At 66.7% G+C, this 44,928-nt stretch carries 32 protein-coding genes; 17 read left to right on the forward strand and 15 right to left on the reverse strand.

Features of this window, described 5'->3' with window-relative positions; genetic code table 11:
- Positions 1–232 precede the first annotated feature (232 nt).
- From CKY51_RS21190 to CKY51_RS21220, 5 genes are all read right to left on the reverse strand, one after another.
- Positions 233–679, reverse strand: a complete 447-nt coding sequence (locus CKY51_RS21190) for a hypothetical protein (RefSeq protein WP_152249912.1) — start codon at positions 677–679, stop codon at positions 233–235.
- 1,369 nt (positions 680–2,048) lie between these two features.
- A complete protein-coding gene (locus CKY51_RS21205; RefSeq protein ID WP_152249914.1) occupies positions 2,049–2,432 on the reverse strand; it encodes a hypothetical protein in 384 nt (127 codons plus the stop codon).
- Between the two features lie 60 nt (positions 2,433–2,492).
- A complete protein-coding gene (locus CKY51_RS21210; protein ID WP_022971620.1) occupies positions 2,493–2,702 on the reverse strand; it encodes a hypothetical protein in 210 nt (69 codons plus the stop codon).
- A gap of 285 nt (positions 2,703–2,987) precedes the next feature.
- Positions 2,988–6,833, reverse strand: a complete 3,846-nt coding sequence (locus CKY51_RS21215) for a LamG-like jellyroll fold domain-containing protein (RefSeq protein ID WP_152249924.1) — start codon at positions 6,831–6,833, stop codon at positions 2,988–2,990.
- 512 nt (positions 6,834–7,345) lie between these two features.
- Positions 7,346–10,132, reverse strand: a complete 2,787-nt coding sequence (locus CKY51_RS21220; RefSeq protein ID WP_152249916.1) for a TonB-dependent receptor — start codon at positions 10,130–10,132, stop codon at positions 7,346–7,348.
- Between the two features lie 276 nt (positions 10,133–10,408).
- Between CKY51_RS21220 and CKY51_RS21225 the strand changes: the two genes are divergently transcribed.
- Positions 10,409–11,431 (forward strand): sugar kinase, encoded by a 1,023-nt coding sequence (locus CKY51_RS21225; protein WP_022971615.1) that lies wholly within the window; start codon positions 10,409–10,411, stop codon positions 11,429–11,431.
- Positions 11,432–11,783: 352 nt separating this feature from the next.
- On the opposite strand, the gene fabV is transcribed toward CKY51_RS21225, so the two are convergent.
- A complete protein-coding gene (fabV, locus tag CKY51_RS21230; protein ID WP_031339166.1) occupies positions 11,784–12,995 on the reverse strand; it encodes an enoyl-ACP reductase FabV in 1,212 nt (403 codons plus the stop codon).
- 328 nt (positions 12,996–13,323) lie between these two features.
- On the opposite strand from fabV, the gene CKY51_RS21235 reads away from it, so the two are divergent.
- Positions 13,324–16,674: an nSTAND1 domain-containing NTPase gene (locus tag CKY51_RS21235; RefSeq protein WP_152249918.1), complete on the forward strand. Its 3,351-nt coding sequence runs from the start codon at positions 13,324–13,326 to the stop codon at positions 16,672–16,674.
- Positions 16,671–17,081: a hypothetical protein gene (locus CKY51_RS21240; RefSeq protein ID WP_244952564.1), complete on the forward strand. Its 411-nt coding sequence runs from the start codon at positions 16,671–16,673 to the stop codon at positions 17,079–17,081. Before CKY51_RS21235 ends, CKY51_RS21240 begins: the two co-directional genes overlap by 4 nt.
- Before the next feature lie 213 nt (positions 17,082–17,294).
- Here the strand turns inward: CKY51_RS21240 and CKY51_RS22865 are convergent, their stop codons facing one another.
- The 3 genes from CKY51_RS22865 to CKY51_RS21250 form a co-directional block, all read right to left on the reverse strand.
- Positions 17,295–17,423: a hypothetical protein gene (locus CKY51_RS22865; RefSeq protein ID WP_022971611.1), complete on the reverse strand. Its 129-nt coding sequence runs from the start codon at positions 17,421–17,423 to the stop codon at positions 17,295–17,297.
- Between the two features lie 654 nt (positions 17,424–18,077).
- Positions 18,078–18,719, reverse strand: a complete 642-nt coding sequence (locus CKY51_RS21245) for a response regulator transcription factor (RefSeq protein WP_022971610.1) — start codon at positions 18,717–18,719, stop codon at positions 18,078–18,080.
- The gene (locus tag CKY51_RS21250; protein ID WP_031339162.1) at positions 18,716–19,906 is read right to left on the reverse strand and encodes a sensor histidine kinase; all 1,191 of its coding nucleotides are present in this window, start codon (positions 19,904–19,906) and stop codon (positions 18,716–18,718) included. Before CKY51_RS21250 ends, CKY51_RS21245 begins: the two co-directional genes overlap by 4 nt.
- 66 nt (positions 19,907–19,972) lie before the next feature.
- Here CKY51_RS21250 and CKY51_RS21255 point away from each other — a divergent pair, with 66 nt between their 5' ends.
- Complete coding sequence (locus tag CKY51_RS21255; protein WP_022971608.1) at positions 19,973–20,671, forward strand: CPBP family intramembrane glutamic endopeptidase; 699 nt, start codon at positions 19,973–19,975, stop codon at positions 20,669–20,671.
- Between the two features lie 18 nt (positions 20,672–20,689).
- Positions 20,690–21,265: a methyltransferase family protein gene (locus tag CKY51_RS21260; RefSeq protein WP_022971607.1), complete on the forward strand. Its 576-nt coding sequence runs from the start codon at positions 20,690–20,692 to the stop codon at positions 21,263–21,265.
- 56 nt (positions 21,266–21,321) lie between these two features.
- Here the strand turns inward: CKY51_RS21260 and CKY51_RS21265 are convergent, their stop codons facing one another.
- Positions 21,322–22,548 (reverse strand): serine hydrolase domain-containing protein, encoded by a 1,227-nt coding sequence (locus CKY51_RS21265; protein WP_238319457.1) that lies wholly within the window; start codon positions 22,546–22,548, stop codon positions 21,322–21,324.
- Between the two features lie 235 nt (positions 22,549–22,783).
- Between CKY51_RS21265 and lldD the strand changes: the two genes are divergently transcribed.
- Positions 22,784–23,944, forward strand: a complete 1,161-nt coding sequence (lldD, locus tag CKY51_RS21270) for an FMN-dependent L-lactate dehydrogenase LldD (protein WP_031339156.1) — start codon at positions 22,784–22,786, stop codon at positions 23,942–23,944.
- A gap of 162 nt (positions 23,945–24,106) precedes the next feature.
- Here lldD and ligD read toward each other — a convergent pair whose 3' ends face one another.
- Genes ligD through CKY51_RS21285 form a run of 3 tightly spaced genes read right to left on the reverse strand, consistent with a single transcriptional unit; the run spans position 24,107 to position 28,167 of the window.
- Positions 24,107–26,809, reverse strand: coding sequence for a DNA ligase D (ligD, locus tag CKY51_RS21275; RefSeq protein ID WP_031339155.1), 2,703 nt, complete (start codon positions 26,807–26,809; stop codon positions 24,107–24,109).
- A 9-nt stretch (positions 26,810–26,818) separates the two neighbouring features.
- Positions 26,819–27,769 (reverse strand): non-homologous end joining protein Ku, encoded by a 951-nt coding sequence (gene ku / locus CKY51_RS21280; RefSeq protein ID WP_022971604.1) that lies wholly within the window; start codon positions 27,767–27,769, stop codon positions 26,819–26,821.
- On the reverse strand, positions 27,769–28,167 hold the full coding sequence (locus CKY51_RS21285; protein WP_022971603.1) for a hypothetical protein: 399 nt from the start codon (positions 28,165–28,167) through the stop codon (positions 27,769–27,771). Before CKY51_RS21285 ends, ku begins: the two co-directional genes overlap by 1 nt.
- Before the next feature lie 148 nt (positions 28,168–28,315).
- Here CKY51_RS21285 and CKY51_RS22535 point away from each other — a divergent pair, with 148 nt between their 5' ends.
- Positions 28,316–28,492, forward strand: coding sequence for a hypothetical protein (locus tag CKY51_RS22535; RefSeq protein ID WP_170292360.1), 177 nt, complete (start codon positions 28,316–28,318; stop codon positions 28,490–28,492).
- Between the two features lie 232 nt (positions 28,493–28,724).
- Here the strand turns inward: CKY51_RS22535 and CKY51_RS21290 are convergent, their stop codons facing one another.
- Entirely contained in the window at positions 28,725–30,848 is a 2,124-nt protein-coding gene (locus tag CKY51_RS21290; RefSeq protein WP_022971602.1) for a TonB-dependent receptor family protein, read from the reverse strand.
- 158 nt (positions 30,849–31,006) lie between these two features.
- Here CKY51_RS21290 and CKY51_RS21295 point away from each other — a divergent pair, with 158 nt between their 5' ends.
- The 7 genes from CKY51_RS21295 (at position 31,007) to CKY51_RS21325 (ending at position 37,965) form a co-directional block, all read left to right on the forward strand.
- Entirely contained in the window at positions 31,007–32,209 is a 1,203-nt protein-coding gene (locus CKY51_RS21295; protein ID WP_022971601.1) for an amino acid aminotransferase, read from the forward strand.
- Between the two features lie 196 nt (positions 32,210–32,405).
- A complete protein-coding gene (locus CKY51_RS21300; protein ID WP_022971600.1) occupies positions 32,406–33,422 on the forward strand; it encodes a class 1 fructose-bisphosphatase in 1,017 nt (338 codons plus the stop codon).
- Positions 33,423–33,625: 203 nt separating this feature from the next.
- The gene (locus CKY51_RS21305; RefSeq protein WP_022971599.1) at positions 33,626–34,093 is read left to right on the forward strand and encodes a DUF4410 domain-containing protein; all 468 of its coding nucleotides are present in this window, start codon (positions 33,626–33,628) and stop codon (positions 34,091–34,093) included.
- 133 nt (positions 34,094–34,226) lie between these two features.
- The gene (locus CKY51_RS21310; RefSeq protein WP_022971598.1) at positions 34,227–34,631 is read left to right on the forward strand and encodes a hypothetical protein; all 405 of its coding nucleotides are present in this window, start codon (positions 34,227–34,229) and stop codon (positions 34,629–34,631) included.
- Between the two features lie 71 nt (positions 34,632–34,702).
- Positions 34,703–35,614, forward strand: a complete 912-nt coding sequence (locus tag CKY51_RS21315; RefSeq protein ID WP_022971597.1) for an RDD family protein — start codon at positions 34,703–34,705, stop codon at positions 35,612–35,614.
- Positions 35,615–35,617: 3 nt separating this feature from the next.
- Positions 35,618–37,228 (forward strand): hypothetical protein, encoded by a 1,611-nt coding sequence (locus CKY51_RS21320; protein WP_022971596.1) that lies wholly within the window; start codon positions 35,618–35,620, stop codon positions 37,226–37,228.
- A gap of 125 nt (positions 37,229–37,353) precedes the next feature.
- Positions 37,354–37,965, forward strand: a complete 612-nt coding sequence (locus tag CKY51_RS21325; RefSeq protein WP_022971595.1) for a flavodoxin family protein — start codon at positions 37,354–37,356, stop codon at positions 37,963–37,965.
- Positions 37,966–37,995: 30 nt separating this feature from the next.
- On the opposite strand, the gene CKY51_RS21330 is transcribed toward CKY51_RS21325, so the two are convergent.
- Positions 37,996–39,318, reverse strand: coding sequence for a right-handed parallel beta-helix repeat-containing protein (locus CKY51_RS21330; RefSeq protein ID WP_031339153.1), 1,323 nt, complete (start codon positions 39,316–39,318; stop codon positions 37,996–37,998).
- Between the two features lie 293 nt (positions 39,319–39,611).
- On the opposite strand from CKY51_RS21330, the gene CKY51_RS21335 reads away from it, so the two are divergent.
- The 3 genes from CKY51_RS21335 (at position 39,612) to CKY51_RS21345 (ending at position 44,896) form a co-directional block, all read left to right on the forward strand.
- Positions 39,612–41,240 (forward strand): TldD/PmbA family protein, encoded by a 1,629-nt coding sequence (locus tag CKY51_RS21335; protein ID WP_022971593.1) that lies wholly within the window; start codon positions 39,612–39,614, stop codon positions 41,238–41,240.
- Positions 41,241–41,912: 672 nt separating this feature from the next.
- Positions 41,913–43,547 (forward strand): TldD/PmbA family protein, encoded by a 1,635-nt coding sequence (locus CKY51_RS21340; RefSeq protein WP_170292361.1) that lies wholly within the window; start codon positions 41,913–41,915, stop codon positions 43,545–43,547.
- Between the two features lie 14 nt (positions 43,548–43,561).
- On the forward strand, positions 43,562–44,896 hold the full coding sequence (locus CKY51_RS21345) for a TldD/PmbA family protein (RefSeq protein WP_152249920.1): 1,335 nt from the start codon (positions 43,562–43,564) through the stop codon (positions 44,894–44,896).
- The last annotated feature ends 32 nt before the right edge of the window (positions 44,897–44,928 follow it).

Consider the following 44,928-nt stretch of genomic DNA (forward strand, 5'->3'; position numbering starts at 1 on the left):
TATGCCGTTGAGGCACCAATCTTCCCCTTTGCCGTCAGGAGTGAAAATGGCGTTCTCGAAGTTGTAAAAGTATTCACCGCCATAGGCTGAATCTTTGGCGGATCCTGAGGCGCAAGCTGTCAGTGATGTGCAAATCACCATTGTCAAAACTGCCATATTCTTCATTGCTGCGCCCTAACACCTAAATTGAGCCGACTTGCGAAGCGGAATCGGCTTGAACGAATTGTTAGACCTAAATCCGCACCACGCCCTTGACCGTCAGGAGGTCTGGGTCAAGGACGAAATACGACGTGGAACCCGCGTTTTCCACCTTGTTTCGATAACAGATGACAGAGATACCCCGAACTCGCAGCTGCCCAACCAAAAAAGACTCTTGAACCTCGCGACTCAATTGAGCGTGGTTGATTAGCGCCCTAGCGCCATCAAAAAAGCCTTGGTCCAAAATCCTGCCGCCCTTCTCAAAGTAATCGTTAAGTGCGCAGAAGAGCGCAGCCCCTGTGTTCGCCCCCCAGTCTTCGACTTCGATGAGCTGATCCGTTACCTTCAACGAGCACGTGTGAAGGTAGCCCCCAGTATCGCGAACGCGGCCGAGCGCAGCTTCGCGATCTCCCACATGGACGCAAGGCCGGAAAGAGGACATCTGCTCTTGCCCGGCGTGAAAAACGACGATATCTGTCATTGAGGTCTAACGCTTGAATTAAGCCGACCCGCGAAGCAACTTCGGCTTGAATGAGTTGTTAGGCAGTGAGTGGCCACAAGGTTGGATGGTGCAACCATACTCCCCAGCACTGCCGCCTGGGCTGAGTGTGCCACAGCCTGCGCGATGGAGCTTGCCCAGCGACGCGCCGATGCGTGCTGCCACCGAAGCCAAGTGCAACGAGTGTAGCGCGGCAAAGGCGGACAAAGGCGAAGCACCGAACTTACCGCGCCCAGCAACGGTGCTGACTGCTCTCCGGAGCCGGCTGCCGGCATGCCAGGCAACCGACCGAAGCCGGGCCCACCAGCTGATTTGCTCCACCACCGCCTAGCGTGTGAATTAAGCCGACCCGCGAAGCGGGTTCGGCTTGAATGAATTGTTAGGCCTCACAGCGCCCCAGACAAGGAGCTGAAAACGGCGGTGGGTGCTTGGGACAAGCAAGCAACCAGAGCCGACCGGCTTGGAGCGCCACCAGGGCCGAGTGAAGCGTGCGACACAATCAGCGTAGAACCCGCCCAATGCAGGCCAAAACTACCAGTGCCGCCATTGATATAGGACGCACGTAGCAGATATGGCTTGGTCTGTGCAGGGCACACAAAGTCGGGTCGGCCAAAATAGGTCACGCCACTTTGCTCTTGAGCTAAGAACGTAGCATCAGCGAGCCATACCTCAGCCGCGCCCAGTTTTGACGCCGGAACCTCAAAGAAGGAGCCCGAAGCAACCTCGGTCCAGTCGCGCCAAGTGCCGGCCGAAGAAGGAGCCTGCTCAAGCCAAGTCGTCGAAGGCGCGGCCACGACCGGAGACACTAGGAACACCAACAATAAGTTTGCGAGATGTCTCATGTGAGGCCCAACTCCGGAGTTGAGCGGCGGCGTAGCCGTCCGACTCGAATGGTCTGTTAGCTAGAGCAGCCTACCTTGAAACCAACTTTTTGATGAGCTTGGAGCCAAGAATGGTTTCAAGTTGAAGGTCTTGAGCTTGTGTTGTGTTGCCCCAGGGGTGGGATGCTTCGAGGAGGAACGAGGCGAAACGGTCGCCACCCGGAAAGTGGAGTTGAGGTAAACCTCGGGGTCAGGTTGACTTATTAATTGCACCTGACCCCGTTCTTTTTTCCTTCTTTTCCGGTCTCGGCCTGCTTGAGTACGGCGATGATCTGGCTGTCGGTAAAGCGTGACTTTTTCATGGGATCTCCTCGGGATCAGATTACGAGAAAATTCCACTTATGGCTGCTGGTGGATTTTGGGGGGATTACCGCCGATGGCGCTGATGGCTGACGAGGCTACGCAAATCATATCCATCGATTTTCCTAGCGCTTGAATTGAGTGGCACCACGTCGCGGCGACTGTTCGAATCAACTGTCAGTACGAAGCTTCGTCATCTTGCGACGGCGAGCCAGCAGCATGCGGAGTATCAGGAGTGCAGGAAATGCAAGGACAGCAACTCGCATCTGAAGCGTTGGCGTGACGCCCTCTTTCGGCCAGAAGCAAAGCCAGATCGCGAGTGCCGCGAGGCAGCACAGTGTCAGCATCAGCAATCGCTTGGCAGCGCGTAAGGAAAACGGCGTTGCCAGCGCAGGAGCGGCCATCACCAGAAATCCAATTCCGCTGATCAATGCGCCCGTCTGCCCCTCACGTACCTGGCCTGCTGCAAACAGCGCCACCAGCAATGCGCCTGTCGCTGCGAGCATGACACCGGCAAGGCCGGCTAGCAGCTTCAGGAGTTTTTGATAGCGCATTCTTCGCGTCCCAGTTCTTGCATTACGCTGCACTTCCGAGTGGCGCTGGCTTGAGACCTGCTAGGACTTGTGACGCCGATAGTGATTGTTGGTACTTGTGCTGCGGTAGCTGCCACCCTTGTGCGAGGCGCCGTGGCCTCCGCTGTAGTGACCGCCATGACTGGTGGTGTGGTGCGTGCCGGCGGCCCTGACGCGCGCTTGCGCGGATGCGGTGAACAATCCCAGCGCGGCCACACTCGGTGCCACGATGCGCCATGCCTTGCTCAACATTGTTCTTCCCCCTGAAGAAATGTGTGGCTTTGCGGCTGCATTACATACTGCGTGACTTGATCCTCGCCGAGTTTTGGGGTTGCGTCAATGCGCTTGCGCTGCTGATACCTGGCGTTATCGGCTTTGCCCTCATCCGCCCTTCGGGCACCTTCTCCCGCATACGGGAGAAGGGCTTGACGCGTTGAGCGACTCAGGCACCTTCTCCGGTATACGGGAGAAGGGTTTGGCGCGTTGGGCTACTCGGGCCCTTCTCCCGCGAGCGGGAGAAGGGATTGGTGTGTTGGGTTATTGGCTGTTTTTTTCGGTTGCCGGCTTGGCCGGGGTGGGTAGAGCGAGATGATTGTTGAGGCCGGTTATCTCTGGGACGTTGCCTTCGGTCACCACACGCAAATGCGCGGCTTTTAGATTTGCCGCGTTGGTTAGCGGCAGGCGTACCTGGGTGGTGATTGGCTGCAGATCGCGTGGTGCGGCAAGCGCCGGAAAAGCCGCCCGCGCCAGCTCTTTCCCACGCGCATCTTCCAGCACCACAACCCCCGCCGGTGCATCGGCATGGCCGAGGCTGTGAACGATCACCTCGATGGCATCGGCGGTGACGCGCACATCGCCATGGCCGATACCCAGGTCCGGGCGTAGTTCGACCGGGGTGGCTTCCGCAATGCGTTCGAGCTGCAGCACGGTGGTGCGGCTCGCAGGAAAATCGATGTCGATGGCCGCGCTTTTTTCGAAGGCCACCTCGCGCGTAGTGCCGGTGCCGTCGATCTTGCCGTCGCCGTCGCGGTCCACGCCCTGGGTGATGCGCCATTGGCCGGGGGCGACGTTCCAGCCGGTCATGCTGGCGCGCTGCGAGGTGCTGGATGTGTTGTAGGCGATGACGGTGAAACGGTCCTGTTTTGGCGCAGGAATGGCGATGGCGACCTGGGTGGCGGCTTCGGGTTCAGCGAAGCGCCAGCTCACGGTGTGGCCCGGGTAGGTCTGGTTGCGCTTGAGGGCCACGCCGCCTAAGCGTGCGCGCTGCAGGTTGACCGTGGGGGATTCGACGCGGTCGCTCCACCAGTGGCCTTCGGTGTTCATGTAGAAGTTCTGCAGCTTGTCGCGCGCCTCGGCGCGGTACAGGGTGGTGAGATAGTCGAAATTGCCGGTCTGTTCCCAGGCGACGTGATGTGGGAAGTCCGGGGCGCTGCCGTCGTCGCTGTTGGCGGCATCGAGCAGCGTGCCGCTCCAGTCGTTGCGCTTGCCCATGACGTCGAGGACGTTTTCGTTGAGCAGCGACAGTCCATTGGGGCCGCTGTTGGCGACGCGGTAGTCGATGGGTTTGAGATAGCGCGCATCCCCTGTCCAGCGGTACGCGGCCCAGAAGGTATGCAAGGTGTCGGCGCCGCCGCTGCCTTCGAACAGGCTGCCGCCACGGGTCTTGCCGGTGGCCCAGTTGATCTCGTTGGGCAGCGCCCAGTTGCCCTTGGCATCGGTATAGGCGTGGGCGAGATAGCCGTCGGCCAGGCCGGTGATGATGCGGCGGCTATTGGGATCGGCGTTGTAGCCGCCCAGCAGTAGCGCCGGATGCAGGATGGGGAACGAGTATGGCTTTTGCCATTGCCAGTTGGGCTCGCGGTAGACCTTGCGGCCGCCGAACCAGTTGCTGGCGAACAGCAGGTGGCCTTGCGGGTTGACCTGGATGATGCGGTCGAAGGCCTTGACGGTTTCCATCAGGCGCTCGACCGTGCGCGGGTCGCCCCAGTTGAGATACAGCAAGGCGCTGTTGATGTTGATGCCTTCCTCGTAGGAATGCAGTTCATCGGTCTCGATGGTGGACAGGCCGTTGGTGAACATGCCATTGCGATAGTTGGCCGCGGACAGTGCCAGCATCGAGGCATTGATGATGTCCGGGTCCACGCCCATCAGGGCGACACCGGGCCATTGCTGCACCAGGTCCGAGTCGTCGGAGATGCCGCCGCCGAAGTCGCCGTAGTCCACCTGGCGCTCGTCGATCCACCAGCGGAGGTAACGGCGGGTGGCCTTGAGGTCTTCCAGCTGCCAGAACGCCCAGGCGGGGACGCCCTTGGGGACGGCTGGCATGTCGACCGGCAGCGTGCCCTGGTTGCCGTAGCTGATGTCGTTCCAGTATTCGCGGCCCAGCGCGTGATCGGGGTCCACGCGCAACAGGTCGGTCATGTCGGCATCCAGGCGCTTGTAGAGCAGTTGGCGCTTGGAAGTGGTGTGTTCTTCGACCAGGAAGCCCCAGTTGTCCTTGACCTGGTTGAAGCGGTCGGCCACGTGCTCCTTGATGGCCTCGGCGCGCGGTTTGAACACCAGCTGCAGCTGGGTGCCATCGAGCGCCTTGGCATCGAAGCCGGGGGCGGCGGCGGCGATGCTGAGCATCAGGCTGTCGTTGCTGAGGATGCGGTCGCGCAGGTCCAGCCACAGCGTGCGGGCCTGCCCCGGGACGACCGCGACCGAGACGTCGATCATGTCGCGCGCCGGCCAGATCGGGTCCTTGATGCGGATGTTGAGCGGAATGCTGCCGTTGTGGGTGGCCGGCAGGTTCAGCGCCGGCAAGGTGATGGCGATGCCGTCCAGGCCGTCGTGCATGTTTTCCCAGCCGTAGGCCCAGCTGCGCATCAGGGGCTGGTCCGACGGCGGGTCGCCCAGGCTGGACGGCACCAGGATGTGCACGATGGGCTGCTGCCCGGCGCTGGCGGTCTTGTCGGCCGGGCGCTTACGTGCCGGCGCCTTGGTGGGCAGCGCGACCACGGTCTGGCGTTCCCCCGGCGGATAGCGACCGGCGATGACGGCGCGCAGCGCCGCCAGGTTGTCGTAGTCGGGCTGGATGTCGCTGCGCACGGTGTAGCTGAGCTGCGCGCTGCCCTTGGGCACCTCGCCCGGCTGCACGTCGTAGGCCCAGATTTCCTGGATCGGGGTTTCCTGCGCAGTGTTGGCAAAGCGCAGGCTGCCGCCACGGCGTTCGACGAACTGGTCCACGCTGCGGACCACGCCTTGCTGGCGGGCGAACAAGGGCTGCGGTTGTGCGTTGGGCGCGGCATAGGTGGCCTGGCCATAGGCGGCGCCGCGCAGCTCGATGCGGTTGAAGGGTTCGTCCGGCAGGGTCAGGTCCAGCGCCTTGCCGCCTTCGACATAGGTGTTCCAGTCCGGCAGTTCGAAGTAGTCGTCGCGCCCGGGCAGGCGCGAGCGGTTGTAGACGCCCGGCCAGGTGGTTTCGGCGATGCCGTCGGTGGCCTTCCACATCCATTGCTTGAGATCGCGCGCATCGGCGAATTCCACCTTGCGGATGCGGGTGACTGCGGCATCCAGCAGCGGCGGTGCGTGGCCGTTGTCCCAGCCAAAGCGATGCAGGAAGGCGGCATGCGCGCGGTCGCGCACGCTGGGCTCGGCGGTGGTGGGGTCCTGCAACCGCGCCAGCGCGGCGGCGCCTGCGCCGTCGAGCATGCGGTCGTAGATGCGGATCTCGTCGAAGTCGCTGCCGCGCAGGAAGTTGTAGCGGCTCTGCACCTGGTGCGGCGACATCACCCGGCCGGCCAGGCCGAATTGATCGAGCGCAGCATCGAAGTCGAGCGAGCCGCCGTTGGCGCAGGGCGCACCGCAGTCCGCACGCGCCGCCTCCTTGCCATCCACGTACAGACGCACGCCGCGGGTTTCATCCCAGGCAAAGGCGATATGGGTCCAGTCGCTGGCTGCAGGGGGTTTGTCGAGCTTGAAGGAGACACGGGTGCGCGCGAGATTGGCGTCGGTGACGAAGGCATCGAAGCCGTGGCCATTCCAGTCGATGCGCAGCCAGGCCATGTCCCAGCTGGTGTGGTCGGCGTAGCCGACGCGGAAGATCACGAACGGCGCTTCGCCGACCGGATAGCGCGAGCGCCAGAAGAAACTGAGCGTGCCGCGTTGGGTGTAGAGATTGCCGGGCGCATTCCACGACAGCACACCGTCGTCGGCCCATTCGATGGCACTGCCGCGCTTGCCGGTGGGGACCAGGGCGACCTTGTCGCGGAAATTCGGCACGCGATCGCCACCGGCGACGTCGGCCTCCAGGCTGTGATCGGCGGACACGCGGAACAGCAGTTCCGGTGCATCCACCGACGCTGCGCCTACCGGCAACGCCATCAGCCACAGCACACCCATCCACCACTTCTGCACGCTCACTGCCTCACTCCTTCAACTTCTGCCGATGCCGACATGCGGCGGCGGCGACACATGACACCGGCCGGCCATCGGCACGTCGCCGTGGCGAGGGCCGTCCTGCCTTGCCGTTGCCGGTACGGCGTGGGCGTCATTCCCATGCCTGGCGACAGCGGAGGCGTGTATGCAATGGCCCTGCACTGCCTGCCAGCGGATGGCAACGCGTGGCGAGGGCACACGCGGGATCGGGATGACATGCTGACCCACCGCTCTGCCATGGTCCAGCCGTCGCAGGTCGTGGATGTCGTGGCGGCGCGTGCCATGCGATGCGACGCTGCCACGCCAGCATGCGTGGACAACCACTGCCAACGCAGTCGCCGATCGACCTGGCGACGGCGGTCGCCCTGACCGGGCGCGGCTTGCCGCATTACGGCCACCTGGCCACCGCGATCGGCTGGCGATCTTCCCCACATGCGATCCGGCCCGCGGCAGCGTAAGCCGCGGGCCGGTACAGGTCAGAACTTGTAGCGCAGGCCGAGCAGATACTGACGGCCGGTTTCGGTGTACTGCAGCGGCAGACGTCCAGTCCGTGGCGAGGACACCCACTCATCGGAGGCTTCGTTGGTTAGATTGATGCCTTCCAGGCTCAGCTCCAGCTGCTTGCTGATCTTGTAGCGCAAGGAGGCGTCGATCATGGTGGTGCCGGTCATGCCGTGCACGCCATCGACGTTGAAGCCGGCTTCGGTGCCCGGTGCCTGGGTCAGGTAGTCGTCGCGATTGGTGGCCGAGACGCGACCGGCAAACACTTCGCCTTCGTAGAACAGCGTGGCGTTCCACGAGGAGCGCGACAGCCCGAGCAGGTCGTTCTTCATCACCGGTGCGCCGGTGCTGGAGAGGTACTGGATCTGCGAATCCACCCAGGTGTAGTTCAACTGCACGCCCAGGTTGGCCCACTTGCCCGGCAGGAAGGTGAAGGGCTGCACGTAGTTGGCTTCCACGCCCTTCAACTCGCCGCCCGGGGTGTTGAGCGGGATGCTGAAGACGAAGTCGTCGTTGACGGTGGCGCCGGTGCCATCCAGCAGCGAGGCCGGCAGGCCGCTGCTGGAGTACGGACGCACTTCGCGCGCCGTCTGGATGAAGCTCTTGATGTCCTTGTAGAACAGGCCCAGGCCCAGCAGCGCGCCTTCGTTGAAGTACCACTCCAGGCCCAGGTCGACGTTGGTGGCTTCGATCGGATCCAGGTTCGGGTTACCACCAGCGACGGTACGCGCGCCACCAGCCACGGCGACGGTCACGCCCGGCGTCAGGCTGCCCAGGCCGGGACGGCTCATGACCTTGGCCGCGCCCAGGCGCAGCAGCAGGTCCGGGGTCAGTTCGGCCACCAGGTTGAACGAGGGCAAGGTGTTGTTGTACGTGCGGTTGGTGCTGGTCAGCGCCGGTGCGTTGTTGATCAAGGCGTAGCCGGTGGACTCCTGCTCGGTCCGCACATAGCGCACGCCGAAGTTGCCCGACAGCGGAATCGCGCCGATTTCGGTGGAGAACTCGCCCATCAACCAGACGCCGCGATCCTTTTCCTCGACGCTGCGGCTGTTGTTGACGCGCGGTGCCACCGCAAAGGTGCCGCTGTTGCCGTAGATGCCGAACAGGTCGGCCACGCCGTCCAGGTTGGGGATGACCCAGTTGGACGGGCTGCCGCTGATGCCCTTGAGGCCGGCCTGTTCGGTCAAGCCCACCGGCACGATGCGGCTGCCATCGGCGAAGGTCGGCACGGCCAATTCGTTGGCGCGGCGCAGCTCCACCGTGCTGAAGGTGTAGTTCTTGGCCAGTGCACCGCCCTTGAGGCGGAAGCCGGGGCTGATGTTCCAGTTGAAGTCGACCTGGGCGGTATCGAAGTCGTTGTCCACCGATTGCGGACGCAGGCGGATTTCCGCCAGTTCCCACCCGGCCGGATTGGTCGGGTCGATGCCGTAGTTCAGCACCGGCGCACGCGAGTTGCCGCGGTAGTCGTAGCTGTAACCGTCGACGTCGTACTTGTCCATGATGATGGTGGTCTGGACAGGATTCTTGTGCGCCGAGCGCGAGGTCCCGAGCCGGCCCTTGACGCTGAAGGCGTCGCTGAAGCGATGATCGACGTCGAAGCTGATCTGCTTGAACTCGGTGCTCCACTCGTCGTGGCGGTTCTCCGAGCGGATATCGACATTGTCGAACTCGCCGTAGACCAGGGCGTTGTTGCGAATCTCGCCGTTGCGCACGATGGTGTTCGGCTTGCCGTCGCGGTCGGGACGGCGCGCGGCACCGGTGGCCGAGTCGCGATTGCGGCTGAAGGAGATCGCCTCGATGTAATGCTCATCGCGGGTGGCATCGATCTTGGAGTACAACGCATCCAGCGACAGCGTGGTGTTGTCGCCCGGCTTCCACTGCAGCGAGCCGGTGACGCCGATCCGGTCCTGGTCGTGCATCATCTGCACATAGCGCGGAAAGCGCGGGTGGTAAACATCGGCCGAACGCGCCGCCGCATACGGCGAGGCCGCATTGAAGCCGCCGTTGCTGGTGCCGTTGGCCCAGCGGCCGGTGTTGGAGCCTTCTTCCAGCACTTCGCGCTGCGTGTAGGCCACCGACAGCAGTGCGCCGAAGGTATTGTCGGCCCAGGTATTGGAGATCAGCGCCGCCACCCGCGGGTTGGCCTTCTCGGCCATCGCGTTGTACGAGGCCTGGGTGCTGGCAGCCAGGGTGAAACCGTTGTAGTCGAACGGACGGGCGGTACGCAGGTCGACGGTGGCGCCCAGCGAGCCTTCTTCCACATCGGCCGAGGCGGTCTTGCGCGCGATCAGCTGCGAGAACAGGTCCGAGGCGAACACGTTGAAGTCGAAGCCACGGCCGCGGTTGGTGCCGCCGCTCTGGTCGCCGGAGCCGACGGTGGTCAGCGCCTCCATGCCGTTGATGCGCACGCGCGTGAATTCCGGACCCAGGCCGCGCACGGTGATGGCACGGCCTTCGCCGGCATCACGTGTGATCACCACGCCGGGGATGCGTTGCAGCGACTCGGCCAGGTTGAGGTCGGGGAACTTGCCGATGTCTTCGGCGACAACGGCGTCGATCACCCCTGCCTCGCCGCGCTTGATGTCCAGCGCCTTCTCGACGCTGGCCCGGTAACCGGTCACCGTGACGGTGTCCAGATCCACGGCGGGCTCAGCCGGCGATTGGGCGGCTTGCTGCGCGGCAGCCTGGCCGCTCAGCGCCAGTCCGATCGACAGCGCCAATAAGGTAACCGGTGTCTTTCGGTTAGTGGTCCGAACTTGCATGTCCTCCCCTCCCAAGGGTCCATGAACAACGTGGTGCATCTGGTTGTATGCGGCAATGACACCGCTGGTCAAAACGGACGTTATCAGCTGAACACCGCTGTAACATCTTGCAGCGCAGCAGAAAACGCCGCAAAAGTGCGCTTGGGAGATGAGCCCAGGTCTCGAAGCGTTGTAGGCTGGCTGCACCGAGGGCGGCCGAGCGCCGCTAGAATGACACCGCTAGTCAACCCGTTGCCGCCGTTGCCGGCGAGCGCCCATTGCGTCGAGGTGAGTCCGATGAATCGTGCCCGTGTCGTGTGTTTTGGCGAACTCTTGCTGCGTCTGGGAGCGCCTGGCCACGAGCTGTTGCTGCAGCAGCCGCGGCTGGACGTGCATTGCGGCGGGGCCGAGGCCAACGTCGGCGTCTCGCTGTCCCACTTCGGCCATGAGGTGGCGATGGTCAGCACGGTGGCGGACAACCCGCTCGGCGCCGCAGTGACCGGGGAACTGCGCCGTCACGGCGTGGATACACGGCATGTGAAACGCGTCGACGGGCGGATGGGACTGTATTTTCTGACCACCGGTGCCATTCACCGCCCGAGCGAGGTCATCTACGACCGTGCCGACTCGGCGTTCGCGCTGGCGGCGGCCGATGCCTACGATTGGCCGCGCCTGCTGCAGGGAGCGCAGTGGCTGCACCTGTCCGGGGTCAGCCCGGCGCTGGGTGCGGCCGTGGCCGAGGCGACGCTGGCGGCGGCGCGCGCCGCGCGCGCGGCCGGGGTGAAGGTCAGCTTCGACGGCAACTACCGTCCCAAGTTGTGGCAGCGTTGGCAGGGCGATGCTGCCGGCATCCTGCGCGAACTGTTCGCCTGCGCCGACGTGGTCTTCGCCGACTATCGCGACATCGGCGTGGTGCTCGGCGGCGAGTTCACCCAGCCCACGCTGGAGCAGCGGGTAGAGGCCGCCGCACGGCAGGCGTTTGCCGCCTTTCCGCAGTTGCAGCTGATGGCCTGCACGCAGCGCGTGGCGCACAACGTGGACCATCACAGCCTGGCGGCGATGCTGGTGCCGCGCGATGGTGCGGTGGCGCGGGCGCCGAGCGAAGAGCTCACGCCGATCATCGACCGGATCGGTGGCGGCGATGCCTTCGCCGCTGGCGTGCTGCACGGCCTGATCGAAGGCTGGTCGCTGGAGGATACGGTGCGCTTCGGCCTGGCCGCCGGCTGCCTGAAGCATTCGATCCCGGGCGATTTCAATCCGTTGTCGGTGGCCGACGTGCAGGCCTGCGTGGGCGAGGCACGTTTCGATGTGAAGCGATAAACGGCGGACGGACGTGCATCGATGCCGTGTGCTGCGCGGATGGTCGCTCGCGGCAGTGGCGGTGATCGACGCGAGGTGCGCGCGATCCGGTTGCCGCTCCCGCCCGCGAGAAGAAGCCGCTCGCACAGCGCACCAGCGGTAGGCCCATCCGGGTAACGCCAGCGCGGCGCTGACGCGCTGGCGGGCCTGCACGGCGCGCATGCCGCATGCGCGCGACATCCTCGCGACGCACGCGCAAACGAAAACGGCTGGCAATCGCTGCCAGCCGCTTCCCGACCCGAGTTCCGGAAAAAACGCGCGGACCGGGGCTGCGCGTGTTGCGCATGCCCCATTCCGATTGCCAAATCCGGCGTTATCCCGCCAAGTCGATGCAATCGAACGTCACGTCCGGATCCACATCGGCGTCGTAGTCGACGTCGCTGCGTTCGAAGCCGAACAGCTTGAGGAACTCGTGCTTGTAACCGGCGTAGTCGGTGAGCTGGAACAGGTTCTCGGTCGTGACCTGCGGCCACAGCGCCTTGCAGGCATTCTGCACGTCGTCGCGCAGTTCCCAATCGTCCAGGCGCAGGCGATTTTCGTCGTCCACCTCGGCCGGCTGGCCATCCTGGCGGTACAGGCGCTCGCGGAACAGGCGGTCGAGCTGATCGATGGTGCCTTCGTGCAAGCCCTTTTCCTTCATGATCTTGTAGACCATGGAGATGTACAGCGGCATCACCGGGATCGCCGCGCTGGCCTGGGTCACCACCGATTTGAGCACCGCCACATTGGCGCCGCCACCGTGCGCGCGCAGGCGCGCATCCAGCCGCTGGGCGGTCTGATCCAGATCGACCTTGGCCTTGCCCAGTGCGCCATGCCAGTAGATCGGCCAGGTGATCTCGGTGCCGATGTAGCTGAAGGCCACGGTGCGGGCGCCATCGGCCAGCACGCCGGCAGCGGCCAGCGCATCGATCCACAGCTCCCAATCCTGGCCGCCCATCACGGTGACGGTATCTTCGATCTCCTGCTCAGTGGCCGGCTCGATCGAGGCCTGGATGATGGTGTCCTTGTTGGTGTCGATCGCGGTGGCGGTATAGGTCTGGCCGATCGGCTTGAGCGCCGAGCGCTTGACCTCTCCGCTGGCCGGCAGCTTGCGCACCGGCGAGGCCAGCGAATACACCACCAGGTCGACGTGGCCGCCCATCTCGTTCTTGATCAGGTCGATCACCTGCGCGCGCGCGGCATCGGAGAATGCATCGCCGTTGATCGAGCGGCTATACAGTCCCGCCGCCTTGGCATGCTTGTCGAAGGCGGCGGAGTTGTACCAGCCAGCGGTGCCGGCCTTGCTCGCGCTACCGGGTTTTTCGAAGAACACCCCCAGCGTATCGGCACCGAAGCCGAATGCGGCGGTGATGCGCGAGGCCAGGCCGTAGCCGCTGGAGGCGCCGATCACCAGCACCTTCTTCGGGCCATCGTTGCGCACGCCGCGCGCGCGGGTCGCCTCGATCTGTTCGAGGACATTGCGCTCGCAACCGAGCGGATGCGTGGTCGTGCAGATGAAGCCGCGCACTTTGGGATGGATGATCAACGGGTCTTCCTCATCGACGAATGCTGGCGGCATCTTAGGGCGGTGTGCGCCACAACGGTAGGCCATGCGCTACCGCATGGCGGCGAGGGCGGCTTGCACCCCGTCTGTCGCCGCATCCGCGCCAGCCGATGGCTGCGCGGCGAACCGCGCGTGTGGCACGCTGCGGCCGGCCACACGACACCGCGGCAGCGCACACGCACGAGCGCGACGGCGGTCGAATCCAGGCATGGCGGCCTATGCTATTTTTTCTCGCCATCTGCCGTGCCGCACCCGGTCGCCGCCAACGCGAGCGCCCAGGCTCCTTTTCGTTGGACGACCGGTTCCCTGCATGCCTGTTCGAAGCGAGCGCATTACGCAGCTGGGCTCGGTGCCGCGCTTTCGGCTGGGCGAGTGGTTGGTCGAACCGGAGCGTCTGGCGCTGCACGATCAGCGCCAGACGGTGCTGTTGGAACCGCGCATGATGGAGGTACTGATCGCCCTGGCCGAGCGCGCCGGCGAGGTCGTCAGCGCCGAACAGTTGTTGATCGAGGTGTGGCAGGGCAGCTTCTACGGCGATAACCCGGTCCACAAGACCATCGCCCAGCTGCGCCGCCGGCTCGGCGACGACAGCCGGCAACCGCGCTATATCGAAACCATCCGCAAGCGCGGCTACCGCTTGCTGCCGCCGGTCGTGTTTCCGCAGGACTACCGCGGCGCAGTGCCGGCCACGCCGACCTGGACGCAGGGCAGCCCGTTCGTGGGGCTGGAAGCCTTCGATCCCGCACATGCAGAGGTGTTCTGCGGTCGCAGTCACGCCATCGCGCAGGTGCTGACCGCGCTGCGCGCGCAGCTGCAGCGTGGCCGCGGATTGGTGGTGATCAGCGGCGGTAGCGGCTGCGGCAAGACCTCGCTACTGCGCGCCGGCGTGCTGCCGCTGCTCACCCGCGCCAGCGGCCTGGACGGGCTGCAGGCGGCGGCCGTGGGGTATTGCACGCTGGCAGCCTGTCGCGGCGGCGATGTGCGCGCCGCGCTGGTGCGGGCGCTGAGCGACTGGGACGTGGACGGACGGCCGGTGTTCTCACCGGCCCAGCTGGCGCAGCTGCCGGACTGGTTGGAGGCACCGGCGCCGTTGCACGCGGCGGTCGCCGAGGCCTTGCGGCGCACCGCCCCGCTACGCGGCGGCGAGCCGGTCCAGCGCCACCTGCTGTTGGTGATCGACCATGCCGAGGCCATGGTGTCCACGCCGGGCATCGACGGGCGCGATCGCCACGCGCTGGCAGCCGCATTGCAGGCGCTGTGCCGCAGTGCGCAGGTGGCGGTGCTGCTGCTGACCCGCAGCGATTTCTATCCGCGTCTGATCGAAGCCGTGCCGGTCGTCGCCGAGCTCAAGCAAGGCGATGGCCATCTGGACTTGCTGGCACCGCGCGCGGGCGAGATTGCCCAGATCATCCGCGTGCCGGTGGCGATGGCCGGGCTGCAGTTCGAGGAAGATGCCGCCAGTGGCACCCGTCTGGACGATGTGCTGCGCGACGCCACTGCGCGCCAACCCGATGCGCTGCCACTGCTGCAACATCTGCTGCATGCGCTCTACCTGCGGCGCGACGATGGCGGCTTGCTCAGCTTTGCCGCCTACCATGCGCTCGGTGGCCTGGAAGGGGCGTTGGCGCGGCATGCCGAAGCGACCTTCGCCGCGTTGCCGCCACCGGCGCAGCAGGCCTTGGGGGAGGTGCTGGCGCATCTGAGCGTGATCCATCCCGACAGCGCGGCGGTGACCGCACGCTGGGTGGCGTGGTCGGCGTTGCCGAGTGCGGGACCTGCGCGCCGGTTGGCGGAGGCCTTCGTGCAGGCGCGGTTGTTCGTCGGCACACTGATCGCCGGCGAGGCCGGCTTTGCGCTCGCACACGAGGCGCTCCTGCGGCAGTGGCCGCGCGCGGTCGAATGGATCCACGAAAACCGGCGGTTGTTGCAGGCACGGCGGCGCCTGCAACTGGCTGCGCGACGCTGGGCCAGCGAAGGCCGTCGTCGCGATCATCTGCTCAACAGCGGGCGCCCTTTGAGCGAAGCGCGCGAAGCAGCACGCCGGCTGCCGCAGGACCTGGATGCGGCGGAACATGCGTTCCTGCGTGCCTGCGAACGCGCGCAGCGGCAACGCCGCGGCCTGTATGCGAGTGCTGCGGCCACCTTGGTGCTGCTGGCCAGCGCCTCGCTGCTGCTGGGTTGGCAAGCGCGCCAGGCGCAGCAGGTGGCCGAACGCCGGCGCGACGAGGCCCAACAACTGGTGGCCTATCTGCTCGGCGACCTGGCCGAGCAGTTGCGCACGCTGGGCAACCTCAAGCTGCTCGACAGCGTCGGCAATCGCGCCCTGCGCTACCTGCAGGACCTGCCGAGCGCCGGCATGCAGGCACCGGAACTGGTCAACCACGCCCGCGCATTGCGTACGACCGGCGAGGTGTTGATGAACCAGGGCAAGCTGGAGGAGGCACAGGCGGCATTCCTGCGCGCCTCGGTCATCGCCGACCAAGCGGCGCAGCGTGCTCCGCATCTACTGGAAGCGCGGGCAGAAACGGGGCAGGCAGCCTACTGGCGTGGCTATCTGGCTTATCAACGTAAGCAACCGGCGTTGGCGCGTGAGCACTGGTTGCGCTACTTGGCCATTGCCGAGGACTTGCAGCGTACCGCCCCGCAGGACCCACGCTGGCAGCTTGAACTGTCCTACGCGCTCACCAATCTCGGTTCGCTGGCGCAGAGCCAGGGCGATGCGGCCAGTGCCATTCCACTGTTCACTCGATCAATCGCGCTCAAACAAGGGGTGCTGGCCGTCGCGCCGGATAACGCCAGCGTGCGCTATGAATTGATCAATGGCCTGTCATGGCGCAGCTCCGCACAGGAGGCGCAAGGCCTGCTGGTGGATGCCGAAGCTGGATATCGTGAGCAGATCGCGATGCTGCGCACGCTGGTGGCGGCCGCGCCAGACGCCGACACCTGGAGGCGGCGGTTGGCTGCCTCGCTGCTGCTCGCATCCAACCTGGCGCTGGCACGCGGTCAAACCACACAGGCGCAGGCCGATGCACAGGCCACGGTGGCAATCCTGCAACCGTTGGTCACCCTGCAACCGGACAACCTGCAATGGCAGCGCGACCTGGCCCATGCTTACGCACAGGTCGGCTGGGCGGCGGCCCTGGATGGACGGTCCGCACAGGGACAACGTGCACTAGAGCAGGCGCAGCAACGCCTGGCGCCGTTGCTGCGGCAGGGGCAGGTGCTACCGGAATGGCAATGGCTGGATGCCGTGATTGCCCTGCGCCTGGCGTATCTGCAGCCGGCCGCGTCGCCCGCGCGCGCGGCGGCCCTGCAGGCCAGCGTCGCCCGGCTGGAGACCCTGCATCGCGGCCGGCCCCAGGATCCGCTGGGGCCGACCACGCTAGCCCATGCATTGGTCTGGCAAGGCGAACAATACGCCGTCGTCGGCGAGCTCGACGCCGCACATGGATGCTGGGAACGGGCGGTGGCGGTGCTCGGCGCCGACGTTTCTACCAGCCACAACAAAGCCCTGCTCGATCCGTGGATCCGTGCACAGATCCATCTGGGTCGGCAGGGGGCCGTCATGCAGCAACTCGGGTGGCTGTATCGGGCGGGCTACCGCCACCCGGGGTTCGTCTCCTTCTATGCCCCGCTCCTCCAGGAACAGACAACCTCATGACGGAACAGGAAAAAAAGATCGCCTGCCAGCCCCAACCGGTCAACATCGATTGCGCGATGTCGGTGGCTTATGTGGAGATTGGCGGCAATACCGGCCACGGCAAGTATCAGTATCACTTCCAGCCGTCGCTGATGCTGACGCCGAGCCAAGAGCGCAACGTGACCATGCGCTACCGGTTCGACGAAGCGGTGGGCTTCAATTTCAGGATCCGCAACCTGATCAGTTCCGATTCGCAGAATCAGATCAGCAACATCCAGTACTGCCCCGATGGTCGCTGGGTCTCGTTCCGCAACGCCAATGATCGTTCGACCCTGATTTTCTTCATGGTGGTCGTCGAGGACCTTCAACGCCGGGACGTCTTCAGCTGCGATCCGGAGGTTGGGAACGACCCGCAGATCACCCCATAAGCGTCCGCGCCGGACGGTGGCAACGGCCGCCGTCCGGGTCTTCCGCTCCTCGCGGCCATGGCGAGATTGCCGATGCAGCTGCCTTGCGAGCGCGGCGGGCCATCCCCTGTCCACGCGTGCTGCCGGATCTGCCGACGTCCGTGGCCATGGAAGGCGCCTTCTGAGGTCTTCGGCACATTGATGCTGCCGACCACGCCGCATGCGTCGCCTGGATCAGTACATCCCCTGCGCCAATAGCGCAGCCTGGACCCAGGGATCGGGCAGATCGGCCTGGGTCGGGGCCGACCAGGCGACGGTAAAGGACAGCAGGCACAGCAGGAGCAGGCTTCGGACAAGGCGCATGACAGTTCCCCTGGAGGCCGGCGCGCGACGCGCAACCGGGCGGCACCCCTGGCCGCCCGCACAGCCTCCCGAGCACGGCGCTTGCCGACCTTCCGGCAACCTTACGGTTGCTGCTGCGCGCATTCGCCATGCGAGGATTCCCTTATCGATCAAAAGGATCCGTCATATAGACACACGCTTGGTCGGTGCGCGGCCCAGGCCATCGACGGGCATCCGCGGGCGGGATCGCCGTCGCAGCGTCGGCTGCCACGGGGGCTGATCCACTGCGGCGCACGTGTCCATGGCGGCAGCCATCGCCCGTCGGCGTGTGGACAGCGAACGCATCATCAGGGGCACCATCGTTCGGCCCGGGCGCGATGCAGTCGTCCGCCGCCGTCGCCCAGACGCGCTCACCGATGCCCGCACACCTAGCGACGTGGCTGCGGTAGACCTCGGAGCCGACTGGCCGTGACGCCGATCTCTTCGAGCTCAAACCCGCCACCGGCCCAGCGCAATAGTTCCCGCCGACGCCAGCGACGTACGGCACGCGACTGGTTGCCGCCGCACGCTTCCTTGCTCGCGCGTACCAGCTAACGCACCCGCTCCGCACCCGGCACATCCGCCATTGCCATTGCCATTGCCGCTCCGGGACCCGGGTCCCGAGTCCCGAACCCCTCAAATCACCCGCAACGTAATCGCCTTCAACACCGCGCGGGTCCGATCGCGGGTGCCGAGCTTGTCGAGGATGTTGGAGACGTAGTTCTTCACCGTGCCTTCGGCCAGGAACAGGCTGCGGGCGATCTCCTTGTTGGAGTAACCACCGGCGAGCAGGCGCAGAATCGCCACTTCGCGTTCGTTGAAGGTATCGCGCGGGGCGTCCTCGTCGCGATAGCGATAGCGCGCACGCACCGGGTCGGTGCTGACCGGCTGCAGCAGGGTCTCGCCGGCGGCCACGCGGGCGATCGCCTCGCGCAGGTCCTCCGGCGCGGCATCCTTGAGCAGGAAGCCCTGCGCGCCGGCGGCGGTCGCGCGCAGCAGCAGATCCGATTCGTCAAAGGTGGTGAGCAGCAACACCGGGGTGCCATCGCCTTGCGTGCGCAACTGCTCCAGCGCCTGGATGCCGTCCATGCCGGGCATGCGGATGTCGCTGAGCACCACGTCCACCGGCTGGGCGGCCAACCGCGCGATCAGTTCGGCGCCGTCGCTGACCTCGAACGCCACCGTGATGCCTTGCTGCTGCAGCAGGGCGCGCAGACCGGCGCGCACCAAGGCCTGGTCGTCGGCCAGGGCGACCGTCATGGAATCGCGCTGATTCATGCGGGAATCCTGGCGGTCAGGCGCAGCGCGCCATGGGGGGTGAGATCGATGTCCAGGCGGCCATGCGCGGCGGCGATGCGCTCGCGCATGCCGGACAGTCCATTGCCTTCGCGCAGGCGCGCGGTGTGCTGGCCGTTGTCCTCGATGCGCAGCAGCAGCGCCTCGCCCTCGCGCAGCAGCCGCACGTGCAGCGTATCGGCGTCGGTGTGCCGGGCGGTGTTGGTCAGGGCTTCCTGCACCACCCGCAGCAAGGTGTCGGCCAGTGCCGGATCGGTGACGGTGGCATCGGCGGCGATATCCAGCGCCAGCGTGGGCCGCGGCAGCGGCGCGGCCAGCGCCCGTAGCGCGGTGTGCAGGTCCAGCCCGCGCGTGTCGCGCAACGCCTGGACCACGCTGCGGATGTCGTCCAGCAACTCGCTGGACAGCTGCTGGGCGATGCGCACCTCGCTGCGCTCGGCCAGCGCCGGGTCGCCGGCCAGCGCGCGCAGGTTGAGCTTCATCGCGGTGAGCTTGTGCCCGGCGACGTCGTGCAGTTCGCGTGCCACCCGCAGGCGCTCGGCATCGCGCGCGCTGTCGGCGAGCAGGGCGCGGGTGGCCAGCAGATCGGCGTTGACCAGGGCCAGCGCGTCGCGCGTCCGCTCGGCGTTGCGCGCGTAGTAGGCGACCAGTGCCGAAAACGCCTGGAAGCTGGCGTAGATGGCCACGATCAGCCACGTCCGCTTGCCGCCCATCCCGTCCAGCGCCAGGTACAGGCCGACATCGATCGCCAGCGCGAAGCTCAGCACCACCGCCGGCCGCCAGCACAGGGCGGCGTGCGCCACCAGCATGACCAGCAACACCGGCGCGGTGCCGGCACGCGGCTCCAGGCAGACCAGCCACAGCGCCAGTACCGCCTGCGTGCACAGCGCCGCGTTGCGCAGGACGGGACGGACCTTGATCCAGTCATAGGCGATGAACAGCCCGGCGAAGCCGCCGAGCAGCCACCATCGCAGCGTGTGGCCATCGGTTTCGAAGCCGAACGACAGCGCCACCGCGGCCACGGTGATCAGGCCAGCGATGTTGAGCGGGTCGAAGAACTCGCGCAGGGTCGGGTGCATGGCGCGATGCTCGCCCGCCGTTGGGCATGGAGCAATGGGTTGGCGACAGGTTGTGACTTCTGGCAGGTCGTGGTCATGACCTGCGGCCATGGCCGACGGTCGATCGGCGGCGGATGCTGAGCGCGTCCTCCTGCAGACGGCTTCCGAGTACCGCATATGACCACCACCACGCGCTGCCGACCCATGCCGACCGCATCGCTGGTCGCGGTGTTGCTGGGCTTTCCGTTGGCATCCTGCCTGCTATCGCTGCTGCTGTTGCAGCGGCCTGCGCTGGAGGCGGCGCATTGGGACGCCCAGGCGCTGGTCTTTCTTGGCGCTGCCTGCTGGTACGCACTGCAGATCGCGCTGCTGCGCTTCACGCTGCGGAAAGCGGGCTGGTCCTGGCGGGATATCGGCTGGCGCTGGGGCCAACGCGGCACGGCATGGTTGATCGCGGCCTACCTGGTGGCGGCGTTGGCGCTGATCGGCGGCGTGGAATGGACGCTGGCGCACGGGCCTGCGGCCGATCCGACCCAGCTGTCGGATCTGGCGAACCTGACGCCACGCACGCTGCAGGCGCGACTGCTCTACGTGGTGATGGGCCTGCTGGGCGGTCTCTGCGAAGAGTTGGTGTACCGCGGCTTCGCGTTGCAGGGCTTGCGTCGTCGCGGGGTGTGGACCGGCGTTGCGTGCATGCTGGCGTCGCTGGCCTTCGTCGCCCAGCATGGGCTGAAGTCCGTCAGCCAGTTCGGATGGTTCTTTACCTGGGGTCTGGTGTTCTGCGCGCTGTTCTTGCTCTGCCGGCGCTTGTGGCCAGGCCTCATCCTGCACTGGTTGGTCATCCTGGCGGCGTTGCCCGCCGTTCTACCGCATTGATCGAAGGAGTCCCAGACGATGACGCTCGACCTGCCGCAACTGGTGTTCTGGATCGCCTGCGCCGCATGGTGGGCGATGGAAATGTTCATCAGCCGTCGCCGCCGCAGCCAGGATGATCCGGCGCGCGACGGCGGCACGCTGCGCCTGTTGTGGACGGTGCTGTACGCGGCAATCTTCGTGGCGGTGACCCTGAGCCTGCTGGGCATCGGCCGCTGGCCGCCCGGGTGGCGCCAGCCGCTGTTGTGGATCGGCACGGCCATGGTCGCCGGCGGGTTGGCGTTCCGGCTTTTCGCCATCGCGGTGCTGGGCCGGCAGTTCACGGTGGACGTGGGCATCCAGCCCGGCCATACGCTGATCACGGCCGGCCCTTACCGCTGGCTGCGCCATCCGTCCTACACCGGCGCGTTGGCATGCTTCTACGGCCTGGGTGTGGGGTTGGGCAGCTGGGCCTCGCTGGTGGTGATCGCAGTGGCGGTCACGGCGGCGTTCGCCCGCCGCATGCAGGTGGAGGAAGCCGTGCTGGCGCAGGCCTTCGGGACTGCCTGGGAAGCGCATGCGCGGCGGACGTGGAAAGTGCTGCCGCGGGTGTGGTGAGGGGTCGGCCGGGGCTGAAGGCAAGGCGGCATCGACGTGCAGCCGCCGCGAGCCACTCAACGCGCGGCGGGCACGGCGGCGCCGGCCTGTTGGCGCAGCTGCAAGGCGTAGCGCCACAGGTCGTCGAACAGCTGGGCATTGACCCGGGCATCGCTGCTGTCCAGCGAGGTATTGCTGAGCAGCACGACCGCATCGCGGTGCGATAAATCCGACAGCATCTCGGCATGGACGCCCGGATCCGAGCCGCCATGCCCGACGCGGGTGACGTTGTACTTGCTGGCCCAGAAGATGCCGGAGTTCTTCTCGTCCAGGGCGACCTTGTCGGGCTTGTTGGCGGCGGTGTACTGGAACTGCAGCATCTGCGCGGTGGTCTCCGGCGCAAGGATGCGCGCGCCCTGGTAGTGGCCGCCGTCGAGCAGGGCGATGAAGAACCGCGATAAGTCATTGACGCTGGTGTGCAGCCCGCCATCGGGATAGGTGGTCAACGCGTACGGCGGGATCGGCACGCTGACGCCCATCTGGTTCACATAGAGCGTGGCGTGCACCTGCGGTGGCAAGTCTGCGCGATGCCAGGCGGTGCGCTGCATGCCCAGCGGCGCGAAGATGCGCGCCTGCGTATAGCGTTCCAGCGACTGGCCGACGGCCCGCGCAACGATGTAGCCGACCAGGCCGGCGCCGATGTTGGAGTATTCGCGGTGACTGCCGGGTGCGACCGGCAGATAGTTCTGCGCTCGGTAGTCGCGCCCGCCCGGGGCCAGGTAGCCGCGCAGGAACACCGCCAACGGCGCGACCGGCTGCCCCTGCCAGCGGTAACTGTCGCGATAGACCTCCCAACGGTCGGTCAGGCTGGAGGTATGGGTCGCCAGTTGCCGCAAGGTGATCGGCACCTGCGGGTACTGCGGGTTGCGCACCGGAAACGGCAGATAGGCATTGATATCGGCATCCAGCGACAGCCGCCCGTCCTGCACCGCCTGCATCAGCGCCACGCCGGTCACGGTCTTGCTGATCGAGCCGATGTTCATCACCGTGTCCGGGGTGAAGGCGATCGCGCGCTCGCGGTCGGCAAAGCCGAAGCCACCGGTCCAGACCAGCTGGCGGTCGCGAATGATCGCCGCACTCATGCCGACGATGCCGGCATCGTCCATGCGCCGCTGGAGCTGCTGGAGGATCTCCTCCGCTGCCGGCGATGCGGCCGGCTCGTTCGCGGCCGCCTGTGCACTCCACAGCAGTCCGATCACCGCTGCCACCCCAACCGACCACCCTGCCCTGAGACCTGCCCGCATGGCGACTCCTCTGCGTGTGCGACCGGTCGCTCCCGGCGCGACCATAAGACCAGTGTTGCAGCTCGCTGTGACCACGGCCACCGCGCTGCGACCAATCGCGCTCTGCGCCGACCAAGCGCGCCATGATCGCGACCGGACCGGCCGCGCGCCGCCGCGACTGGTCGACGGTCGCGTCCCCTCGCCTGCGGCGATCGCCTTACACTCAGCCCCGCCCCTGCCACTGCCGTTCGTGTCGATGATCATTTCCGCCGCTTCCGATTACCGTGCCGCCGCGCAATCGCGCCTGCCGCCGTTCCTGTTTCACTACATCGACGGCGGTGCCTATGCCGAGCACACCTTGCGGCGTAACGTCGCCGACCTGGCCGACATCGCGCTGCGCCAGCGCGTGCTGCGCAATATGTCCGACCTGCAGCTGGGCACCACACTGTTCGGCGAGTCGCTGGCGATGCCGGTGGTGCTGGCGCCGGTCGGCCTGACCGGCATGTACGCGCGTCGTGGCGAGGTGCAGGCGGCGCGGGCGGCGGCGGCACGCGGCATTCCGTTCACCCTGTCCACGGTGTCGGTGTGCCCGATCGAGGAAGTGGCGCCGGCCATCGACCGGCCGATGTGGTTCCAGCTGTACGTGCTGAAGGATCGCGGCTTCATGCGCAATGCGCTCGAACGCGCCAAGGCCGCCGGCGTCACCACCCTGGTCTTCACCGTGGACATGCCGACCCCGGGCGCGCGCTACCGCGACGCGCATTCGGGCATGAGCGGCCCCCATGCATCGCTGCGGCGCATGTGGCAGGCGATGACCCATCCGCGCTGGGCCTGGGATGTGGGCCTGCTCGGCAAGCCGCACGATCTGGGCAATATCTCCAGCTACCGCGGCAGCCCGACCGGCCTGCAGGACTACATCGGCTGGCTGGGCGCCAACTTCGACCCGTCGATCTCCTGGAAGGACCTGGAATGGATCCGCGAGTTCTGGAACGGGCCGATGGTGATCAAGGGCATCCTCGACCCGGACGATGCACGCGATGCGGTGCGCTTCGGCGCCGACGGCATCGTGGTGTCCAACCACGGTGGGCGCCAGCTCGATGGCGTGCTGTCCAGCGCGCGCGCGCTGCCGGCCATCGCCGACGCGGTGCACGGCGAACTGAAGATCCTGGCCGACTCGGGCGTGCGTAGCGGCCTGGATGTGGTGCGCATGCTGGCGCTGGGCGCCGATGCGGTGCTGTTGGGGCGCGCCTTCGTCTACGCCCTGGCCGCCGGCGGCCAGGCCGGGGTGGAACATCTGCTGACGCTGATCGAAAAGGAGATGCGGGTGGCGATGACGCTGACCGGCAGCCACTCGGTGGCCGAACTCAATGGCGATGCCTTGAGCCGGGTCACTCGCGAGGCCAGCGTCTCGCCCTAGCAGCCGATGGCCTTCGGGTGTGTCGCGGTGGATGGTAGAGCGCCATCGGGCAAGCGGGTGCCGGCAACCCGCTGGGGCGCGCACGGCATGGCAGCGCGCGACTGGCCATCAAATCGGATCCAGTGCGTCGCCTAGCGCCGCACGACGCCTGCCAGACACACGCTAGATCACAGGGGGCAGCCGTTGCTGCAGGGCCAGCACCTCCGCCCAGGGATCGCGTCGTTGCCGCTTGGCGCGTTGCAGCGCCTTGTCCAGCGGAAACGCCTCCGGGCCGCCGAGACGCCCCAGTTCCTCCCAGCGCAACGGCACCGCCACGGTAGCGCGTTCGCGTGCGCGCAGCGACCACGAACACACGCTGGTATTGCCGCGCCCATTGCGTAGCCAGTCGACGAAGATCACGCCCTGCCGCTTGGCTTTGCGCATCGTCGCCACGTAGCGATCCGGTGCCTGCGTCGCCAGTGCCTGCGCGAACGCTTCGCAGAAGGCGCGCGCCTGCTCCCAATCGGCCTCCGGCACGATCGGCACCACCACATGCAGGCCCTTGCCACCGGACAGCCGCACGGCGCTCTCCAATCCCACCGCGCGCAGCTTGCTGCGGATCTCGCGCGCCGCTGCCACCACCGCGTTCCAGGTCACGCCCTCGCCCGGATCCAGGTCGAACACCAGCCGGTCCGGGTGCTCCGGGTCGTCGACGCGCGCGCCCCAGGGATGCAGCTCGAGGGTGTTCATCTGTACCAGTTCCAGCAGCCCGGCGACATCCTCGACATAGAGGTAATCCTCAGTGCCGCTCTTCTGGCGCAAGGGTAGCGACTTGACGTGCGCGCCCAGCTGGCGCCCCTGGTGTTTCTGAAAGAAACACGCGCCGGCAACGCCATCGGGGCAACGCAGCAAGGACAGCGGACGGTGGGCGAGCTCGGGCAACAGCAGCGGCGCCACCGCGCGGTAGTAGGCCGCCACGTCGCCCTTGTGGATGCCCACCGCGGGAAAGACCACGCGCTCGGGATGGGTCATGGTCACGCCGTCGTCGGAGAGCGAGACTGCGCCGACAGTCTCGCGCACCCGCTTGGGCGAGGCGGTTCCTGCAGCGGTCTTGGTCGCGCTGGAGGCACGCCCGCGTGCTGCCACGGCGGGCGCATGCTGACGCACTGCGGTCTGATCAGTGGACACCGTCCCCCGCGTCGAGGCAGACGGCGTTGCGGCCCTGCCGCGGCGCACGCCTACCGCCGACCGACGATCCGCGGCAGTGCGGTCGCCGCCGACCTCGTCGAGCGACTTGTCCTCGCGCAGCCGTTTGAACGCGGCCTGCCGCAACAAGCCCTGCTTGGCCCAGCCGCGGAAGGCGACCTCGGCGATCAGCACCGGCCGCACCCACTGCACATCGCGTGGGCGACCGGGGAGATGCGCGGGCAGTGAGACGGTGGCGGTGTCCTGGTGCAAAGCCCGCAACCGGGCGGTGAGCGCTGTCAGCAGGGGCGCATCGAAACCGGTGCCGACGCGGCCGACATAGCGCAGGCCGCCCGCCTGCGGCTGCGCCAACAACAGCGCACCAAAGCCGCTGCGCATCCCCTGGGGCGCGGTATAGCCGACCACCACGAACTCGTCGCTGTCGGCGTGCTTGGTCTTGATCCAGTCCGCACTGCGGCCGCCGTGGTAAGGCGCATCGGCGCGCTTGCTGACGATACCTTCCCAGCCCTTGTCGGCGCTGGCGGCGAACACCTCCGGGCCGCGCCCGATGACGTGGTCGCTGTAGGCCAGCGTGCCCGGCGTCTGCCCGAGCAAGGCGCGCAACAGCTGCTTGCGCTCCAGCAGCGGGGTGGCGCGCAGATCCACGCCCGCCACGCCGAGCAGATCGAATACCAGATAGCGCAGCGGCTGGCGCGCACTGCCGTCGAGGGCGCGTTGCAGCGCCGAGAAGTCGCTGCGCCCTTGCGCATCGAGCACCACCAGCTCGCCGTCCAGGCGCGCATCGTGCACCGGCAAGGCCTGCAGCGCGCGCACCACCTCCGGGAAGCGCGCACTCCAGGCCTGGTCGTTGCGCGAGCGCAGCTCGGCCTGGCCGCCGACCAGATCGGCCAGCAGGCGATAGCCGTCCCATTTGATCTCGTGCAGCCACTGTGCGCCGTCCGGCGCCTGCGGGCGCAGCAAGGTCAGCTGGGCCCGCAGGCCAGTGGGGCACGACGTCGGCCGTGCGCCCGGCAGGGCAAGCGCACGCTTGCGCCACTGTGCCTGGGTCGTATCGCCGCGACTGGCCGTGGGCGCCTTGGACGCCGACGCGCGCGTCTTGCCTCGCGCGCTGGAAGCGCGGTTCCGCCCGGTGGCCTGCACCGGCGTCGTGCCGGTGGCTTCGCTATCGGCCTCCACCAGCGCGTTGGCATCGAGATCGGCGGCATGCGCATCGTCGCGCTTGATCAGCAGCCACTGCGGTTGGCGCCCGCGCAGGCGCGTGCGGATCAGCGCAAAGCCACCCCGCAGCCGTTGCCCCTGCAGTTCGAATTCCAGCTTTCCGGCCGCCAGCGCCTGCAGCGGATCGCCGCTGCAATGCCAGCTGCCGTGGTCGAAGATCCGCACGTGGCCGCCGCCATATTGACCGGCCGGGATTTCGCCCTCGAAGCCGGCGTAGGACAGCGGGTGATCCTCCACCTGCACGGCCAGACGTTTTTCACCGGCACGCAGCGAGGGACCCTTGGGCACTGCCCAGCTCTTGAGCACGCCATCGGCTTCGAGCCGGACGTCGTAGTGACGCGTACTGGCGTGATGCAGCTGCACCACGAAGATCGGCCGCCGCCGCTTGGCGGACGGCGCATCGGCGGCCGGCTCCGGGGTCAGCTCGAAGCGCCGCTTGCGGGCGTAGTCGCGCAGCGACATCGGCGTGCCCTAACCGGCCTTGCGCCGCGGCGCGGCCTTCTTGGTGGGCTTGCCGGTGGCCTTGCGCGCGGTCGTCCTGGCGGCTTTCTTCTTCGCCGTCTTCTTGCTGCTGGCCTTCTTGGCTGGCGCAGCCGTCGCACTGGGCTTCTTGGCCGGCGTGCGCGTATTGGCCTGCAGGCTCTTCTGCAGCAACGCCATGAAGTCGACCACGTTGGTGCTGGCGTCTTCGTGCTGGGCCGGCTCGTCGTCGACCTCGGTGGTGCCGGTCTTGGCCTGCACCCGCTTGCGCAGGATCTGTTCGAGTTTGCTGCGAAACTCGTCGTGGTAGTCCTGCGGATTCCAGGTGCCGGACATCGATTCGATCAGTTGCTTGGCCATCTGCTGTTCCTTGGCCGAGATGCGGTACTCGCCCACCGCGCCGGCCGGCAGCTTGTAATCCTGCGGGTCCACCAGTTCCTGTTGGTAGCGCAGCAAGAGCAGAACCAGCGCATCGCCCTGCGGCATCACCGCCGCCAGGTATTCGCGGGTGCGGATCACCACCTTGGCAATGCCGACCTTGCCGGTGTCGCGCAGGGTTTCGCGCAGCAGCACATAGCCTTTTTCGGCTTTCTTGCCCGGCACCAGGATGTAGGGCTTCTCGAAATAACGTGGATCGATGTCGGCCGCATCGACGAAGGTTTCGACCTCCACTGTTTCATGGCTTTCCGGCGCGGCCTGGCGGATGTCCTGTTCCTCCACCACCACGTAGCTGCCCTTGTCGTATTCGAAGGCCTTGATGATCTCTTTCCACGGAACTTCCTCGCCGGTGTCGGCGTTGACGCGCTCGAAGCGGATCGGCTTCTTGTCGCGCGAATCGAGCATGCGGAAATGCAGGTCCACCTTGCGCTCGCCGGACATCAGCGACACCGGTACGTTGAGCAGGCCGAAGGACAGCGTGCCGCTCCAGATCGGTCGCGCCATCAGTGCGCCACTCCGTGCACCGCGGCGATCGGAATATGGTCAAGCGCGAGCCAGGCATCTTCGACCACGCCTCGCACATGCGGCCAGTCCAGACGCGAACTGCCGCGCATGCACTCCCACTGCGCGGCCAATTCCTGCTCGCATTGCGCATCGGCGCCACGGGGCCAATCGGCCGCATGGGTGAGGCGGGCGAACGCATAGGCCGGCGAAAGGTCGCGCCAGGTCGGCCCGCCACGGCGGCGGCGGCGCTGATAGTCGGCAACGCTGTAACACTGGAAGTCCTGCGGGACGCCTGCTGCATCCGACGGCCCCCTCCGCCGCCGTCTGGGCGGGGCGGTCATCTCATCGGGTGGCAGGCTGAACAGGCGGCGGTCGGGGCGGCGGTCCGAGGGGCGCATGGCGCGACTCCAGGCGGCGGCAATGGCGGGGGAGCACAGCAGTAGCGCGCCACTCGTGAGTCATGCGTGAGCGCGGCCACGGCCGCGCTGCCATCGCCTTCACCGCGGCCGCGTTGAACTGACCATTCACCCCGCACTGGAGCCCTCCATGTCCCGTGATCCCCTGCGCGAACAGCCGCCGCAACCAGGCGAGCAGCGCGGCAAGCGCGATGCCGAGCACTATGAAGACCGCGGCGCCGGCGACACACCCGGCCGTCGCATTCCTGCCGACGATCAAACCCCGGCCAAGAAACCCGGCACGGCGCCAGCGGGCGATCGCCACTGATCGTCGCCACTGATCGTCGTCGCTGCACGTAAGCGTTGTCGCCGATAAGCGTTGTCGCCGAAGTGCCGCGGCGACAACGCCATCTCCGCAGCGCTGTCGATTTGTCCACCTCGCCTGTTGCGACCGCAGTACCGTCACCCTGCGACCGGCATCACCCGCCGACCGGGCACCGCCTCTCAGGTCGATCGGAGCGCACCCCACGGGCGCACTCTGGCGTTTCCTGCCGCGATGCTCAGCCGCCGATATCCCATTGCAGGCCGACCGTATAGGTGCGGTCCGGGCCAGGTTCGTAGTAACGCCCATTGCCGTCGTTGACGATCACCGAGCCGATGTAGCGACGATCCAGCGCGTTATCGATGCGCACGAAGGTGCGTAGCGCGCCGTGCGCCGCCGACCAGCGGCGCGAGGCCTCCAGGTTGACCAGCGCATAGCCGGGCGCGCGCTCGCTGGCGAGGTCGTTGACCACGGTGGCAGCAGACGCCACCGACTCGGCGGCGAACTGCCATTGCCGCGGCTGCCACTGCCAGCGCGCGAACAGTTGTTGCCGCGGCACGCCGGGCAACGGCGTGCCGCTGGCCACGACCGCAGTCGGGGTGGCGCAGCCGCTGCTGGCGCAGGTCAGATAGCCATCGCGCACGCTGGCATCGACGAAGGTGTAGGCCAGCTGCAGCTGCTGGCGCTGGCCGAGCGGCTGCAGCCAGCTCAGTTCCGCGCCCTGGCGACGCGTGGCGCCGATATTGCGGTAGGTGCTGCGCCCGTTGGTATTGCTGGCCACCGCCAGTTCGTCGTCGGTATCGGCGCGGAACACCGCCAGCTCCAGCGCCGCGCCGCTTTGCGCGCGCCACTTGCTGCCGATTTCCACATTGCGGCTGCCCGCCGCGCCCAGATCCAGCGCCAGGCCGGCGCCGCCGTCGCTGCGATAGCCCAGTTCGTTGAAGGTCGGGGTCTCGAAGCCGCGCCCGAACGAGGCATACAGACGCAGGTTCTCGCTGGCCCGGAACACCACCCCGGCCACCGGCGTGGTGGCCGCGTAGTCGCGCCGTCCGCTGTCGTCGGGATTGCGCCCCACGATGTAGGCGTCGTCGGAGGCGAAGCGCACCGTGCTGTGGCGCGCGCCGACCAGCGCCGACCAGCGATCGCTCCATTGCCACCACAGCTGTGCGAACTGGTCGATGTTCTCGACCCGGTCGCGCTGGTCGCGCCGCGGCGCGCCCTTGACCCCGAGCGTGTCGCCGACGAAATTCTCATAGCCGGTGCGGTGTTGACGTTGGCGATCGACATTGGCACCGACGGTGAGCTGCAAGGGCCGGCCCCAGGCCTGTCCCTGCCAGGCCCAGCGCGCGTCGGCGCCGTCGTAATGACCGTCCAGATCGATCACCCCGCCGGCATGGAGTGGATTGCGCTGCACCGCCACCGGGATGGACAGGAACTGCTCCACCCAGCGCTGGCCGCCATACGCCATCAGCCGCAGGGTCTGCTGGTCGAACTGCTGGGTGAAGATCGCCCCGGCCTGCGCTTGCCGCACCGATTTGCGGGTATCGAACTGGGTAGCCACTGCGGCGACCTGGCGCGGGTCGGCCGCGAACTGCGCGCGGGTCAGGCCCAGCGGGTCCTGCGCATCCGGCGCGTCCAGATAGTTGAGCACCAGCTCCAACCGCCGGTCCGGCGCCAGGTCGACGCCGAGCTTGGCATTGACCGAGTCGCGCTTGGCGCGGCTATGGTCGCGAAAGCCATCGGTCTGGAAGTGGTTGGCAGCCAGGTTGTAGTGCACCGGGCCCTGCTGCCCCAGCAGCTGGGCGCCGCTGTTGACGGTGGCATTGCTGCCGTAGGTGGCGCGCAGCCGCCAGGGATCGTCCGGCTGGCCATCGGCGCTCCACAGCTGCAGCACGCCGCCGGAGGAGTTGCCGTAGAGCGCCGAGAATGGTCCCCGCAGCACCTCCACCCGCTCGGCGCCGAGCACGTTGAAATGCGACAGCTGGCCCTGGCCATCGGGCATGGTGGCCGGGATGCCATCGACCAGCAGCCGCACGCCGCGCACGCCGAAGGTAGAGCGCGCACCGAACCCGCGGATCGACAGCTGGGTGTCCTGGGCATAGTTCTGGCGATCGCGCGCCACCAGCCCGGGGACGCCGTCCAGCAGCTCGGACAACTGGGCGCCACGGCGGTTGTTGGCATCGACTCCAACGGCGGTAATGGAGGCCGGCAGGTCGAAGTCGTCCACGCCATGCACCCGTGCCGCTTCTACCTGCACGGTGGCCAGTTGCTGGGGAGGCGTGGCCTGCTGGGCGGCGGCGGGAGCGGCAGCCAGGGCCGTCAGCAAGCTGCAGGCCGCGGCGAGGAGAGTGAGTCTGGGCATGCCGCCTAGTGTCCTCCATCCATACGCGCACCGCACCCCCGCGTACGGAAAGAAGCGTGCTACCCGGCGGCTTGGCCCTGTTAGGATGGGGCGGTTTGGCCGTCCTGCGACCGAACACCGGCAACACCCCCACCTTCCGTCTTCCAGCGAGTCATGCCGTGTCCTTCTTTGCAAACGTAGAACAGGTCCCAGGCGATCCGATCCTGGGCCTGACCGAGGCCTACAACGCCGACAGCCGCCCCAACAAGGTCAACCTGGGTGTGGGCATCTATTACGACGAAAACGGGCGCATCCCGCTGCTGCGCGCGGTGCAGAAGATCGAGCAGCAGCTCGCCCAGGACGCCAAACCGCGCGGCTATCTGCCGATCGATGGCTTGGCCGCCTACGACAAGGCGACCCAGGAACTGCTGTTCGGCGCCGATTCGGCGCTGCTGGCGGCCGGTCGCGTGGCCACCTCGCAGACCATCGGCGGCAGTGGTGCACTGCGCGTCGGCGCGGACCTGCTCAAGAAGCTGCTGCCCACCGCCACCATCGCCATCAGCAACCCGAGCTGGGAAAACCATCGCGCGGTGTTCGGCGCGGCCGGCTTCGAGGTGGTGGACTACACCTATTTCGATGCCGTCAGCCACGGCCTGAACTTCGACGGCATGCTCGCCGATCTGGCCAAGCTGGAGCCGGGCACCGTGGTGCTGCTGCATGCCTGTTGCCACAACCCCACCGGCGCAGACCTGAGCAAGGACCAATGGAAGCAGGTTGCTGGCCTGTTGAAGGAACGCCAGCTGTTCCCGTTCGTCGACATCGCCTACCAGGGCTTCGACCAGGGCATCGAGGCCGACGCCTACGCGGTGCGCCTGCTGGCCGCCGAAGGCATCGACAGCTACGTGGTCGCCAGCTCCTACTCCAAGTCGTTCTCGCTGTATGGCGAGCGCGTGGGCGCGCTATCGGTGGTGTCGGCCACCGCGGCCGAAGCCAAGGCCGTGCAGTCGCAGGTCAAGCGCATCATCCGCACGATCTACTCCAGCCCGTCCACCCACGGTGCCGCGCTGGTCGCCGGCGTGCTGACCAGCGCCGAACTGCGCGATGTCTGGGAGCAGGAGCTGACCGAGATGCGCGAGCGCATCCACGCGCTGCGCGCGGGCCTGGTCGCCAAGCTGGCGACCCTGGGCGCGCCGGAGTTCGACTTCATCCAGCGCCAGGCCGGCATGTTCTCGTACTCGGGCCTGACCCGCACGCAGGTGGATCGTCTGCGCGAGGAGTTCGCCATCTATGCCGTCGGCACCGGCCGCATCTGCGTGGCCGCGCTGAGCCAGCGCAACCTGGACTACGTGGCCCAGGCCGTGGCGACGGTCAGCCGGATGTGATGCAACGCGCTCCCTTCCCCCGCCCGCGGGGGAAGGTGCCCGCAGGGCGGATGGGGGTGCACACTCTCCCGCCCTCCACAGCTTCCATTCGCGCCTAGCCGATCATTCGCGCGGCCAACCGCGCATCCGATGATCGAAATCTAACGGCACACTCGCGACAATGGCGCCCCCCCTCTCCACATAGGCTGCCTGCTCCATGTCGCGTCCCTCGCTGACCCGCTTCCTGATCGAAGAACAACACGCCGGTCGCATCGACCCGGAACTGCGCCAGCTGATCACCATCGTCTCGCGGGCCTGCAAGCGCATCTCCATTGCCGTCAGCAAGGGCGCGCTGGGGGGCGTGCTCGGCGATGCCGGTACCGGCAACGTGCAGGGCGAGGCGCAAAAGAAACTGGACGTGCTGAGTAACGACATCCTGCTGGAAGCCAATGCCTGGGGCGGTCATCTGGCTGCCTGCGCATCGGAAGAAATGGATCACAGCCAGCCGGTGCCGGACCAATATCCCAGCGGCGATTTCCTGCTGCTGTTCGATCCCTTGGACGGCAGCTCCAACATCGACGTCAACGTCTCGGTCGGCACCATCTTCTCGGTGCTGCGCGCACCCAAGGGCACCGAGAAGCCTGGCGATGAGCATTTCCTGCAGCCGGGCACCCAGCAGGTGGCGGCCGGCTACTGCATCTACGGACCCAGCACGATGCTGGTGCTCACTCTGGGCCATGGCACCCACGCCTTCACCCTGGAGCGCGAAGAAGGCAGCTTCCTGCTGACCCAGCGCGACATGCGGGTGCCCGAAGACACCGCCGAATTCGCCATCAACATGTCCAACCAGCGTCACTGGGAACCGGCGATGCAGGCCTACGTGGGCGACCTGCTGGCAGGCAAGGACGGCGCACGCGGCAAAGATTTCAACATGCGCTGGATCGCCAGCATGGTGGCCGACGTGCATCGCATCCTGACCCGTGGCGGCATCTTCATCTACCCGTGGGACAAGAAGGACGCCAGCAAGCCCGGCAAGCTGCGCCTGATGTACGAAGCCAACCCGATGAGCATGCTGATCGAACAGGCCGGCGGCGCGGCGACCACCGGCCGTGTGCGCATCCTCGACATCCAGCCCACCCAGCTGCATCAGCGCGTGCCGGTCTTCCTCGGCTCCAAGAACGAGGTCACCGAAGCCACCCGCTACCATCTGCAGCACGACACGGCACAGGGCTGAGAGCGATCCGGCGCCGGCCGGCGCGCGGTGGCAGGTGACTCCTCGCCTGCCACTGCGTGCCTGGCCACCACCGTGCAGGCGGTGGCCCAGTGGGATTGATCACCCTCCGCGGCGGCGACCGATCGCCGCCGGCCTGGCAGTGTCTGCTAGGCTAGCCCGGCCGACCATGACGGTCGGTATGAATGGATTCCTCAGGGGGAACAATGAAGATCACCATGCGTGCGCTCGCCATCGCGAGCCTGTTGTTGCTGTGTGCCTGCTCGACCAACAGCGTCGTGCGTCAGAGCTACAAGGCCGATGCCGGCACGACCTATGTCTATACGCTCCACGGCAACGCCGATACCGATGCCGACAGCCTGGCGACGTTCCGCCAACAGCTCGACGCCAAGCTGAAGGCCGCGCAGCTGCTGGGCACGGCCGGGGCGCCGGGTGCGCGCACGCTGGACATCACGGTGACGCATTACTACATGCGCAGCAATGGCGCGCGCTTCTGGGCCGGCGTCATGGCCGGGCGCGACAAGATGGCGACCTCCATCGCGGTCAAGCAGGGCGACGCCACGCTGGCTGCGTTCGATGTCGAGTCGACCAATGCCACCTCGTTCGGCAGCTCGGGGGGATTGATGGAAACCCATGCCGAGGAAATCGTGCAGCGTTTGCTGCAGATGCGCTGAGCGCATCGGTCGCGCCAGCCATCTGGCGCGACGGCAGAGATCGGATACGCACACAAAACCATCGCATCGTCGTCGCCCTACGCCCGCTGGCGGAGCTGCGACCGGGTCAGCCACTCTCTTCAGGAACGCTTTCATGGATGTCAGCCAACTCACCTTTTCCCGCGACCACGCCGCGCATGCCCGCGCCCGCGATGCCGGTACCGGCCTGCGCCTGATCCTGCTGGCCTGCGCCGCCAGTGCGATCGCCTTCATCTTGCTGTTGCTACCAGCTGGCGGCCACGGACCGTCAACAGCCGTGGCAGCGCTCTGCGTCGCGCTGGGCCTGGCTGCCGCCGGGTGCGGCGCCTACGGCAGCTATCTGACTGCCACGGCGGTGGGCTGGGCATCCTGGATCACCGCCGCGGTGGTGCTCGGCGCCTTGCTTCCGTATCTCAAGCTGGTGTTTTTCGCGGTCCTCGCGGTGCAGGCACTGACCCGGATCCGTGCTGCCGGCTACGCGTTCTCGCTATGGGGCCCGTTACGGCGGACAGCAGGCTGATGCAGCGGTTATCGCCAGCAGGCCATTGCATGCGGCATGTCCCTCGCCGCCGGTCAGGACGCCCCTGAGCGATGGAGCAGCGTTGGCAGATCCAGCATGAGAACGGCATCCTGCACGCCACCCGCGCGCAGGCGCAGGCATGGCATGCCGCCGGGCGCATCGGATCGCAGTCGCTGGTATGGACGGCGGGCATGAGCAGCTGGCAGCCCTATGCGAACTGTTCGCTGGCCACGCCGGTGCCGCCACCACTACCCGACGCCATCAACGCCAACGATGCCGCTGAACCCGCCCTCCCCCCGCCCGAGGCCCCGTCGCTGGAACTGCGGCGGCGGGACGGCCGCATCGAGCCGCGCTTTGTCGCTGGCGAGGTCCGCGCCAGCCTGGAACGGCCGGCCCTGGCGGTACCGGCGGATGCGCCAGCGCTGCATGTCTACGGCGACGGTTGGCAGGATGTGCGACCGCATCCATGGCGGCGCTACTTCGCGCGTGGCTTCGACACGCTGCTGCTGGGCGGGCTGCTGTGGTTCGGCTTGGGCATCGTCGCCGGCACCGTGAGCCCAGCGCTCTATACCGCGCTGCTGCTACCGGTGAGCCAGCACCTGCTGTTGTCGACGCTGGCGACCATGGTGTTGGTGATGCCGCTATTGGCCTTGTGGATCGGCTTGTCGGGGACCAGCCCCGGCAAGTGGTTGTTCGGCATTCGCGTGCTGCGCAGCGATGGCTTTCCGCTCGGCTTCACCGACGCCCTGCTGCGCGAGGGACGCGTGTTGCTTTATGGACAATGCCTCGGCCTGCCGCTGCTCAGCATCGCCGCACAGGTCTATGCCTTGGTCAGCCTGTTCAACCACGGACAATGCAGCTGGGACCGCGACCATGGCTGGGTGGTCACGCATCGCCCGTTTGGCGCAACACAGGTCGTGTTCGGCGTGTTGGCACTGCTCTTGCTCGGCAGCATGCTGGCTGTCCTGCGCTGGATGGGCTGAGCGATGGATCACCTGCACTTACGCGATCGCCGCGGTTACCTGGGCGCCTGGACGCCCGACCAGGTGCAAGCCGACTACCGGCAGGGGCGCTACCGCGCCGACACCTTGTCGTGGGCGCCGGGCGAAGCCCGGTGGTGCTCGCTGGAGCGCCGCTGGCAGCCCCGCCGCTGGCCATGGCAGGGCCTGCGGATCGCCGCGGCGCTGCTGGCCTGCCTGCTGCTGGGCGTGGTGTTGCCGCTCTGGTCGCTGCAATCGCCCGGCGCCTTGCTGATACCGCTGCCCTGGCATCTGGCGCTGGCCGCCATCGCCGTCCTCGGCAGCGTGGCGCTGCTGGCGCGGGCGATCGTGCGCGATCGTGGGACCGGCACCTCGCGTGGCTGGCTGATGGTGTGGCTGCTGCTGCTCGCCTTGCCGCTGATGGTGGCGCTGCTGCACCAGATGGCCAGCACCGAGCGCGACCGCCAGGGCCACGCCAATGCGCGCATGCGCTTGAGCGCAGACGGCCGCGTCTTGCAGATCGACGGCAGCATCGGCGCGCGCTTCGTTCCCGACTTCAGGGCCGCGCTGGCACGTGCGCCGCAGCTGCAGCGGGTAGACATCGACAGCGGCGGCGGCTTGGTGACCGACGCCCTGCAGGCCGTCGAGCAGATTCGCGCGCGGCGCCTGGTGGTGCGGGTGAACAATACGTGCGCCAGCGCCTGCGTGCTGCTCTGGGCCGCCTCGCCAGCGCGCGAGTTGAGCTTGCGTGGGCGCATTGGCCTGCACCAGGCACAGGTGCCTGGACGGGTGCCCGAACAATGGCGCAGCAATGCCTTGCAAGACCTGACCGACCGGAGCCGAAAGGTGCTGATCGGCGCGGGCTTCGGCCCCGGCTTGCTGTCGGCATGGCGCACAACGCCGGCCACGTCGATGTACTGGGCCGACGCCAGCATGCTGATGGCCGACGGCGTGCAGGTGCGGGTAGTCGATGCGCAGGGACTGCCAGCCACCGCCGCGCAACGCGCAATGGCCGGGGCCTTGCAGCAGATGAACGCCAGCGACGCCAGCTGGCAGCTGTACCTGGCCTATGCGGAGCAGCAACCGAAGCAAGCGCCGGGATATGCCAACGCCATTGCCCAGTCCTTGCTGGCGAAGGACGAACAGCGCGCCATCGACTGGATCGTCGCCTTGAACGGCCGCATCGATGCGTTCGCCTTCGACCACGCCAGCGACGCGCAGTTGCTGCGCTGGGGCAAGGCCATGGCAGCGCTGTGGGAGCAGGCCAGTCGTCAGGAGAGCCTGGGCCAATGCAATGCCTTGTTGGACACCGGCGAGCGGCCGATCGACCAGCCGACCCGGCAACGGATACGCAGTCTGCTGGCCACGCTGGTCGCCGAGATTGCACCGGGAGCACCGGCGCGCCCATTGAATCCACGGCAGCAGGATCAGGCAGAAGCCGCCCTGCGCCGCGCCGCTGCCGAGGTGCGCATGGCCGCAAGCACCAACCGTGCGGACGGCGGAATGACGCGTCTGCGCTGCACCCGCATGGCGCAGGCGTATCGCGACGCACTCACTCTACCCAGCGCCGAGGCAGCGCTCCGCTTGCGCATGCTGCAGGCACTGGTGCTCGACTAGCGATTCAACGCAAGGGTCCAGCGCAAGGGTGTCGCGGTCGCCATCACTCACGCTGCACGCACGCACCACAGCTGCTGGACACCGCCCACCGCACGCTCGTGATGTCATCCATCATGGAGTTACGCATGAGCCTGCGCGCATTTGGCCTGAATTGCAGCCTCAAGGCCAGCGATACACCGTCGTCGACGCAGAAGCTGTTGGACCAACTATTGCAAGCACTCGCAGTGCACGACGTCCAGGGCGCATCGGTCCGTGTCGCCGACTACAACGTGCTGCCTGGCGTGAGTACCGACGAAGGCAATGGCGATCAGTGGCCGCAGCTGCGTCAACGCATCCAGGAGGCGGACATCTTCCTGCTCGCCACACCGATCTGGGTCGGCCATCCCTCCAGCCTGGCGCAGCGGGTGCTGGAACGCCTGGACGCGGTGCTGGGCGAGATCGGCGACGATGGTGTCTATCCCACCTTCAACAAGGTGGCGATGGTCGCGGTGGTCGGCAACGAGGACGGCGCGCACAAGGTCAGTGCCGATCTGTATCAAGGCCTGACCGACTTCGGTTTCAGCGTGGCAGCCGGCGGCCCGGCCTACTGGGTCGGTGAAGCAATGGGCAGTACCGACTATGTTGATCTATCGTCCACGCCGCAGGCCTTGGCCGACACCATCAGGACCGCTGCCAGCAACAGCGCCCACCTGGCGCGCCTGCTGAAGGCCTCGCCGTATCCGGCGCCCTTGCGCTGAAGCCCTGCAGTGGCGACAAGCGCGCAACGCTCACGGCGACTCGAACGCGCCCAGGTCCGGTGCACGGCCATTGAAGGGTTCGCCGACGTCGACACCGGCATCCACCAACGCGCCGCCCGGTGCCGGCGTGGCGAAGGTGATCACCGGCAGATCGCCGTTCGGCTGGCGGGGACGGCTCAGTTGGCGCTCGTCCAGGCTGAGGAAATCGCTTGCGACCAAGGGCAGCGCCAGGCTGAAGGAATTGCGGCCAATCGTGTTGGCGCTGGCGCTGCCCAGGTTGGCGATCTCGGTGCGAGCGCCATAGCCCAGGTTGTTGGTCAGCGTGTGGCCGTAGCCGGGCACATCGGTCAGGTTGTCGCTCGAGGTCGACAGCATGTCGTAATTGGCGCGCGCATTGCCGATGGCGGTGTTGTTGATCCAGTCCTGTCCGCCGATCTGATGGTTGGCGTAGAAGCCATTGGTGCGGTTGGCCACCGACAGATTGAAGGCGATGCGGTGGCGCGGGACCGGCTGCGGATAGGCGCTGCCGTTGCGGCCATAGCCACCGGCCTTGAAACCATTGCCATCGCCCAACGGCGTGCCATCGGTGTCCAACCCGTTGCGGAACGCCCAGTTGTGACGCAGCGTCACCGCCGCCCAGGCATTGATCAGATCGAAGCCATCATCGCTGTTGTTCCAGGCACGACTGCCCTCGATGAGATTGCCGGTGCTGCTGGCGGTGGTGGGATGTACGCCAAAGCCATCGATATTGCCGTGCGAAAAACTGTTCAATCCCTTGTTGTTGTAGGCGTCGACGTTGTGCACGCGGTTGTTGCTGCCGGACACCAGATACCAGCCGATCGCCATGCCGTCGTGGATGGAGAGCCGATCGAACAGATTGCCGCTGCCACCCTGGACGCGAAATGCCTCCGACTGGGTATGACGATCGGCGATGGTGATGCGCACGCCGACCACCTCGAATCCCTGGAAGATGCAGTTGTCGGCGCTGATGCGAAAGGCCGTCACCCGGTGCCCGCTCGGCGCCACTGCGGAGAAGTCGAACACCGGCCGTTCGTTGCGATAGGCCAGGTACGACACGCCGCTCTTGCGGATGTCGTTGACGACGGCGTAGGTGGCGTCGAGCGCGCTGATGTCGGCATTGGTCGGGCGATAGGTACCGCCGCGCAGATACACCGTATCCCCGCTGGCCGCCGCGGCCTGAGCGGCCATCAGGGAGGCGAACGGCGCGGCGATGGTTCCCGGGTTGGTATCGGCGCCGGCTGGGGAGACATACCAGTCGGCGGCGGTCGCGCCCAGTGGCAGCATGAGCAGGCAGGACAGCAGAGACGGCATCGGGCGCGGCGCGGACGGCATGGCGAGGGGTCTCCAACGTCGGTAAGAGCACGCTGCAGGACTGCCGGCAGCGCAGGCATACATCAGCGGACACATCCGCTGACGGCAGATGCTAGCCCGCCGCCGGCAAAGGTCAACGCGCCCACTGCACAAACGCGACAGGCGTTGGGCCGCGTTCGCAATCGCCGGCACGCAGCGCCGATCTGCGGATCGACACGGCGCCGGACCGGCCGCCAGCACTTGACCGACCCGGCGTGGGCAGCGATGGTCGCAGATCGCACACGCCCGTTCGGGCAGCTCCTGGAGACCCGCTCGTGGACCGTCGCACCTTTCTCTCTCTGTCCGGCCTTGGCGCGGCCAGCCTGTTGTTGCCACAGACCCGTCTGATCGCCGCCGAACAGTTGCTCGCGCCGGCCGACGCAGCGCGCAACCGCCGATTGGCCGACACCGCGCTGACGACGGCCAAGGCCGCCGGTGCCGGCTATTGCGACGTCCGCGTGGGCCGTTACCTGCGCCAGTTCGTGATCACCCGCGAGGCGCAGGTGGAGAACGTGGTCAACGCCGAGTCCTGCGGCGTGGGCGTGCGGGTGCTGGCCGATGGCGCCTGGGGCTTTGCCGCGACCAGCGGCCTGACCAGCGAGGCGGTCGCCACCGCGACCCGGCAGGCAGTGGCCATCGCCAAGGCGAATGCACGGCTGGGGGGTGCGCCGGTGCAACTGGCACCGGTCGCGCCGGTCGGTGAGGTGCAGTGGCGGACGCCGATCCGCAAGAACGCGATGGCCGTGCCGGTGCAGGACAAGATCGCGCTGTTGATGGACGTCAATGCCGCCGCGCTCGCAGCCGGCGCCACCTTCGTGGCCTCGCGGTTGTTCGCCATCAACGAGCAGAAGTATTTCGCCAGCAGCGATGGCTCGTATATCGATCAAGACGTGCATCGGCTGTGGCTACCGTTCACCGTTACGGCGGTGGACAAGGCCAGCGGACGCTTCCGCACCCGCGACGGACTGTCCGCGCCGATGGGCATGGGGTACGAATACCTCGATGGGTCGGCCGAGCAGAAGCACGCGCTGCCTGGCGGCGTGATCGGCTATGGCCACAGCTACGACGCGCGCGAAGATGCCATCGCCGCGGCCAAACAGGCGCGCGCCAAACTCAGCGCACCCTCGGTCACGCCGGGCAAGTACGATCTGGTGATCGATCCGAGCAACTTGTTCCTGACCATCCACGAGTCGGTCGGACATCCGCTCGAACTGGACCGCGTGCTCGGCTACGAGGCCAACTACGCCGGCACCAGCTTCGCCACGCTGGACAAGCGCGACGCCGGCTTCCGCTGGGGCAGCGATGCGGTGACCTTTATCGCCGACAAGACCCGCGCCGGCAGCCTGGGCGCCGTGGGCTACGACGACGAAGGGGTCAAGACCAAGCAATGGGACCTGGTCAAGGACGGCATCCTGGTCGATTATCAATGCACGCGCGACCAGGCGCATCTGCTGGGCAAGACCGCCTCCGACGGCTGCAGCTATGCCGACTCCTGGTCCAGCGTGCAGTTCCAGCGCATGCCCAATGTGTCGCTGGCGCCGGGCAAGACGCCGCTGGCGGTCGCCGACATGATCAAGAACGTCGAGCGCGGGCTGTACATCCACGGCCGCGGCTCGTATTCGATCGATCAGCAGCGCTACAACGCGCAGTTCGGCGGGCAGTTGTTCTACGCGATCGAGAACGGTGAGGTCACCCATCTGGTGGAAGACGCCGCCTACCAGATCCGCACGCCGGAATTCTGGAACGCCTGCAGCGCGGTCTGCGACCAGCGCGATTTTCGCCTGGGCGGCTCGTTCTTCGACGGCAAGGGCCAACCTGGCCAGGTGTCGGCGGTCTCGCATGGTGCGTCCACGGCCCGCTTCGATGGGATCAACGTGATCAATACCGCGCGCTCGTTGGGCTGAGAACGCCTGACCGGTCATGCGCAGGATGTCCTTGGACAGTCTTGCACTTCGGCGTGTCCCATGATCCTTTGGCCGTGTCGCAGGTCAATCCGCTGCAGCAATCGCCACGCTTGCGTTCGCAACCACGATTCGCTTGCCGCTGAAAGCCTCGTTCGTCGCGTGCGCGGTGCCCTGACCGCTCGCGGGACACGTCGTGAATCCATCCATGCAGGCTCCGTCCCGCAAGCGGCCGGGGCACCGCACCAGAAGGGCGGATTCCGATGTGATTTTTCTTATTCAAGCGCTGTTCGCGGCTCGAAAGACACCCGCGATCAACACGCGCCATGGATGGATTGTCACCTGCGCACCGACCAACACGACTGGTCCTTGCCCGCCCACCGTCGCGGGACCTTTGATTGCGACGCGGTTCCCGCGCCAACACCATCGGAAAGATCGGCACCCATCGCATGCGGCCGTGCAGGTCGAGACGAGTCGACGCAACCCCCACGCCGCCAGCTGCGCTCGCTAAACGCGTTTGGATGACGCATCCGCATGCCGCCTGTGCAGCGACCCATGCCGAAAGTCATTTGACGCAGCATTCATCGGCCGGCAAGAATCGGCGACACCGCGCACAAAGGGATGTGCGTGCCACCACACCACCTGCGCGATGCGCGGGATCATTGGGGGAGTGCCGTGCAGCGACGTGATTTCCTGGCCTTGACCGGGCTGACCATGGGCGGATTGATCATCCCCGCTTCCTTCGGCAACGCGATCGCCGCCGAGCAGCTGTTGACGCCGTTCGACGTGGGCCGCAAGAAGCGCCTGGCCGACGCCGGCTTGAACGCGGCGCGCCAGGCCGGCGCCAGCTATTGCGATGTGCGCATCGGCCGCTATCTGCGTCAGTTCGTGATCACACGCGAAGACAAGGTCCAGAACGTGGTCAACACCGAGTCCATCGGTGCCGGCATCCGCGTCATCGTCGGTGGCGCCTGGGGGTTTGCCGCCACCAACGACCTGACCGAACAAGGCGTGGCCAAGGCCGCCACCCAGGCCGCGGCGATCGCCAAGGCCAATGCCAAGGTGCAGGGCACGCCGGTGCAGCTGGCACCCACCCCGGGCGTGGGCGAAGTCAGCTGGAAGACGCCGATCAAGAAGAACGCGATGGAAGTGCCGATCAAGGACAAGGTGGACCTGCTGCTGGGCGTCAACGCCGCCGCCAGCGCCGCCGGTGCCAACTTCGTCAACTCGATGCTGTTCGTGGTCAACGAGCAGAAATATTTCGCCAGCACCGATGGGTCCTACATCGACCAGGATGTGCATCGCATCTGGGCGCCGATGAGCGTGACCGCCATCGACAAGGCCAGCGGCAAGTTCCGCACCCGCGACGGGCTGTCCGCGCCGATGGGCATGGGCTATGAATACCTGGACGGCGCAGCGTCGGGCAAGTTCGTCTCGCCCAACGGTGTGGTGAACTACGGCCTGTCCTACGACATGAAGGAAGACGCCATCGCCGCTGCCAAACAGGTACAGGAGAAACTCAAGGCACCGTCGGTCAAGCCAGGCAAGTACGACCTGGTGCTGGACCCCTCGCATACCTGGCTGACCATCCATGAGTCGATCGGCCACCCGCTGGAACTGGACCGCGTGCTCGGCTATGAAGCCAACTATGCCGGCACCAGCTTCGCCACCCTGGACAAGCTCAAGGCCGGCTTCCAGTACGGCAGCGACAAGGTGCATATCCTCGCCGACAAAACCCAGGTGGGCAGCCTCGGCGCGGTGGGCTACGACGATGAGGGCGTCAAGACCAAGCAGTGGGATCTGATCCGCGACGGCAAGCTGGTGGACTATCAGGCCATCCGCGACCAGGCGCATATCCTCGGCAAGAGCGCCTCCGATGGCTGCTGCTACGCCGACTCCTGGTCCAGCGTGCAGTTCCAGCGCATGGCCAACGTCTCGATGGCACCCGGCAAGACGTCATTGAGCGTCAGCGACCTGATCAAGAATGTGGAAAACGGCATCTACATCATCGGGGACGGCTCGTTCTCCATCGACCAGCAGCGCTACAACGCGCAGTTCGGCGGCCAGCTGTTCTACGAAATCAAGAACGGCGCCATCACCCGCATGATCGAAGACGTGGCCTACCAGATCCGCACGCCGGAGTTCTGGAACGCCTGCAGCGCCGTGGCCGACGCGCGCGACTACCGCATGGGTGGTTCGTTCTTCGACGGCAAGGGCCAGCCCAGCCAGGTCTCGGCGGTCTCGCATGGCTCGTCCACCGCCCGCTTCGACGGCATCAACGTCATCAACACCGCCCGTTCGCTCGGCTGACCGGAGATAGTCCCATGAGCATCCTCACCGAAGCGCAGGCCAAGGCCATCCTCGACAAGGTCATCGCCCTGTCCAAGGCCGACGAATGCACCGCCACACTCAGCGGTACGATCGACGGCAACATCCGCTTTGCACTGAACAACGTCTCCACCAGCGGTATCGTCGACAACACCGATCTGCAGGTGCAGGTGGCGTTCGGCAAGCGGGTGGGCGTTGCCACCATCAACGAGTTCGACGACGCTTCGCTGGAGCGCGTGGTACGCCGTGCCGAGGACCTGGCAAAGCTGGCACCGGAAAATCCCGAGTTCATGCCGGCGGTCGACAAGCAGACCTACACACCCAGCCCCACCTTCAGCGAATCCACCGCTGCGATCGATCCGGCCTTCCGCGCCCAGGTCGCCGCCGATTCGATCGCCCCATGCAAGGGCAAGGGTCTGATCGCCGCCGGCTTCCTGGAAGACGGTCAAAGCTTCACCGCCTTCGCCAACAGCAAGGGGAACTTCGGCTACCAACGCGGTGCGCGCTTCGACTACACCTGCACCGTGCGCACCGAAGACGGTCGCGGCTCGGGCTGGGTGGGCCGCAATCTGAAAGATGCCGCCGACTTCAAGGCCGAGCAGGACATCCGCATCGCCATGCGCAAGGCCAGCGACTCGGCCGAGGCCAAGGCGCTGGAACCGGGCAAGTACACGGTGATCCTGGAGCCGGCGGCAGCCGCAGGCCTGATCTCCTTCATGATGAATTTCTTCGACGCCCGCCGCGCCGACGAGGGCCGCAGCTTCCTGTCCAAGAAAGGCGGCGGCAACAAGCTCGGCGAGCAGGTGTACGACCCGCGGGTCAATATCACGGCTGACCCGTGGGATCCGCGCGCGCCGGTCATGCCCTGGGACGAAGAGGGCCTGCCGCGCGAGAAAATGGCCATCGTCGAGAACGGCAAGATCGCCAACCTGCAGTACTCGCGCTTCTGGGCGCAGAAGAACGGCAAACGTGCGGTCGGCGAGCCGGGCAATCTGTTGATGGCCGGTGGCGACAAGAACATTGCCGAGTTGGTCCGCGGCACCGAGAAGGGCATTCTGGTCACGCGGACCTGGTACATCCGCATGGTCGACCCGCAGACCGTGCTGCTGACCGGCCTGACCCGCGATGGCACGTTCTACATCGAGAACGGCCAGATCAAGTACCCGGTGAAGAACTTCCGCTTCAACGAATCGCCGGTGATCATGCTCAACAACATCGACGAGTTGGGCAAACCGGTGCGCGTGGCCGGCGATGAATCCAACTTCGTGATGATGATTCCGCCGATGCGGCTGCGCGATTTCACCTTTACGTCGCTGTCGGACGCGGTGTGAATCGGGGAGAGTGCCGGGGTTCGGGGGTTAGG

Source organism: Xanthomonas maliensis (assembly GCF_009192945.1).
Lineage (GTDB): Bacteria > Pseudomonadota > Gammaproteobacteria > Xanthomonadales > Xanthomonadaceae > Xanthomonas > Xanthomonas maliensis.

Excerpts from the sequence above, each read along its gene's own strand:
- CKY51_RS21345 (WP_152249920.1), top strand. The coding sequence starts at position 43,562 with ATGAGCATCCTCACCGAAGCGCAGGCCAAGGCCATCCTCGACAAGGTC.
- CKY51_RS21225 (WP_022971615.1), top strand. The coding sequence starts at position 10,409 with ATGAATCGTGCCCGTGTCGTGTGTTTTGGCGAACTCTTGCTGCGTCTG.
- CKY51_RS21190 (WP_152249912.1), bottom strand. The coding sequence starts at position 679 with ATGACAGATATCGTCGTTTTTCACGCCGGGCAAGAGCAGATGTCCTCT.
- CKY51_RS21220 (WP_152249916.1), bottom strand. The coding sequence starts at position 10,132 with ATGCAAGTTCGGACCACTAACCGAAAGACACCGGTTACCTTATTGGCG.
- CKY51_RS21300 (WP_022971600.1), top strand. The coding sequence starts at position 32,406 with ATGTCGCGTCCCTCGCTGACCCGCTTCCTGATCGAAGAACAACACGCC.
- CKY51_RS22535 (WP_170292360.1), top strand. The coding sequence starts at position 28,316 with ATGTCCCGTGATCCCCTGCGCGAACAGCCGCCGCAACCAGGCGAGCAG.
- CKY51_RS21330 (WP_031339153.1), bottom strand. The coding sequence starts at position 39,318 with ATGCCGTCCGCGCCGCGCCCGATGCCGTCTCTGCTGTCCTGCCTGCTC.
- CKY51_RS21235 (WP_152249918.1), top strand. The coding sequence starts at position 13,324 with ATGCCTGTTCGAAGCGAGCGCATTACGCAGCTGGGCTCGGTGCCGCGC.
- CKY51_RS21325 (WP_022971595.1), top strand. The coding sequence starts at position 37,354 with ATGAGCCTGCGCGCATTTGGCCTGAATTGCAGCCTCAAGGCCAGCGAT.
- CKY51_RS21205 (WP_152249914.1), bottom strand. The coding sequence starts at position 2,432 with ATGCGCTATCAAAAACTCCTGAAGCTGCTAGCCGGCCTTGCCGGTGTC.
- CKY51_RS21245 (WP_022971610.1), bottom strand. The coding sequence starts at position 18,719 with ATGAATCAGCGCGATTCCATGACGGTCGCCCTGGCCGACGACCAGGCC.
- ligD (WP_031339155.1), bottom strand. The coding sequence starts at position 26,809 with ATGTCGCTGCGCGACTACGCCCGCAAGCGGCGCTTCGAGCTGACCCCG.
- CKY51_RS21215 (WP_152249924.1), bottom strand. The coding sequence starts at position 6,833 with ATGGGTGTGCTGTGGCTGATGGCGTTGCCGGTAGGCGCAGCGTCGGTG.
- CKY51_RS21285 (WP_022971603.1), bottom strand. The coding sequence starts at position 28,167 with ATGCGCCCCTCGGACCGCCGCCCCGACCGCCGCCTGTTCAGCCTGCCA.
- lldD (WP_031339156.1), top strand. The coding sequence starts at position 22,784 with ATGATCATTTCCGCCGCTTCCGATTACCGTGCCGCCGCGCAATCGCGC.
- CKY51_RS21315 (WP_022971597.1), top strand. The coding sequence starts at position 34,703 with ATGGAGCAGCGTTGGCAGATCCAGCATGAGAACGGCATCCTGCACGCC.
- CKY51_RS21260 (WP_022971607.1), top strand. The coding sequence starts at position 20,690 with ATGACGCTCGACCTGCCGCAACTGGTGTTCTGGATCGCCTGCGCCGCA.
- ku (WP_022971604.1), bottom strand. The coding sequence starts at position 27,769 with ATGGCGCGACCGATCTGGAGCGGCACGCTGTCCTTCGGCCTGCTCAAC.
- CKY51_RS21210 (WP_022971620.1), bottom strand. The coding sequence starts at position 2,702 with ATGTTGAGCAAGGCATGGCGCATCGTGGCACCGAGTGTGGCCGCGCTG.
- CKY51_RS21240 (WP_244952564.1), top strand. The coding sequence starts at position 16,671 with ATGACGGAACAGGAAAAAAAGATCGCCTGCCAGCCCCAACCGGTCAAC.
- CKY51_RS22865 (WP_022971611.1), bottom strand. The coding sequence starts at position 17,423 with ATGCGCCTTGTCCGAAGCCTGCTCCTGCTGTGCCTGCTGTCCTTTACC.
- CKY51_RS21250 (WP_031339162.1), bottom strand. The coding sequence starts at position 19,906 with ATGGCCGCAGGTCATGACCACGACCTGCCAGAAGTCACAACCTGTCGC.
- CKY51_RS21265 (WP_238319457.1), bottom strand. The coding sequence starts at position 22,548 with ATGCGGGCAGGTCTCAGGGCAGGGTGGTCGGTTGGGGTGGCAGCGGTG.
- CKY51_RS21255 (WP_022971608.1), top strand. The coding sequence starts at position 19,973 with ATGACCACCACCACGCGCTGCCGACCCATGCCGACCGCATCGCTGGTC.
- CKY51_RS21310 (WP_022971598.1), top strand. The coding sequence starts at position 34,227 with ATGGATGTCAGCCAACTCACCTTTTCCCGCGACCACGCCGCGCATGCC.
- CKY51_RS21290 (WP_022971602.1), bottom strand. The coding sequence starts at position 30,848 with ATGCCCAGACTCACTCTCCTCGCCGCGGCCTGCAGCTTGCTGACGGCC.
- CKY51_RS21305 (WP_022971599.1), top strand. The coding sequence starts at position 33,626 with ATGAAGATCACCATGCGTGCGCTCGCCATCGCGAGCCTGTTGTTGCTG.
- CKY51_RS21320 (WP_022971596.1), top strand. The coding sequence starts at position 35,618 with ATGGATCACCTGCACTTACGCGATCGCCGCGGTTACCTGGGCGCCTGG.